This window comes from Ensifer sp., from assembly GCF_035999135.1.
Lineage (GTDB): Bacteria > Pseudomonadota > Alphaproteobacteria > Rhizobiales > Rhizobiaceae > Ensifer.
The window spans coordinates 57240-101822 of sequence record NZ_DASYGZ010000103.1 but is presented as its reverse complement, the minus strand read 5'-3'; the positions used below and the strand labels follow the sequence as shown (position 1 = coordinate 101822).

Genomic DNA, 44583 nt, shown 5'->3' with positions numbered 1-44583 from the left:
GTCGCCGCTGTTGATGGTGAGATTGACGCCTTTCAAGGCGATGATCGCCTGGTCCGAGTACAGGCCCGGGTAGGTCAGACTGATGTTCCTGACGCTCAATGTTTCCATGAGAAATGCCTCCCTGCACCTCGGTCACGGTCTGATGATGGGTGCGCCGGCCGCTCCTCGACGGCCGGCGCAATCGACAGTCTAAATTATTTCGCAGCCGCCTTGGCAAAGCCGGCATTCACGTAGGGCGCGTAGTCCTCGAGTGCGTTGCTGATCTGCTTCTGCTCGAGCAGGAACTTGGCGCTTTCGGTCAGCGCGCGCGTGGCGCCGCCGCCGAGCCAGACTTCGGAAGCCTGCTCGTCCGCATTGGGGAACGAAAGCAGACGCAGGGCCTCCACCGTGCTCGGGCCATCGCCACCAATCAGCTTGACGATACCCTCCACCTGCGGCGATTCCTCCGTCCACGCCGCCTTGTTGGCATTGTAGTCGGCATAGGCGTCCGCCAGGACCTTGGTGAAAGCTTCCATCAGCTTCGGGTTCTCTGCAGCCCAGGCCTTGTCGACCACCAGGCCGTCGAAGGTCGGCACGCTCGCGGCCCCGATCACCTCGGAATCCGAGATCGTCTTGCCGGTCTTCTGGATTTCGGAAAGTGCCGGCGGCCAGACATAGGCGGCATCGATATCGCCGCGCTGCCAAGCGGCAACGATCTGCGGCGGCTTCAGGTTGAGAATTTCCACTTCGCGCGGATCGATGTTCCAGACCTTGTTCATGCCGACAAGCAGATGAAAATGCGAGGTCGAGACGAAGGGCACGGCGACCTTCTTGCCCTTGAGGTCGGCCGGCGTCTCGATGCCCGACCCGTCGCGGGCGACCAGCGCTTCCGACTGGCCGATATTGTCGAGGATCCAGAACAGCTGCAGCTCGACGCCGCGCGTGGCGGCCGACGCCGTGCCGGTCGAACCGAGCACTCCGATCGGGACGTCGCCGGACGCGAGCGCCGTGGTGATATCACCAGCCGAACTGAACTGGCGCCAGTCTATCGAATAGCCCGCCTCCTTGGCGGCTGCGTCGAAGCGACCGTCGGCGATTGCGGCCACGAACGGACCGACGATCTGCTGGTAGCCGACGACGAGCTTCGTCTCAGCGTAAGCGACGCCGGATGCGGCAAGGCTCGCCACGATGCTGGCCGCCGCGGCCAGTCGTCTGAAATGTCCATGTAGCATTTTTCTTCCTCCTCTTTGCTCATTCCCGTTTGTTTATTCCCTGACCGTTTTTCCGGTCTTGCTGATGACGATAAGGCCGGGGGACGGCTTGCGTTATATCCAGTATGGAAGTTGAATAGATCCAGATTAACGTCGTTGGGAGGCGGCGGGGTGCGGGTGAATGTTTCCGAAACCATCTTCTTCATCGACCGCGAAAGCGGGATCGGCCTGCAGGCGCAGTTGCGCGAGACGGTCGTTTCGGCGGTGCTTTCCGGGCGGGTGCAGCCGCACGCGCACCTGCCCTCGACGCGCAAGCTCGCCGATTATCTGCAGATCTCGCGCATCACGGTGACGCTTGCCTATCAGGAGCTGATCAACCAGGGCTATGTCGAAGCTGCCAGCCGCAGTTCCTATCGCATCTCCGGCAATCCGCCCGGCATGGATGTGGAGGGCGATCGCCTCGCCGCCGGCCCTGATCCGGTGGACTGGAGCCGCAAGATCAAGATGAGCTTCGGCGTCGTGCGCCAGGTCCACAAGCCACTCGACTGGCGGCGTTACCCGTTCCCGTTTCTCTACGGCCAGATGGACCCGACGCTGTTTGATCTCAACGCCTGGCGCGACTGCGCCCGCCGGGCGCTGGCGCGGGAAGACTTCGTGCTGATGGCAAGCGATTTTGCCGCCGCCGACGATGTGCGGCTGGTCAACTACATCTGTTCGCGCACCCTGCCGCGGCGCGGCATCCACGCCACACCGGACGAAATCCTCGTCACCGTCGGGGCGCAGAACGCACTCTGGATCGTCACCCGGCTGATCCTGGACAAGGGATCCGCCGCCGTCTGCGAAAACCCCTGCCACCCCGATATCAGTGCCTCGCTGCTTTTGAGCGGCGCGGATGTCACGACCGTCGACGTCGACCGCGAGGGCCTGTCGCCCGATGCGCTGCCGGACAAGGTCGACGCCGTCTTCGTCACCCCGAGCCACCATTCGCCGACAGGCGCGACCATGCCGGTCGATCGACGCACGCAACTGCTTCAAGCCGCCGAAGAGCGGGACTTCGTCATTGTCGAGGACGATTACGAATTCGAGATCAGCTACCTCGCCCCGCCCTCGCCGGCGCTCAAGGCGCTCGATCCCTCGGGACGCGTGCTCTATATCGGCAGCTTCTCGAAATCACTGTTTCCCGGCCTTCGGCTCGGTTACCTCGTGGCACCCGCCCCCTTCATCCGCGAGGCGCGTGCGCTCCGCTCGCTGATGCTGCGCCACCCGCCGGGCCACCTGCAGCGCACCGCCGCCTATTTCCTGGCGCTCGGTCACTATGACGCCGTGCTCCACCGCATGCGCACCGAATACCACAAGCGCCATGTGCTGATGGCCGACGCCTTGCGCCGCGAGAATTTGACAGTCGCCGGCTCCTCGGCCTTCGGTGGCACCTCCTTCTGGATGGAGGGGCCCGACGGGCTCGACGCCGACCGGCTGGTCAGCGCATTGCGGCAGGATGGGGTGCTGGTCGAATCCGGTTCGCCCTTCTTTCCAAGGAGCGATCAGCCCTGCCGGTATTTCCGTATGGGTTACTCGTCCATACCAGGCACGAGCATCGCCGAAGGCGTCGCCCGCGTTCGCGCCGGCATCGACCGCCAATCCGTTTGATAGCCCTCACCTATGATTGAAATTGGCGCAATAGCCGCTATCAATAGCACATGACCTACCGACCCACCCTGCGTCAGCTTGAATACATAGCCGCACTCGACGACCTCAGGCACTTTGGCAAAGCCGCGAGGCGCTGCCATGTTTCGCAGCCGACCCTGTCTGTCCAGATCGGGCTCGTCGAGAAATCGCTTGGTGTGACACTGTTCGAGCGCACCCCGACAAGTGTGATCGCGACCCCCGCGGGCCATGATGTCGCGCGCAGCGCCCGAATGGCGCTTGCAACCGTCGACGAGCTTGTCGCGAGCGCGCTGAAGGACACGCAAAGCCTTGGCGGCCTGGTTCGAATGGCCACCGCGCCGACCTTCGGTCCCTATTTCCTTCCCGGATTTCTGCCGGGCATCCACCGCAAGTTCCCGGATCTGAAAATCTACATCCGGGAAGATCGACCGGCACGGATTGAAATGGAGGTCTCGGACGGCGCTGTCGATTGCGGTCTGGGGCCCGCCCCCGAGCGGCCCGGCCTCCGGTTTCGGCGACTGGGCCATGAGAGGATTTTCCTCGGCGTTCCGGCCGACCATCATCTGGCATCTCAGGCGACCGTCAAGGCAAGCGCCCTGCGCGGAGAAAGGCTTCTGGCGCTTGGCAGTGGCCATCGGCTGCTTGAAAACGTGCGGCAACTTGCAGCCGTTGCCGACGCCCGGGTGATCGACGACTACGAAGGCACAAGCCTCGATTCCATCCGGCAGATGGTGTCGATCGGCATGGGCTGCTCGCTGTTTCCGGAGCTTTATGCCCGTGCCGAATTCCGCCGGGATGACGACGTCCGGTTGATCGAGATCGAGGACTGGACGGCACGCCGCGAAGTCGGCTTCTACTGGCGGGAAAACAGCGGGCGGGAGCGTCATTACGAGATCCTGGCGCGGGAAGCGGATGCGGTTGCCCGTGATAAGGGGATAGCCTGAAGCGACCGCTATCCGTTTCGTCTTCCCCCGCCGGCAGCTGGCCACCGTCTACAGCGCAAGGAGCCCCGCCGCTGAAATGTAGAGCGGCAGTCCGATCAGCAAATTGAGCGGGAACGTCACGCCGAGCGCCATGGTCAGATAGATCTCGGGCCTGGCCTCCGGCGCCGCCATGCGCATCGCTGCAGGGGCAGCGATGTAGGACGCGCTCGCGGCAAGGGTCATCAGCAGGGCCGCGTTGCCCTGTGACAAACCGAAGGCCGTTGCCGACAGGAATGCGGCGACCGCGCCAAGGACCGGCATGCCGGCCGCAAACAGGATCAGTGGTGGGTTGAGCGAACGCCAGCCATTGCGCAATCCCTGCCCCGCCACGGCCCCGAGATCGAGAAGAAACAGGCAGAGGACACCCCGGAAGGGATCGACCAGAAAGCCGGATACGTCCGAAAGGCCATCCTTGCCTGTCACCGCTCCAATGGCGAAAGCCCCGAGAAGAACGACGATCGTCACGTTGAAGAAGACCTCCTGCATGACCGACCGAGATGCCTGTTTGCCCTGTGTTTGCTTGCCGTGCGACTGGCACCCGGACCCCGTTCTTTGCAGCAGATAGACGGCGCTGACGATCGCCGGCGCCTCCATGGCGGCAGCGACGGCCGCCATGGAGGCGCTGAAGTCGAGACCCAACCGGGTCAGCGCATCGGTCGCGGCCGTAAACGTGACGATTGAAATCGAGCCATAATGCGCGGCGATCGCTGCCCGATCGGCCGTTCCCAGCGGCGACAGGAAGCCGAGAAGGCGGAAGGCGGCAAACGGCATCGCACCCGACAAGACCACCCCGGCGAAAAGACAGAGGAGCACCTCGGTCGAGATCGCATCTGTGACGAACGCCGCCCCGCCTTTGAAGCCGATCGCCAGCATCAGGTAGATCGCGATCATCTTTGAAACACCGCCCGGCAAAGCGATCGAGGCGCCGAGGACAGACGCGCCGAAACCGAGACAAAAAAACAGGACGGGCGCCGAGAGAAGGTTGTGCTCGACGATGGAGAGGTAGAGGGTCATGGGAGGCCGCCAGATTGATGTTCTCAAAAAAAGGAAGCGGCGCGACGTCCGTCGCACCGCTTCAAATCGCGTCCAAGGATACGGCGCCCCAGACGTTTGCTTGCTCCCGGAGACACCCCGGGGAACGCGTGCGTTCGCGTTCCATTGACGCCAGCATTGTCATCGCCCGATCGATAGAGCAAATTCATAGTCTCTATATCAGCAATAGAGGAAAACTATCGTCCACCAGGCCGGCGCAGTTGGAGCTGAGAGCCACGCCTGCCTTGCAAGCGACCTGAGCACATGTGGCCGGTGGACAGGTCGTGCATCGTACGAGAACACGCGATCCCTCACCGCGTCGGCGCGGTTCGGCTGGCTCGAATGGCCCTTTGCCGGCGCGCAAAGCTGGAAGCTGAAAAAATCATCGCGTCGCGAATCCTTTTTCGCGTTCCGCGCCTCTTTGCGGTTGAGACGATCGGTCTCGGTTTTATATCAGAGGTGCGGCATGGCATTTTTTCGCAGGAACATCGGCAAGGCGCAGCAGGCGATCCGTCTCGGGATCGGCGTTGGAGCTGCTCTGCTTGGGTACAGTTTTCTTGCCGGGTGGCCGGCCTGGTTGGTGGTTGTGTCAGCTCTTTCATTCGCCCTCAGTGGTATCATCGGCTATTGCCCGGTTTGCACCGTTGCCCGGTTCGGCGATCGGACAAGGTCATGACGTCTGCAGCGATTACGCCTGAGACCTTCGAGGCCGCCCGTGATGGCGATCGCAACGCGATGGTCGTCTTGCTCGGGCGGACACAGCCCGATATCCGGCGATATGCGCGCGCGACGTGCCGAACGGCTGCCGATGCGGAGGACGCAACTCAGGAGGCGCTCTGGTTGCTGTCGCGGCACGTCGGCACGATCCGTGCGCTGGCGGCATTGTCAGCCTGGTTGTTCAGCGTCGTCCGGCGCGAATGCTACAGGCTGGCCCGGCGAACCCGGCTGGTCGCCGACATCGACGACGAAACGATCGCGGCGCAGCTGGTCCAGCGGCCCGAGGACGACCTGCGGCTCGACCTCGCTGCGGCGTTCGTCGCCCTGCCACCGCACTATCGGGAGGTGGCCCTGATGCGTGATTTCAAGGAGATGACAATCAGCGAGATTGCCGATGCGCTTGATCTCTCGAGGCAGGCGGTGAAGGCCCGCCTGCATCGCGCCCGGTTGCTGCTGCGCGAGTACCTGGCCGGCTGATCATGCCTATCGCTACGAGTAGCGCGCATGATGTGCGCCAGCCGCGAACCGCCCGACATCGTCGCTCTGTTGTCCGGGCCATCGTGGTTGCTGCGATCGACCAGTGTCGACCGATTTCGAACGCGCAGGTGGTCGAGTTGTTCCGAGCGACGCGGCTTGAACGCCTGCGCGCAAAACCCCTCAAATTAACCTATTTTTAAGCACTCACTTTAAAATTGAGTTCTTCTGTAATAAGATGTTCAGGATGTGAAGGGGGTGGGCCTGAGCAGGTGGCCCGACGAAAAAAAGCGCATCACAACCGCGAAACCGCCACCAAAATTGGGTCATTCGCCAAAACCACGTGGATATATTAGAATTTTATTGTAGAATTTTCGGATATTGCCGCCGATTTACCAAGATACATACATGATAACTGATGTCATGGGGCTATTATTATTATGGGAATTTCAGTTGCTTTTGTTGACGACCATCCCATTCTCCTTGAAGGACTGGTCAGTATCTATTCCGGCAAGAGCGACCTCGACATTGTCGCCAAGGGCGAGAACGCGATCGATGCCCTGAAAATCGTGGAGGAATTCGCGCCGCATGTCCTCGTGCTCGACCTGAGCATGCCCGGCGATGCGGTCGCCGCCATCGAGCTGATCGCCCAGAAATACCAGCAAACGCGGGTCATCGTGTTCACGGCCAACTCGAGCATCGAGACGGCGATCCAGGTGCTGAACTATGGTGTTGCGGGCTATGTGCTGAAAGGCAGCACGGCGAGTGACCTGCATCAGGCGATACGCACTGTGCACGACGGCGAGACCTTCATCACCGCAGGCTTTGCCACCAAGGTCATCATGGCGATGAAGACCGCTGAAATGCGCCGGCGCCAGCAGGCGCAACAGCGCCTCAGCCTGCGCGAGGAGCAGATCGTCCGTCATCTGATGCGCGGCAGCACCAACCGCGAGATCGCGCACTGTCTCGATATCAGCGAGAAGACCGTGAAGCACTACATGTCGGTGCTGATGCAGAAACTCGACGCCCGAAACCGTCTTGAGGTCGTACTGGCCGCCCAGCGCCTCGATGTGCTTCCGGAACGCGCCGCAGACCGTACGCGGGTCAATTAGCGGGATCGACCGCCAAATCTGAGCAATGGCGCTGTATCGGGTGGCGCCCCGCCGCGCCGCGACCACCTATCGATCGACGGGCCCCTGGCTTTGATCCAGCGGCAGGACGGCGGTCACGACCGTACCGTTGTCCCGACGCACCGTCCGCATCCTCCCCCCGAACGCTCGAACCCGCCGCCTCTGGGCGATGGTGCCGATACCCGACCGGCCGGCGCTGCCGCCACGGGGTGGCACTGCGGCCGGAAGCCCCACATCGGACACGCGAACGAACAGAAAACTGCGTCTCGTTGCGAACTGCACGCGCTGTCGGTTGCCGGGTGCGTGGCGCTCGGCGTTCATCAACGCTTCCTGGATGAAGCGGTAGACACAAATGTTCAGGTGCGCGTCGATCCTTGACGACGCGATCGAACCGACGACCTCGACGTCACGCCCGGTCAGATCGACATGCCTGGAAACTGCCAGCTGTATAGCCTCGGTGAGCGGCATGTCGTCGAGTTCCGGCAAGACGAGATCCGACGAAATGCTGCGAAGATCCTCGAGCACGGCCGTCACGATCGCAACGAGTTTTCCGCTGTCATGGCGGCCTTCCGATTGGCGGCCATCGGCACCGGCGAGATCGCTCAAGCGCAATTTGACGAGCGTGAGCAGTTGCACGGGGCCGTCATGCAGGTCGCTGCCGATCTGATTGAGGATCATCTCGTTGAGCTTTCCGGCCTCGAGCCGCGCGCTATCGGCCGCCGAGCGCAGCCTGCGGTTCTGGTTGGAAAGCTCGACCGCCCGCGCGAGGCTGCGCCTGATCGCGTCGTGCTGCTGGTCGATGAGGCGACTGCCCCGGCGCACGATCAGGAAAAGCAAGGCGAGCATGGGAACCGTGATCAAAAGGACGGTCCTGACCGTCGACAGCCACGCGTCCGACAGTTCCTGCACGAGCACGTCCGGCCGCTCGTAGAATTCGCCGACGAGAATGACCCGCCCGGCCGGGTCGCGAAGCAGCGGGGCATAGATCTCGATCGAGGTGTCGCGCTTTTCACCATTGGCATATTGGTGTTTCTGGAATTCGGTTCGTCCGACGACGACTTCGCCTGAAAGCGCCCGCTTCAACTCGTCGAAGACGACCGTCTCGGTGACGCTGAGGCCGGAGCTGGAATAGAGGATGGAGCCATCCGGCTGCCAGATTTTCAGCTCGTGCACATGCTGTCCAAGGGCGCTGGCTGCGACCAGGTCTCCCAACTGGCGCTCGACGTCCGGCGGCAGCGCGCCGCGCTCGATATCCCCGGGTGAAATCAGCGGTGCGACAAGGGTTTGCAGAGAAGCAGCGCCGAGCGAACCCGCGGTGTTCAAGACCGCCTTTTCCAGCCGGTTCGTCGTCAGGATGGCGAGCGTGACCATCAGGGCCAGGACGACAAGCGATGCAATCAGGATGAACTGCGTTTCCAGCCGCAGGCGCCGGAACAGAAAGACGAGCCTCATCGCAGCCGTCGATCGAAACGGGTTCGATAAGGGAATTTCACTCTCCGCCCGACCGGCTTTTCCTGTGTTGTCCATCGTTCCGCCTGGATGCCTCAACCATGGCTCGCGGGCCTACGCGTGGGGTCGAAAACATGTCTCACGCTTTTGGTGCCGCCGAGGGCTTCAAGTGACGCTGCGCCAACAGGGCCGCCTCGACGCGGTTCCTTGCGCTCAGTTTCGTGAGCAGGCGGCCGACATGGAATTTGACCGTCTTTACCTGCACACCCATTTCCTCGGCGATCATCCGGTTGGTGCAACCCCGCCCCAGCATCCGGAAGACGAGCGCTTCCTTTGGCGTCAGCTTGTCGACCAGGCGCTCCACCCTGTGGCCTTCGGTGCGATTGCGGATGACGCCGAACAGGCGCATGCCGAGCGCTGGCGACAGATAGGCCTGACCGTCGGCCACGGTTGAGATCGCGGCGATCAGGTCAGGTGCGGGTGCACCCTTGAGCACGTAACCCGCCGCTCCGGCATCGAGTGCTTCGAGAACGTCATCGTCCTCTTCGGATACGGTCAGCATTACCACCCTCGTCTTCGGCCACCGGGCGGAAATCTCGCGTGCCGCATCGATTCCGTTTCCCGGCATGGAGATATCGAGCAGAGCCACGTCCGGCAGCAGTGTCTCGACCAGCCTGAGCGCGTCCTCCTTCGATCCTCCCTCGCCGACCACGGCAAAGTGCTTCTGCAATCCAAGCGCCTGCAGCACGCCCATGCGAAAGAGCGAATGGTCGTCGACGACGATGACTGACGTCGCTTCACCCATCGAGCAAGCCTCCCCCGAGATCCAGCGTCATCTTGAGTTCCGCACCGCCCTCCCTTTGGACGAATCTCAACGTCCCACCCAGGCTCTCGACCCTTTGCTTCAAGCCATGGATGCCGAGCCCACCACCATCCGGCCTCGCGACGGCACTGTCTTTCCCAGCCGTCTGGCCCCGGTCGGCGACCGTGAGCACCAGCGTCGAGCCATCGACGCGGCACAGCACGGTCTGCCCCCTTCCTCCCGCATGGCGATGGGCGTTGTTCAGCCCCTCCTGGACGAAGCGGTAGACGCAGGTCTTGATAACAGGCGGCATGACCATCCTGCTGCCGCCGGGCGCAATCTCGACCAGCGTTCCGGTCCGCGCTTCGTGCAGTTTGACCACCCGCGCAATGACCTGGTCGAGATCGAGGCTCTCGATATCCGGCAGCAGCAGCGAACGCGCGATCAGGCGGATCTCCTTCAAGGCTTCGTCCAGGGTGCCGCCGATCGTCTGCAACGCCTCCTCGCGCTCGGCTTTCGAGCGCGCAAGCCGCAAGGGTTCCATCTGCAGGACGGCAAAGCCGATGAGTTGGGCGGGACCGTCGTGAAGATCGGCTCCGATGCCACGGGTCAGGCGTTCGTTGAAATCCGTCATGCGCAACGAGGCGATCCTTGCGCGGTCGCGCAGGACGCGTATTTCCTGCGACACGCGTTCGGCTTCCTCCGCGCGCTGTTCCAGGCGCAGTCGTTGCCGTTCGATCGTGGCGCTGCCGCGGTGCACGATGACAAACAGGCCGAGCATGATGAGCGTCGAGGCGCCGGCAACGACAGTCCAGCCAATCAGGCGGACCTCGAAGATCTCCCAGTGCAGGATGTCGGTATCCTCGTGAATCTCCGCAACGGCGACAACCTCTCCGGTGTCCGCCCGACGCACGGGGCTGTATATCTCAAGATAGCGCGCATCGAGGCTGCGCAGCGTGTGCTCGCTTGCGGTGAGATCCGTGTACTCCGCCGCAACTTCGCCGCTGAGAGCCCGGATCAAGCCCTGCGGCGGATTGAACCGGCGGCCGATGAGCTCCTTGGACGTGGAATAGGCGACCGTTGCGTCCGGCAACCACAACTCGAAATACGGAAAACGGTCCCGGAATTGCGGTTCGGCGAATAGCTGGTCGAGCCGTGTACGGCGATCCGGGGAAAGCTGACCGGTTTGTGCCAGTTCGTTACCAACAGGCTCAAGGATGCTCTGCATGAAAAGGGCTGTCGCGGCGGCCCGGTCGACCGCCGCATTCTGCGAGACTTCGCGCGAAATGAGATAGCCGGAGACGGCCGCCACCACCAGGATGAGCACACTGCTTGCGAGCAGGAACTGCACGGAAAGGGTTTGCCGGCCGAACCATTGGCGTATCGGCGGGAGGCCGCGGCGGTCCGCGACCTTCGATCCCATCGGCATGGCGGTCTTGCAAAAAATGCCCCGTGAATGCTCCGTCACGCTCAGCGTTTTCCTCTGGCTCGCGGCGGAAACGCACTCCCCAATCGATCCGCCCAGGAGATGATCGCACTATTCTGGCAAATTGAAAGACCTTCTCCAGTTAATATCCAGGGGTCAAAGAAGAACTGGTCTTAGGTCCAGAGTTTCTATTGGCCCAATGACACAAACGTCACCGCCGCTAGTCGGAAATGTGATCAGCCATTCGTCGGCAAACTCGCCCGACCTTCCGCCGTTTCTTTGTTCGGCGCGGGCGCTCATCCTACGACCATCAACAGGAATGCGATCGGTTCACGAACCGGGCAATCGAGACGCAGGCAGCCGGCGCGCCAGGGAGGACAACCTTGCCGCCGGTCGGTGGAACTTTGTTTGAAACGGGCGGCCGCAATTTTGAGCGCCCGCGCCGATGGAGGGTAGAATGGTAAAGCTCAATCGAAACGACCTTGAGTTCATCCTCAAGCAGATCAAGATCGCAGAGGCCCACACGGCCGCCATCAATGGCGGCGCCGACCCGCGTGCCGCTCTCGAACAGCTGGTATCGAGCCCCCTTCTTCCCTACGGCCTGCGCACGGTCGATGGCTCATTCAACAACTTCCAGCCGAACATGACACAATTCGGCTCATCCGATGAAACGATGGTGCGGTTGCTGACGCCGAACTACGCACCGGCCGAAATCAACCCGCGCAACGGCCAGCAGACGAGCTACGCCGATCCGACCGGTTCCGTCTATGACAGCCAGCCGCGCCTGATCTCCAACATCGTCGCCGACCAATCGCTCAACAATCCGGCGGCGATCGCCGCAGCCCTTGCCTCCGTCGATATCAAGGGCGCCGAAGCGCTCGGCATCGTTCGCACGGTCATGGACCTGCAGGCGGCCGCACGCGCTGCCCATGCCGCCGTTGCCAATGCGGCGGCGAACGCAGCCGCGGCGGTGGCCGCAGCCGACATCGTGGTGGCGAACGCGCAAGCCACGCAAGCCACGGCACAGTCGACCTATGACGCAGCGGTCAACACACAGGCCGCCGCAGTTCAGACGCTTGCCTCAGCCAATGCCGCCCTGTCCGCAGCGGTGGCAGCGCGAGACGCGCATGCGCCTGTCCTCGCCAACGCCCAGGCAGCAGCCGCTACGGCGCTTGCCGCAAGCCAGGCGGCGGCCGCCGCCGTTTCGCTCGCGACCGATGAACGCGATGTCGCCTTTGCCAATCTCGCCTTGGCGCAGCAGGCGGAAAGCGCAGCTCTTGCAACCTTCCAGGCCAACCCAACGCCGGCGAACGGCGCCTCCTATCTCGCAGCCGTCGACGCCCGCCAGGACGCGCAGATCGCCTACGATACCTCGGTCGAAAATCTGGAGGACGCTTCTGCCGCACTGAGTGCCGCGCAGGCGGGGCACGCAACCGCCGTTGCCACCTTGCAGGACGCCGTCGCCGAGCAGCAGACGCTGACGAATGCGGTGGATGCAGCCCAGGGCACCGCGTCGAGCGCCACGGCCGCACTTTCCAATGCTGACGCCGCGCTGGGCGTCGCCGCCGCCGATCTGGCGAATGCCACGACGGCCCTGGACGACGCCATCGACGCGCGCGCGGCGATCCTGACCGGCAATGCAGCGACCGCGGCTGCGCAAGCTCTTGCGGAAGCCGCAGACGCCGCCGTCATCGACGAGCTTTCGTCTCATGGCGTGACGATGGATGGCGACAACGTCTTCATCAAGAACATCGCGGCCGACCTCGGCGATACCGCCTCCTTCAACGGCTTCATGACCATCTTCGGCCAGTTCTTCGACCATGGCCTTGATCTCACAACCAAGGGCGGCAGCGGCAACGTCATCATTCCCCTGCAGCCGGACGATCCGCTCTATGTGCCTGGAAGCCCGACCAACTTCATGATCCTCACCCGCGCGACCAACGACCCGGGCCCCGACGGCCAGCTCGGGACGGCCGACGACATCCGCGACCATCAAAACGAGACGACGCCCTGGATCGACCTCAACCAGGTCTACACCTCCAATCCCTCGCACCAGGCGTTCCTGCGCGAATACGTGCTGGTCGACGGCAAGCCGCTTGCGACCGGCCAGATGCTGCAAGGGGCGACCGGCGGTCCACCGACCTGGGCCGACATCAAGAACCAGGCGCGCGACCTGCTCGGCATCGAGCTCAGCGACATGAATGTTCACAGCGTGCCGCTCTTGGTGACGGACCTCTATGGCGAGTTCGTCCGCGGCCCCAACGGCCTGCCGCTGATGATGACCGCCACCGGGCCGGTCGAGGGCAATCTGGCGGCTCCGGTCGCCGGGCTCACCTCCTTGAGCGCCGGCCGCGCCTTCCTCAACGACATCGCTCACAGTGCCGTACCGAGCGGCCCGGTCGATCACGACCGAAACCCGATGACGGCGCCGGTTCCCGTGCTGGCGGACGCCGACGACATCACCGGCAACCCGATCCTTCCGAACGCATTCGGCGTCAACACCACCTATGACGACGAGCTTCTCGACGCCCATTTCGTCGTCGGCGACGGTCGCGGCAACGAGAACATCGCGCTGACGGCGACCCATTCCGTCTTCCACAGCGAACACAACCGCCAGGTCAATGCCATCAAGGCGACGGTGCTGGCCGAAGGCGACCTAGCCATGCTCAACGAATGGCTGCTCGTCGACGTCGCTGCCTTCCCGAGCAGCGCGGCCGGTCTCGTCTGGGACGGCGAGCGTCTGTTCCAGGCCGCACGTTTCTCGACGGAAATGGTCTACCAGCACCTCGTCTTCGAGGAGTTCGTCCGGGCCGTCGCACCGCAGATCGACGCTTTCGTCTTCTCGCATTCGGTCGAGCTCGACGGCGCGATCTTCGAGGAATTCGCCCAGGTCGTCTATCGCTTCGGCCATTCGATGCTCGCCGAAAACGTCGAGATGCTGACGCTCAATGCGCAAGGGGTGGCGACCCCGCAGGAACTCGGCCTGATCGAAGCCTTCCTGAACCCGGTGGCCTTCAACAATGCCGGCGTCGATGCCCATGCCGCCTCCGGCGCCATCATTCGCGGCATGACCTACCAGGCCGGCAACGAGATCGACGAGTTCCTGACGAGCGCGCTACGCAACAACCTCGTCGGCCTGCCGCTCGACCTTGCCGCCGTCAACATCGCCCGTGCCCGCGAAACCGGCATCCCCTCGCTCAACGAGGCGCGCCGCCAGATCTACGAGCAGACGCAGGACAGCTACCTCAAGCCCTATGAGAGCTGGGCGGACTTCGCCCAGCACATCAAGAACCCGCTCTCGATCGTGAACTTCATCGCCGCCTACGGCACGCACGAGACAGTCGTCGCCGCGACCACGGCCGAAGCCAAGCGCGATGCGGCCTGGGATCTCGTCTTCGGCGCTGCCGGCGAGACCACGGCCGAGCGCCAGGCGCGCCTCGACTACCTGAACGCGACCGGCACATGGGCCGCGCGCGAAACCGGCCTCAACAAGGTGGATTTCTGGATCGGCGGCCTTGCCGAAGCCCTGATGCCGTTCGGCGGCATGCTCGGCTCGACCTTCACCTTCGTCTTCGAACTGCAGATCCAGAACCTGCAGAACGGCGACCGCTTCTATTATCTGAGCCGCACGCAGGGGCAGAACCTGCTCAACGAACTCGAGGCCGACAGCTTCGCCGACCTCATCCGCCGCAACACCGACACCGAGGACACGGGCCTGCATATCAACGGCTCGGCCTTCCAGACGGCGGACTACATCATCACCATGGATCAGACGAAGCAATGGAACCACGGTCTCGGCAACGCCGACCCGACCCGTGAGGCCGATGTCATCTCGGCCGTCACCGGTACCGACTCGCTCGTCGTCCGCGGCACCAACTATCTGCGCTTCACCGGCGAGGAACACGTAGTGCTCGGCGGCACCAATGCCGGCGAAACCCTGATCGGCGGCGCAGGTGACGATACCATCTGGGGCGAAGGCGGCGACGACCGCATCGAAGGCGGCTTCGGCGTCGACCACCTGCACGGCGGAGACGGCGACGACATCATCACCGACAGCGGCACCGACATCGGCGCCGGCGACGTGATCAAGGGCGAAGGCGGCGACGACGTCATCAATGGCGGCATGGGCCTCGACCTGATCTTCGGTGGTGCCGGCAACGACGTGCTGGCCGGCGGCGAGGACGTGAAGACCATTTCCGGTGGCGAGGGCCACGACTTCATCCGCGCACCCACCGGCGGCGGCACGCTTCTCGGCAACGAGGGCGATGACTGGATGGAAGCCCAGGGCAACATGACGACGCTCACTGGCGACAATTCCGAACTGTTCTTCAATTCGCGCATCATCGGTCATGACGTGATGATCGCCGGCGAGAACGATACCGATTTCGACGGTGAATCCGGCGACGACATCATGGTCCAGGGGATCGGCATCAACCGCTCGAACGGCATGGCCGGCTTCGACTGGACGACGTTCAAGAACAACAACTACGACGCCGATGCGAACATGAACATCAGCATCTTCGTCAACCAGCAGAACAACATCCTGCGCGACCGCTACGATCTGGTGGAAGGTCTTTCAGGGTGGGACCGCAACGATACCCTCACCGGTCGCGACGTCGTCATCGGCGGCTATGACCCGAACGGCAACGCCGCCCAGGTCGATGTCGACGCTCCGATCGAGAGCTTCTCCAATGCGCTGCTCGAAAAGAACGTCGACCGGATCGCCGGCCTGCGCGAGCTCGTCGCCCACCTGCAGCGCTTCGACCTCTACAACCCGCACAACCTCGATGCGAACGGCGCACCGATCAATCCGGCGGGGCCCAAGGAAATTGCCGTCATGGATACGTCCGACGGCTCGGACATCCTGCTCGGCGGCGGCGGCTCGGACACGATCCGCGGCATGGGCGGCAACGACATCATCGACGGCGACAAGTGGCTGAACGGGCGCATCCTGGTCTCGCCGCGCGAGGGCCAGGCATGGTCCGCCTTCAGCATCGACTCGATCGCCCAAATTCAAACCCGCCTGTTCTCGGGCGAGATCAAGCCGAGCCAGTTGCAGGTCGTCCGCGAGATCATCGACGGCGGCAATGCAGGCGATGTCGATACGGCCGTCTACTACGACAACTTCGAGAACTACGAGATCACCTTCAATGCCGATGGCAGCGTCACGGTTGCGCACACCAACCCGACCGTCGGCGTCATCGATCCGGTGACCGGACGCAATCTCGAGGCCGAGGGCACCGACCGCCTCTTCAACATCGAACGCATCCAGTTCGCCGATCGGATCCTCGACCTTCGCGGCCCATCGATCGACCTGCATGCCTTCGAGCGGGCAAACTATGTCGATGCGTTCGGTACGGCGAACTACGCCAACTCCAACGGATCGGCGAGCTGGGCTTCGGCCTGGACGGAGACGGGCGACCGCACGACCAACGTGGCGACCACCGGCGAAATCCGCATCAACGGCGGCCAACTCGAATTCCGCCAGGACACGGGCGCCGGCTCGACGCCGGCAGGCGCCACGATCACCCGGGCGGTCGACCTCTCGATGGTCGGCGCCGGCACCGCGACGCTGAGCTTCAACTATGAAGAAAGCGGCCTCGACAACGGCGAAACCCTGCAGGTGCAGTTCTCGGGCGACGGCACCAATTTCTCCACCATCATGACGATTACCGGCGCATCGAACGACGGGACGGCAAACCTGTCGCTTGCCGGGCCGTTCACGGCCACGTCCGCGATCCGCTTCGTCTTCAGCGGCGTCAACGCCAACACCGAAACCGTGCGGATCGACAATGTGAACGTCGAATACACCACGCCCGTCGACGACGGAACGACGGCCTGGAGCGCAACCTTCACGGAAAATCAGGCGGCTGTCGGGATCTCCAGCCTCTCGGGCATTACCACCGACGAAACGATCGTCTCGGCCCGTGTCGTCCTGAAAAACATGGCGGCGGGCGACACGCTCACGGCGACGACGGCCAACGGTCGTCCCGCGGCAATCGCCGTATCGCAGGCGGTGATCGCCGGCGAACTCGTGCTGCAGCTCACCGGTGCGGCAACGGCGGCAGACTACCAGCGCGCGCTGGACGCGGTTCGCTTCTCCAATACCTCGGATAATCCAGGCACCACGCCCCGGACGATCGAGGTGACGGTGAACGATGGGATCCGCAACAGCCAGCCGGCGACCGCCACGATCAGCGTCGTTGCCATCGATGATCCGATGATCGCCAACAATGATCGCGTCGTGACCAACTGGACCAACGGCAACCCGTTCACGATCCCGAGCTGGGCGCTGCTCGCCAACGACGTCGATCCCGACAGCGCGCTGGCGATCTCGGCGATCACCCAGGCCACCAGTCTTGCGGCCACGCTTGGGCCGGATGGCATCACGGTCAACGACAACGGCGTGCTCGTCGGCGGCAGCTTCACCTATCGCGGCACGGGCACCGATACCGCGACCGTCGATGTGGTGCGCGATATCCTGGGCACGATCGACGGCGGCACCGGCAACGACATTCTCGTCGGCGACGATGCGGCAAACACGCTCAACGGCAATGCGGGCAACGACATCGTCTTTGCCGGCGGCGGCAACGACACGATCAACCAGAGCAGCACGCAAGGGCGCGATATCATCGACGGCGGCGCGGGCAGCGATACCTATGTGCTTTCGGGCAGCGCCGGCGCCGAGCTGTTCCGCATCTACGCGGTCACCGCCGGCCAGAACGCCACCCTGGCAGCGAACCTCAACACGACGTTCCTGACATCGACGGAAATCGTCATCACCCGCACGGTCGGCGGCGTCGAGAGCGTGATTGCCGAGCTCGACAACATCGAGGAGATCACCGTCAACACCCTGAACGTGACGAACAACAACAACAATGGCGGCCCGGACCAGGGTCTGAGCCAGGGCGACACGATCCAGGTCATCGGCAACTTCGATACCACCAGCCTGAACTACTCGACGATCACCGTCGAAGGGTCCGCCGGCAACGACGTGATCGACATTTCGAGCCTCTCGTCGGCCCATCGTATCGTATTCCGCAGCAATGGCGGCCAGGACACGATCGTCGGCGCCCTGCGTCCCCAGGACGTGATCGAGATCCCGACAGGCGCCAATCCAACCGACTATGCCGAAAGCGACAACGGCGACGGCACCAGGACGCTGTCGAACGGAGATCACTCCATCACCTTCGGCGGAGATGCGCCAACCCTCGTCGTCGGCGACCACGACGATGATGATGATGATGACGACGATCATGGCGGGTCGGATGACGACGGCAACGACGACAGTTGCGGCTCGGGTGACGGGTCGGGCTCCGGCGACGGGGATGGCACACCCTTGCCGGTCGCAGCGCGCACGCTGGTCGGGACCGCGGCTTCCGATGTTCTCATCGGCGGCGCGGTTGGCGACATCCTGCTTGGCGGGGCATCGGCCGACATTCTCTCCGGTGACGCCGGCGACGACGTCCTGCGCGGCGAGGATGGTGACGACGTGCTGAGTGGCGGGGACGGCAATGACGTCGCCTCGGGCGGCGCCGGCGACGATGAGATCCACGGCGGGGCCGGGGCCGACATGCTCTTTGGCAACAGCGGCGCAGACCTGATCTATGGCGATGCCGGCAACGATATCATCGAAGGTGGTGCAGGATCGGACAGGGTCTGGGGCGGCGGCGGTGACGACGTCGTGCTTGCGACCAAAGGTGACGGCGACGACAGCTATTGGGGTGGCGACGGTAACGACACGCTCGACTACTCGGTCGCCACGGGCAACCTCAAGGTGGATCTCGGCAACGGCTTCATGGGCCGCGGCCACGTGGTCGGCGCCGAGACCGGCAACGACACGATCTACGGCTTCGAGAATGTCATCGGCGGATCGGGCCACGACCAGATCACCGCATCGACGGCCGTCAACATCATGGACGGCGGCCTCGGCGACGACGTCTTCCGCTTCACCTCGGTGGCGGCGGCCGACGGCGATACGATCTACGGCTTCGCGCCGGGCGACCGTATCGATTTCTCGGCGATAGATGCCAACACCGGACAGGCCGGCAAACAGGCCTTCACCTTGTCTAGCGGCACGACGCTCTCGGGCGCCGGTCAGATCGTGGTGACGCATGAGACACGAGACGGCGCCGATGTGACCGTCATCCGCGGCAGCGTCGATGCGGGTCCGGATGCCGAGTTCTCGCTGACGCTCGATGGCACCCATAACCTCAAGCTCGCCGACTTCAACGGCGTCTCCTGAGCGTGAAGCGATACTCCCGGCCGGCGATTGACCGGCCGGGACACGATGCGCGGGGCAAAAAGGGGCACTCATCATGAGCAAGAAAAAAGAGCCGCAACACAAGATCGGCGGCATGCGCGGTATCCTGATCTATCTCTTCGGACTGTCGGGCATCATCAACATCCTGGCGCTGACCGGCGCCTTCTACATGATGCAGATTTACGACCGGGCATTGACCAGCGGAAGCATCTCCACCCTGGTGGCGCTGTCGGTGCTTGCCGTCGGGCTCTACCTGTTTCAGGGGCTCTTCGACGTCATCCGGTCCCAGATCCTCGTGCGGCTTGGCGCCCGGCTCGACGCGGAACTCGCGCCGCTTGCCCACAAGGTGGTCATCGAGATGCCACGGTTCGGCTATTCGACGGCCGAAGCCACGGAACGCGGCCGCGACGTCGATACCCTGCGCGGCTTTCTCGCCGGCCAGGGACCGGTAGCGCTGTTCGACCTGCCCTGGATCCCGATCTATCTCGCCTTCGTCTGGCTGCTGCATCCGATGCTCGGCTACCTGACGCTCGGCGGCGCACTGCTGTTGGCATTGCTCACCGTTGTTGCCGAGGTCCTGACGCGTCGCCATTCCAATCCGATGATCAAGGCTTCCGTCGCGCGCAGTTCGATTGCCGAGAGCAATGCCCGCAACAGCGACGTGCTGCACGCCATGGGCATGACCGGCCGTGCCGTCGCCCGCTTCGAAAAGGCCAATCGCCGCCATCTCGACTGTCAGACCAAGACGTCCGACGTCGGCGGAACCTTGTCCGGCCTGTCGAAGGTGCTGCGCATGATCCTGCAGTCGGCGATCCTCGGGCTCGGCGCCTATCTCGCCATCCGCGGCCAGATGTCGGCCGGTTCCATCATCGCCTCGTCGATCGTGACCGCGCGGGCGCTGGCGCCGGTGGATCTGGCGATCGCGCAGTGGAAGGGCGTGGTTTCGGCGCGCCGCAGCTACCACCGCCTCAACGAGACGCTCGGCGTGCTCGACGAGCGCGGCGGCAATCTCGACCTTCCCACCCCGCAAACCAGCCTCGCCCTCGACAAGGTGACGACGGTCGCTCCCTCGACCGGTGCGGTGCTCCTCAGCGAAGTGAGCCTGGAACTGAAGGCCGGCCAGGCGCTCGGGCTGATCGGCCCCTCGGGCGGCGGCAAGACGACGCTCGCACGCACCATGCTCGGCATCTGGCCGGTCCTGCGCGGGGCCGTGCGCATCGACGGAGCCGATCTCAACCAGTGGCCGGAAGAATTGTTCAACCAGCATGTCGGCTACCTGCCGCAGGACGTGGCGCTGATGGACGGCACGGTCTCCGACAACATCTCGCGCTTCGCCGAAGCGCCGAATGCGCGGGCGATCATCCGCGCCGCCAAGGCAGCCGGCATTCACGAGATGATCGTGCATCTGCCGAACGGCTACCAGACCGAGCTTGGTCCCCATGGAACCGCCCTGTCCGCGGGCCAGAGACAGCGCATCGCCTTGGCACGCGCACTCTATGGAGACCCTTTTCTCGTGGTGCTCGACGAGCCCAACTCCAACCTCGACGCCGAGGGCGAGGAGGCGCTCAACCATGCGATCCTCAAGGTCCGCGAACGCGGCGGCATCGTCGTCATCGTCGCGCACCGCCCAAGCGCGCTGCAGATGGTCGACATGATCGGCCTGGTGCAGGCCGGCCGACTGGTCGCCTTCGGTCCTAAGGAGGAGATCCTGCCGCAGCAAAAGACGCGGCCGCTGGTGGTCGAGAAGTCAAGGCGCCCGGATGCCGTCATGGCGCAACAGCCGCGCGTATCGGCGGCGGCCGAGTAAACACACCGAAAGGTCAGGCACCAAGCCGAGGAGGATGTCATGGACGACACGCTCATCCTGAAGCGCCCCGACAGCCAGAAAGCGTTCGCACCGATGAACCGGTACGAGATCGCCGAAAGACCTGAGCGCAAGCGCGGGCGGCTGGCGCTGTCGGCCCTGTTCCTCGGCGCGCTCGGGGCCGTGGTCGGCAGCAAGGACGGGGAAAGCGAGCCGGTGAACGATGGCCGGGCGCGCGAGCCTGCCGGCCCTCACCAACCGACCGACGGTGCGCCCGACATGTCCGGCGCAGTCGACGCAATCGAGAATGCCGCCGCCTACATCCAGGGCCTGCTGCAGGACCTCGCCTTTCCCGAGGATGTCCTGTCGACCCGGCTCGGGCGCCTGCGGTCCTCCGTGCGGCTCGCCTTCGACGATGGCATGCCCGGCACCGATTTCGTCGACGAGCGGCCGTTCAAGACGAGCACCCGGCCCGCCAATGACAACAATCTGCTCACCTTTGATTTCCCCGGACTGACCTCGATCGGCGGTGCGCCGCCGGCGCCTCCCGGCATCGACGATGAGGACGACGACGATGACGATGACGATGATGGCGGTTCCAACGGCCCTGATCCGGATGACGACGGCGATGATGACGACGACGACAACGGCAATGCGCGCAGCAACCGCCTGCCTGTCGTCACCGGTCGCAACGCGCTCGCCAACGGCCTGATGAACCTCTCAGCCGTCATCCTGCTGGATGACCTGCTCGCCAACACGATCGATCCCGACGGCGACCGGCTCTCGATCGCCAACCTGACGGTCTCCTCCGGTTCGATCCGTTCCTATGGCAATGACATGTGGCTCTATACGCCGGACCGCGGGGTTCTCGGTGATATCACCTTCACCTATTCGGTCACGGACGGCGCCGGTCGCGCGGTCAACGGCGCGCTGATGACGCTGCTCGACTGGCCGGCGCGAGAAATGCGGGGAACGGAGGGCGACGACGTGATGCTCGGCACGCCGCAGCCCGACATCATTGCAGCCCTTGGCGGCGACGACATCGTCTACGGCCGCGAGTCCGACGACATCATCCTCGGCGGCACGGGCGACGACACGTTGATCGGCGGCGACGGCAACGACACGCTTTATGGCGAGGCCGGAAACGATCGGCTGTTTGGCGGCAGCGGCAACGACATCCTGTTCGGCGGCGATGGCAACGACCACCTCTACGGGGAAGATGGCAATGACATCCTCATTGGCGAAGCGGGCGACGACTATCTGTCCGGCGGCCATGGCGACGACCGGCTGTTCGGCGAAACCGGCAACGACAGTCTCGACGGGGACGCCGGCGACGACCTCGTCGACGGTGGCGAGGGTGACGATCGGCTGACGGGAGGATCGGGCGACGACACGGTGCTCGCCGGAGCCGGCAACGACACGATCGTGACAGGCCCAACCGCGGAAGAAGCCCGCAACGATGCCGCACCGGCCAGCGATGGCAACGACCATTATGCCGGTGGCGAGGGTGAAGACACGCTCGATGCCAGTGGCAGTACGGCCGCCATCGTCGTCGATCTCAATGCCGGCACGGCAACCGGTGAAGAGATCGGATCGGACACGATCGACAGCATCGAGAACGTCATTGCAGGTTCGGGTGACGACCACCTCTCTGGCAACGCAGCCGACAACACGCTGATCGGCAACGACGGCAACGATGTCATCTCCGGCAATGCAGGCGACGACACGCTCGTCGGCGGCAACGGCAACGATGTCGTCTCGGGAGGCGCCGGCAACGACACCGTCGTGGTCGTCGCGTTCGAGCGAAGCGACGATGAAGACGACGACGGCGACGACGTCTATAGCGGCGGCGATGGCATCGACACGCTGGACCTTTCGGCGCTGGTGCAGGCGGTTCTGGCCGACATGGAGGCCGGGATCGCCGAAGGCGAGGAAATCGGCGAAGACCGCATCGACGGTTTCGAGATCATCGTCGGAGGTCGCGGCGACGACCGCATCTCGGGCAGCCGGGACGACGACATGCTGTTCGGCGGACTCGGAGACGACCGCCTGCGCGGACGGGACGGTGACGATGTGCTGGTGGGGGGCGCCGGCGACGACGAGTTGAAGGGCGAGGACGGCGACGATGCGTTCGTGGTCGTCGTGGTGTCCGGCTCTGACGACGGCGATGATACGATCGACGGCGGCGACGGTGTCGATCGCTACGACGCATCAGCGACCACGCAGGCGATCGTGATCGACCTGGACCACGGCATCGCCACCGGCGTCGAGATCGGCACCGACATGCTGGATTCCATCGAGGCTGCGGTCAGCGGCAAAGGTGACGATGTCATCGTTGCGAGCGACGCCGTCAACTTTCTGGCAGGTGGCGCCGGCGCCGACATCTTTGTCTTCCGCAGCCTCTCAGCCCTTGCCAATGGCGGCATGGGGCGGGACGAGATCCGCGACTTTCAGGTCGGCGATCGCATCGACCTGTCGAAGATCGCCGAAGCGATCGGCGGCCTCGCCTTCGTACCGTTCGACGACGATGGCAGCCCGTCGCCCGTGAACCGCATCACCTTCTATCACGAGACGTTCAGCGGGACGGAACGCACCGTGGTGCGGGCGATCGTCGATCTCGAGCGCGACGAGGATCTCGAGTTCCTGATTGCCGGACGCCATGCCCTCAGCGAGCAGGACTTCATCCTTGCCGCGCTCGACGGCGCAGCGGAGCAGGCAAGGGACACCGTGTAGGCGGCCGCAGTGCAGCCTCTTCGCATCGACCACATTCATTCAAGTGAAAATCGGGCATTCAAGCAAAATCGGGGAAGAAAACGATGAGCAACACCGACGACAAGAACCCGGCCAAGTCCGCCAGCCGCACCGGCAAGGATGCCACGCATTTCGGCATCACCTCGCGTGTGGTCGTTTCCGCGGTATTTGCCGCCACGCTGGTTTTCGGTGTTGGCGGCTGGGCCGCCCACGCGCGCCTTTCGGGCGCCGTCATCGCCCAAGGGCAGATCGCCATTTCGCAGCAGGTCAAGCTCATCCAGCACCGCGACGGCGGCATCGTCTCGGAGATCACGGTGCGCAACGGCGACCGCGTCAGGAAGGGTGACGTTCTCGTTCGTCTCGACGAGACGCAGACCAGGGTGGAACTGGCGATCGTGCGCGGCCAGCTGCAACAGTTCCACGCCATGCGCGCGCGGCTCAAGGCCGAACGCGACGGCGAAAGCTCGGTCTCCTTCGATGGGTTCGATGTCGGCGAGGTGCTGAAGGTCAGCGAACTGAAGCTGTTTGAGGCGAACCGCCGCATGATCGCCAGCCAGGAAGATCAGCTGCGCCTGCAAATCGACCAGCTGGAAGAACAGATCGGCGGCCTCAAGGCGCAGGCCGGCTCAAGCGACGCCGAGAAGGAAATCGTCGAAAAGGAGATCGCCAAGCTTGAGACCTTGCTGAAGAGCGGTCTTGTGCCGGTCTCCGAGCACCGCGATCTCTTGCGCCAGATGGTTCGCATCGACGGCACGAAAGGCGAGCTCGTGGCCCGGATCGCGGAAGCGGTCGGCCAGATCAGCGAGTTGCGGATCAAGCTGATGGCGATCGACCAGACCACCCGCAAGGAAACCCAGACCCAGATCGTCGGCATCGAGGCGAAGATCGCCGAACTCAGCGAGCGCGAGGTCGCGGCCCGGGACCGGCTGGCGCGCATGGACGTGCGCGCCCCTGTCGACGGCCTCGTCTACGACCTGCAGGTCCACACCATCGGCGGCATCATCGCGCCCGGCGCTAGCGTGATGTCGGTCGTGCCCGAAGACGACGACATGACGGTCGAGATCCGCATCCCGCCGATCGATGTCGATCGTGTCGCTCCGGGCCAGCCGAGCCGGCTGCGCTTTACGACCTTCAACCAGCGAACGACGCCAGAGCTCATGGGTGAAGTTGCCGTGGTCGCTGCGGCAACCACGCTCGACAGGGCCACAGGGCAGCCCTACTACCTCGCAACGATCAACATCGCCGAGCCGGTGGAAAATCTCGGCAAGCAGAAGCTCATCCCTGGGATGCCGGTGGAAGTCTACGTCCAGACCGACGAACGCACCGCCATTTCCTATCTGACAAAACCCTTCACCGACCAGATGCTGAGGGCATTCAGGGAGGAGTGAGAGGCAAGTGCCCGGGCAAGCCCGGGCACCCGTTGGCTGATCTTATCGCGAATTGACGATCCAGAAATCCTGCCAGTCCTGCAGCTTGGCAAAGTCGCTCTTCGACGTCTCGGAGTGCGGGACATGCAGCTGGTGCAGGACGTCGATCACACCGGAAGCTTCCTCCTTCGGGATCTTGGCCTCCTGGTTGGACGAGATCTTGCCGTCGGCGAGCTGCGGCGCCATGCCCTCTTCCGTCATCATGAAGTGGACGAACAGCTTGGCCGCATTCGGGTGTTTCGTGCCCGACGCAATCACCGCCACCCGCGGCGTCAACTGACCGACCCAGGGCTTCAGATCGGTGCAGATGCCCATACCGTAGCCGTTCTTCTTCGCGTCGCGGAAGATGGCCGAGCTCAGGAAGCCCATGAACGGTTTTTCCTGCCCGGCCGCCCCGATGATCGGACCGACATCGGTGTCGCTGCGGGTCACGCTCGGCTTGTTCTTGGCAAGGCCCTTGACCCACTCGGCGGTGGCGCTCGCCTCCTTGGTCTCCAGCGGCTTGCCGAAGTAGGCCTCATAGGCCTTGCGCATCGCCTCGTCGTCGTGGGTTTCGATCTGGTTGAACCAGAACATCGTCTCGTTGCGCAGCAACGGATCCGGAATGGCGACACGGCCCTTCCACTCCTCGGTCGTCAGCGCCCAGACGTTGTCGATCGGGCATTTGTCGCCGTGCACATCGGTGTTGTAGGCCCAGACCCAGGGGTTGAGGCTGGTGATGGCAGGCGTCTGGTACTGCGCCGGCACGACGGTCTTCAGATCCGGCGGCATCCAGCTGACGCCCGCGCCCTGCGCGATGATCTCCTCGGTGACCGACGGCAGGTTGCTCATGTTGAAGACGTCGGAGCGAACGCTGCCGGCGGTGGCTTCGCGCACGATCACCTGCTGCTGGTCCTGGCCGCTCAGCTTCACGCCGGTCGCCTGGATGCCGTACTTCGCTGTGAAATTCTCCGCCATCGAGACGATCTTGCCGGTCGCGTCGACGACGGTGATCGGACCTTCCTTCTTGGCCGCCTCGATCAGCGCCTCCAGCGAGTAGTCGGCATCGGCGATGCCGATCTCGGCTGCATCCTGCGCTGCAGCGGGAGCGGCAAGCGCCACCAGCGACACGCCGGCCAGAATGGCGCGACGGACGCTCTGGGACAGGCTACCTTCATGTATTGACAGCATTTTTTCCTCCTTGGTCAATTGCTCTGTCGGTAATGGGTGGGGTGCGGTCAGGCGGCGATCCGCCTGCCTTCGATATCGAAGACGTGCAGATGCTGCGGCTCGACGTGGAAGAAGACGCTTTCGCCGCGAACGGCCTCAGGCAATTCGCCGGCGATGGCGAAGAAGCGCTCGCCTTCGACCGAGAGCTCGACGATCCAGCTTCCGCCGGTCGGCACCACCTCGACGATCCGGGCCTCCCGGCCGCCATCGACGCTTGCGCGCGACAGGCGCACGGATTCGGGGCGGATGCCGACGGAACCGACCGTCTGCTGCAACGCCTTTTGTGCCAGAGAGCCGCGCATCCAGTCGACCAGCGCCCCGGATCGCTCCTTGCCCAACTCGATGATGTTGATCGGCAGGTTGCCGACGAACTCGGCAACAAAGCGGTTGGCCGGGCGGTCGTAGATATCGTCGGGGGTGCCGAGCTGCTGCAATTCGCCCTCGCTCATGACGGCGATCGTGGTTGCGAGCGTCATCGCCTCCCATTGGTCATGGGTAACGAAAACGATGGTGGAGCCCAGTTCCTGATGGATCCGCTTCAGCTCCGCCCGCATGTCGAGACGCAGCTTGGCGTCGAGGTTCGACAACGGTTCGTCAAGCAGGATGACGTCCGGCTTCAGCGCCAGCATGCGGGCCAACGCCACGCGCTGCTGCTGCCCGCCGGACAGCTGCGACGGCAGACGTGTGCGGTAGCGGGCAATGGCGAGCTTTTCGAGGACTTCGCCGATGATCGCTTCGCGCTCGGGCTTGGCGACCTTGCGCAGTTTCAGGCCGAACTCGACATTCTGCTCGACCGTCATGTGCGGCCACAGCGCGTAATTCTGGAAGACGAGCCCCATGCCGCGCTTTTCGGCGGGCACATAAACGCCGTCCTCGACCGACACGATGGTGCGGTCGCCGAGCTGGATCTGGCCCGCTGTCGGATGTTCGAGGCCCGCGATCATGCGCAGCGTCGTCGTCTTGCCGCAGCCGGACGGCCCGAGAAGGCAGAGAAAATCGGACTGCGGAATTTCGATGTTGAGCCGTTCGACGGCGGCCTGTGCCGTGTTGCCGTAGCTCTTCCTGACATCGCGGATGCTGATGCTTGACATTATTTGCCTCCCAAACCGTCGGACAATTTGCTTTTTGTGAGTTTCTGGACGATCAGCGTGCCGCCGAAGGCGATGATGCAGATCATCAGCACCACGGCGTTGGCCGCCTGGCTGTAGCCGTAGTCGACAAGCCTCAGCGCGTAGGTCGTCAACACGTCCGTTCCGGGGACTGCGAGTACCACCACGAGGCTCAATCCCTTGATCCCGGAAATGAAGGGCAGCAGGATTCCGGTGACAAGCGCGCCCTTCTGGATCGGCACGACAACCGAGGTGAGCCGCCGGAACCACCCGGCGCCGGCGATCCGTGCCGCCTCCTCCGGGTCGCGCCCGAGCTGCATCATCGCGGAGATGCCGGAGCGCGAGGCAAAGGGCATCTGGTCGGCAAGGATCGCCAGCACCAGGATGATCGGTGTGCCGTAGAGGGCGGGCACCGGACCGCGCTGGACCGCGAACATCGACAGATAGGCGGCGGCAAAGGCTATTCCCGGCACGAGATATGGCAGGAACGTCACCTGTCTCAGGAACGTCGAGATCATCGTCGACGACGTGCGGGTGACGGCATAGCCGACGAGCAGGCCGAGGAAACCGGCGCCGAGGGCGGCCGAACCGACGATCCAGAGCGTGTTCCAGGTCGCCTGCCAGAACTCCGGCGTCAACAGGATGCCCTGCTTCAGCGCCGTGGTGCCGACATCGGACCCGATCCAGTAGGCGAGCGTGAAATTGTCGAGCGTGAACACGCCGGGCGACTTCATCACCGTGGTCAGGGCCAGCGCCAGAAGCGGAATGACGGCGCTGACGAGGAACACCAGCATGGCAAGGCCTGCTGCGGGAAACCTGTAGCCGCGCAGCGGCGTCGTGCGGTTCATCGAGCCCTTGGAGCCGATGACGGCGAAGCGGCGCGCTTCCTTCAGGAGATACATGTCGAGCATGATCGAGATGGTGCCGAGCACGACGATGGTGAGCGCGATGATCGCCCCCATGCCGGTCTGGCTGGTGGAGATGGCGCGAAACAGCGAGGTCGCAAGCACATCGAAGCCGACTGGGACGCCGAGGATATAGGCGACGCCGAAGTCGCCGAGGCACTTGGCAAAGATCAGCGTGCAGGCGGAAACCAGCGACGGCAGCATCAAGGGCAGGATGATCTTGCGGGCGATCACGCCGTTTCCGGCGCCGATGATGCGGGCCGAATCCTCAAGCGTGGAATCGAACTGGCGCAGCGCATTGCCGAAAAGAAGGATGACGAACGGCGTATAGTGCAGCGCCAGGATGACGGTGATCGGGACGGCGCCATAGGCAAGCCAGTCCGGCGGGGAAAAACCGAGCGCCTCCATCCAGCTCGGCTGTCCGCCGGTGGTCCTGTTCTTGAAGAGCGTCAGCCACGCAAGCGCAAAGGTCCAGGACGGCAGCATGTAGGGGATGATCAGCACCGTGGCGAACCACGACTTGCCCGGCAGGTCGGTGCGGCTGATCAGCCAGGCCATCGGTATGCCCACGGCCAGGGCGACCACGATCGCGCCGAGCGCGATCGTCGCGGTGTGAAGCAGCGGCAGCCAGAATACGTCTCTCGCGATCACCGACAGGAAGACGCGGTTGAAGTAGTAGAGCGTCGCCTCGCCCATCGACTGGCCGGATCGAGCCTGATCGGCGAACTGGACGAAGAAGGCGTCCGAAAGCAGAAGCAGGATCGGAGCGGCGATCAGATAGGCGAAAAGCACGACGAGGCCGACGCCCACCATCGTGGTCGGGTCCTGATTGTGGACCCTGTAGTTGTAGAGCGCTTTGCCAAAGTTTCGCATTGCAATCCCGTGGGTTGGAAACCGCGCCGAAAGCGTCGGGCGGTTGGGCCCGGGGCGGCGGAGACGTGGTGATCGGTGGGCGCGCGACCGCTCCTGCGCGTTGAGCGCATCGGCATCAGATCGTGCATTTGGAAGGAGTCAGAAGGGGGAAGCGCCGGCCTTGTCGATAACCTCGCGCACGCTTGCCCAATCGCGATCGTAGCGGATCGGCAGGAAGCGCTCGTCGCCGTGAAACTCGCTCTTCATTTCCGCGGTGAATTCGAACTTAAAGAAACACCGCTTCATCTTCTCGACCAGCGGTGGCGCAAGGTCATGCGCATAGGCAAAGGACGACGTCGGAAAGCTGCCGCTGGTAAAAATGACGCGCAGGTCTTCGCGCTTGACCATGCGCCGTTCGATCAGGCGCTCCAACACGTCGGACGCGACCGCCGCCATGTCGTAGTCGCCCGAGATGACGCCGAGGATGGATTTGTCATGGCCACCGGACATGATCGGCGCGTAGTCCTTGCCCGGGCTCAGGCCTTCGCCGGGGAAAAGCACGCGCGGTGCGAGATGGCCGGAGTTTGAATACGCCGACGCGTGCGCGACGCGCCGCCCCTTGAGATCGACAAGCGATTTGAAGGGCGAATCCGCCCGCACGATCGCGATCAGATTGTAGCCGCGCACCGCGTTGCCGATGCCTTTGGCGGCAAAGGGTACGGCGCCGGCGCGATTGACCGCCTCGACCGTCGGCCCGGTGGAGAAGCCCGCCAGGTGCAGGCGTCCGGACCGCATCGCTTCGATCTCGGCCTTGCTCGACTGCACCGGGTAATAAACGATCTGGCGGCCGAGACAGGCCTCAAGATGGGTGGTGAAGACCTTGAACAGGCTGGCATAGACGGCAGGCTCCTCGATCGGAGCGTAAGCCCACACCAACGTTTGCGGGTCCCGCCATTCGGCAGGATCGGTCGGGGCATCCGCGACGAAATCCCTGTCCACGTCGCAGTAGCGCTCGTCGAGAGCGGCACTTGTCTTGCAACCGGCTTTCGCCGCTATCGCATCAGGCAACAGCAGCGCGCACGCCAATGCGAGGCCGGCTAGAAACAGCCTGTGCGCGTTCATGTCCACCCCTCCCCGAAGCTCCGCTCTCCCGGCGAAAGCTTCATAGTTCTCATCTGCTTTCCATCTGTGTATGGGAGTATCACTGTCACAATCCTGTCACCTGGACACGCGATGCGCATTCTCCTGATCGAAGACACCCCGGACATCGCCTTCGCCATTTCCATGCGACTGGAAAAGGAAGGCTACGAGGTCACGACCGCGTTCGATGGCGCGGAAGGCGAGCGGCTTGCCCTCAACGCCTCCCACGATCTGGTGATCCTCGACATCAACCTGCCGAAGCGCGACGGGTTCGCCATCCTGAGCGCCATGCGCCAGGGCGGGCTGACACGCCCCGTCATCGTCATCACCGCCCGCAACCAGGTCGCCGACAAGGTCGACCTGCTCGAATTAGGCGCTGACGACTATCTGGTCAAACCTTTCGACCTGCATGAGCTCGTCGCGCGCATCAGGGCCGTCTCTCGTCGGCACCTGGGTGCTGCCCAATCTGTCCTTCGCCTGGGTTCGATCGCAATCGACCTTTCAGCGCGCGCCGTGACGCTCAGGGGCCAGCCGATCGATCTCGGTCGCCGCGAATTCGACGTGCTGGAAGCCTTGGCGACCCGCGCCGGCTCCACCGTCAACAAGGAGCAACTGGTCGTGAAGCTCTTCGGCTACGAAGATACCGGAACGCCGAATGCCGTCGAGCTTCTGGTCTCGCGCGTGCGCCGCAAGCTCGAGGACTGTGACATCGAGATCGTCACCCATCGCGGCGTCGGCTACATGCTGCGCCAGCGAAACGAAAGCGGGACAAGCGGTGCGGTCTGACTATTCGATCGAACGGCGCATCCTCTTCAGCGGCGCTGCCCTGCTCATCATCATCGGGTTCTTCCTGTTCTGGCTGGTGCGCTGGAATGCGCACAACGCGGCCGAAGAGGCCTTCGACCGGGTGCTGGGTGCTGCAGCGCTTTCAATTGCCGACACCGTGTCGATCGAAGACGGAACCTTGAGCGTCGACCTGCCGCATTCGGCCTTCGCGATCCTCGGCACGTCCCGGCTCAATCGCATCTTCTACCGGGTGGCCGCACCCGACGGAACGATCATCACCGGTTCGCCGATCCTCGGCCTGGAGATCCCGCACGGAACCGGGCCGCAACTGCGGCTGGCCGACAGCGCCTACAGGGGCGAGCGGATCCGCATCGCCGCCGTCGCCCGCTACAGCACCGATGCCGCAGGCGGCGGCTGGGTCGATGTTCTCGTCGGCGAGACACGCGAGGCACGCGATCAGCTAGGACTGCAGCTGACCTTCAATGCCGCCCTTCCCGCGATCGCCGTTTCGGTCCTGGCGTTCCTGTTGATCTGGCTTGCGGTTCGCCAGGCCTTCGCACCGCTCAGAACGGTCGAGACCGATCTGCGCCACCGCGCCTCGTCTGACCTCAGCCCGGTCTCGGGCCCGGTGCCAAGGGAGGTGAGTGCGCTGATCTCCGCGCTCAACGAGTTCATGGGCCGGCTCGATTCGGTGCTCGTCGGCCTGAAGAGCGTGACGGCCGATGCCGCCCATCAGCTGCGCACACCCTTGACGGCGCTGCGCGCCCTTGCAGAGCTTTCGGTCGACGAAGTGCCCGAGGGCAGGCTGCGCGACATGCTCCGGCGCATTCATGCAAATTCGGTCGATGCCAGCGTTCTCGCCAATCAGCTGCTGTCGGATGCAAGCACGCTTCATGGACTGGAATCGCGTGTGCGCGAGACCTTCGACACGCGGCAGGTCGTCCGGGACACCGTCAGGCGCCTGCAGGCGGAGGGCTCCTATCCCAACCTCGACACCACCCTGACGCTCAGCCTGCCGGAGGAGGCGGTGGAGATCGAGGCGGAAGCCGTCAGCCTGCACGAAATGATGCGCAACATCGTCGAAAACGCGCTTGTCCACGCCCCGGGAGAAATCGACATCGCGGTGACCGCCACGAACGGAATCGTCCGTATCGTCGTGTCCGACCGTGGTCCCGGGGTGCCGGCAGAAATGCGCAGTCAGGTGTTCGAACGCTTTGCGCGCGCCAACAGCAGCAAGCCCGGCTCAGGGCTGGGTCTTGCCATTGCCAGGACGGTCACCGAGGCGATGGGCGGCGGCATCAGCCTCGAGGATCGGCCAGGCGGTGGCCTGTCGGTCGTGGTCTGCCTGCCGCAACATGGAGCCACAGCATGATCGCCCGCTTCGCCCTCGCGCTCCTAACAGCGGTTACGGTCGGATCGGCCCTGGCGCACGCAGCGCCCGAACGCCTGACAATCGTCGGGGTTGACGCGCGGCCGACGGTGGAGCCGCTGCTCGAGGCGCTTGAGGCCGACATGCCGCACACACAGGCCGAATACAGTGAGGCCCGGCCGAGCCAGATCATTTCCCGGTTGCTGGCAGGCGTTGACGGCGCCGAGCCGATCGACGTGCTCATCCTGCCGACCCCGGATCTCGCGGTCTACCTCGCCAACGAGGGAAGTGCGTCGCGATATCCGGCCTCGGCCATCAAGCACCGGCCGCGTGAGCATGCCCACTGGCGCGGCGAAGTCTTCAGCATCGGCTACGATCCGGCCGTTTTCGTTGTTCGCAAAGGCGCGATAGCGCCGATCGATGTTCCGCGCACGCGCACCGGGCTCGCCCGCACGCTGGAGCAAAACCGGACCCGCTTGCTGCGCCGGGTCGGACTGGTGAACATCGGCATCGACAATGTCAGCTACGCCTTCGCGTCGCAGGAGGCACTCAGATCACCCCTCTTCTGGCGCATATCCCGGGCTGTCGGCGCCGCGCAGGCGCGGATATTCGACAGCAATGAAGAGCTGTTGCAAGCGCTCTCGCAAGGTCGCGTCGACCTTGCCTACAATGTGCCCCTGTCCGCTGCCCGAAAGTGGGCGAGCGAAAACCCGTCCATCGAGATCGTCATCCCCGAGGACTACGTGCTCGCCCTGCCCTGGACGGCTCTGATACCGGAGAAGGCCCGAAACCGGCCGACCGCCGGCGACGTGGTCGATTTCCTGCTTTCCGAGCGAGCCAAAAGCGCGCTGGAAAAGGTCGGGCTGACCAGATCGCAGGATCTGGCAACCATGAAGAACGTCCAGTTCATCGAGCTCGGGCCCGAATTGCTCGTCTATCTCGACGCCGTCAAGCGCAGCCGATTTCTCGACACATGGTTCCAGCTCGTCATCCAGGACTAGCGGACAACGCCGGGGCAAAGAACCTCAGGTCCGCCCCTTATCGCGCCAGCTTGGCCAAACCCTTGGCAAGGATGAGCCCCGTCGGCCGGCCGGTCGGGGAGCCGCCTGCCTGTTCCAGCGTCAATTCATAGAGCTGGCTGTCGTGCGGGGCTGGCAGGACCGGTCCATCCAGGCGCACGGATCGTCCATTGTCGATCAGGCCAAGCGACACCGGCCCCATCTCACGAGACGGCAGGGTCCAGACCTGGATCGTCTTTCCAGCCGGAACGTCAAGATCGACCAGCAAGCGCACGGTCGCCTTCTCGTTTCCGAAATCTTCAATGATCGCCTGGACCTCCCCTTTGTCGTCGACCAGAACGGCGACGACCAGCGGCTCGACCGCCCTCATCAGGCTGAAGGCAAGCCCGAGCGCCAGGATCACGGACGCCGCGATGGCGGCGATCGCGGTTGCCCGCCAGCCATTCCTGCGGTTGTCGTTTGCCGACGGCTCGGGGACACTTGCCGTTGTCCCGACCCCGGTTGGCAGTGAGGCCTCGATCTGGCTCCAGAAACCTGGGCGCACAGGCAGAGCCTCGGCGCCCTCGTCCAACGGCAGGAACCGTTCGCGGCTGGCGGCGATCGCCGCCCTCAGTCCGGGCTCGCGCTCCATATCGGCCTCGACCGCGCTTGCCTCGGCCGCGTCCAGCAAACCCAGGACATATTCGTCGGCAAGCGTTGCCAGATCCGTTCGCCCGACCGTCATGCCATGCACTCCCGAAGCGCAGCAAGCCCGCGCCTGATCCAGGATTTCGCCGTTCCGAGCGGGACGCGCAGCCGACCGGCGATCTCGCCGTGGGAATAGCCTGACACATAGGCCATCAGGATGCCGTGGCGCTTCGTTTCGTCCAGTGCCGCAAGGCAGTGGTAAAGGCGGGAATGGCGATCGAGCTTATGCCATGCAGCCATGACCGCATCCACCTGCTCGCTCTCACGCAATACATCCACGTCCTCGACGCTGAACTCGCGCCTGCTGTCGCGCAGGAGATTGAGGGCGCGGTTGCGGACGATCGCGTAGATCCAGCCGCGCGCGGAACCGCGATCCGGACTGTACTGATGGGCATGCGTCCAGATGCGGATGAAGCTCTCCTGCACGACCTCCTCCGCGAGATCCCGTCGCCGGACGATGCGCTCGGCAATCGCAACCAGTCTGCTTGCCTCCCGGTCGAAGATGGATCGCAGCGCATTCTTGTCTCCGTTGGCGCAAGCGGCAAGTGCGCTCGCCAGATCGTCCGGAACGGAGCTCATCAGCATTCAAACTCTCCCCTCAGGCACGCCAAACGCGAGCATTCCGTCTCTATACGCGCCAGCCGGCTCGCCAGATGCGGGCTCGTCATTTTTTCATGCGCGTGCATCCAGACGGGCGTCCGTGGGGTCTTCAAGGGTGGGAAGTCACCGGCAAGCTGCCGCGACTTCCAATTGAACCAACGCACGGGAGACAGACATGAGACCCATTTGCTTCGCTCTGATCGCATCGGCCGCATTTGCGGCGACCGCCAGCGCCACCCTTGCCGCCCCGGTCCTCGGCCTCACCGGAGACAAGACGCTCGTCATGTTCGATACCGAAAAGCCCGCTGCCGCCAGGACGATGGAGGTGACCGGCGTCGACCGGCTGGTCGGCATCGATTACCGCCCCGGCACAAAAACCGTCATCGGCGTCACGCCCGATCATGCCATCGTCGCGATCGACCTTGAGACGGGCGCGGCGACACAGGTTGCCAAGATGGACAAGATGCTGACGATGACAGAGGCCCCGGTCGTGGTCGATTTCAACCCGATGGCCGATCGCCTGCGTTTCATGACGGGCACGACCAACCATCGCGTCCATCCGGACACGGGTGCCGTCACCGTCGATGGCGCGCTCGCCTTCGAGGACGGCGATATGCACAAGGGCGAGGCCCCGAACATTGTCGCTGCCGGCTACACCAACTCGATCGGCAAGCCGGAAAAGACGGCGATGTACAACATTGACGCCACGATTGGCGCGCTCATCCAGCAGACCAAGCCGAATGACGGCACGCTGAAGGCGATCGGCAAGCTCGGCCTCAAGACCATGCCGGCAGTCTTTGCCTTCGACATCCAGGGTATGGAAGGCGGCAAGAACAATGCGTACCTCGTCGCCGACAAGGTGCTTTACACCGTCGATCTGGAAAGCGGGGTCGCGACCGAGATCGGCGCCATCACCGGATTGGAAACAGATGTGCGCGACATCGCCGTCCTTCCGGTAATGTAACGCAAGCGAAGGCTGGCGGGGCGCCCGAGCCCCGCCTTTGTGCCTATGGCCGGGTCGTCATTTGTCGCGATGGCCAGGTGACGGCGCCACCTGCGAAGGCGGCAAGCCGAACGGCGATCGGTTGGCGCGGCAGTCGGAACATGCGAACTCACACTTGCGTCTCCCGACCAGATTTCCATCGCGCAAGGTCGATGCGAGATTTCCCCCTTCGGGAGCCGACAATCGGGAGAGAGGGCCGCATGCCTGGCGCCCGGTTCCACGTCGATCTCCGTTGCCAAAAAAACATGGAATTCTGCCGCCCGTGGCTGATCCAGACGTTGGTCCGCAACGTAGAGAAACGATCTCCTCCGTCGCCGTGAGGCGATCCTTGTCGGTTCTGGCCCAGCTTTGAGGTGATCATGCCAAACAACCCGCAAACCAAGGCACCCAATGACATGGATATCCATGTTGGCAGCCGCATCCGACTAAGGCGAGCGATCATGGGGGTGAGCCAGGTGACCCTGGCGAAGGGACTCGGCGTGAGCTTCCAACAGGTTCAGAAGTACGAACAAGGTCACAATCGCGTCGGATCGAGCCGGCTTCAGGCGATCGCCGACAACCTTTGTGTTCCCGTTGCCTGGTTTTTCGAGGAAGGACCCGGTGCACCGTCCCGGGCGCAAGGTTCCAAGGTCGGGCCCGAAGGAGAAACCGCGCGTTTCCTGGGCTCTGCCGAGGGACTGGCTCTCAATTGCGCGTTTGTGCGGATTCCTGATCCCAAGCTTCGAACCAAAATCGTTTACCTGGTTGAGGCGCTTGCGAATGAGGCTGTGGAGTGACGAGGTGATCGGCCAGGTGGCGCCATGTCTCCCGGCTTGAGGCAGACCAGGCTCTGCCGGTGGGGTCGCAATCAACGAATGCGACCCGCTCCGAACCGTTCAGACCTTCGGTTGCTCGTGTGTCGCACAATGAATGCCACCGCCAAGTCGACCAAGGGCGTCGATATCCAGCGTGACGATCTCTCGACCCGGGTAGAGCTCGGCGAGAACCGCCGCCGCCTCGGCGTCCGCGGCGCGGTCGCCGAATTCAGCGGCAATCACGCCGCCGTTGCAGACGTAATAGTTGACGTAGGATGACACGAAGTCGGCGCTTTTCACGCGAACATCGACCGGATCGGGCAGGATGACCAGTTTCAGTCGCTTGCCGTTCGCATCCGTGGCGGCGGCCAGACGGTCGTGTGTCTGGAACGCCGCTGCGGACCAGGGATCATCGGGATCCACCTCTTCTCCCATCTGGATCAGGACGACTCCGGGCTCGACAAACCGGGCAAGCGCGTCGATGTGATAGTCGGTAATGTCGGCGCCCTTAATGCCCGGAGACCAGATGACCTTGTCTGCTCCCATCGCCTCAAGCAGCATCGTCTCGATCTCCTGCCTGGAGCCCTTGTTGCGGTTGCGGTTGATCCAGCTGCTTTCGTGCGCGATCAGCGTCCCGTGACCGTCCGTTTCGACCCCGCCGGCTTCACCCACCAGGCCGTTGTCGAATTGCCGCAGTCCCAGATGCTCGGCAACGCGGGCCGCGATCTTTCCGTCATTGCGATGGACCTGCTTGCCGCCCCAGCCGTTGAAGTTGAACTGGGTGATCGCCAAGCCGCCCTTGCCGTTGACCACGAAGGACGGACCGGAATCGCGGCACCACAGATCTTCGGTCGGAATGTTCCAGATCTCGACGGACTGCCCCAGAAGCTTACGCGCGTCTGACTGGTGACGTTGGTCCATCAGCATGACCACAGGCTCGAATTCGGAGATCGCGTTGGCAATGCTGGCGATGCAACGTTGCGTTTCCGCGAGCAGACGCGTGTCGCCGCCGTAAACGGAAGGGCTCACGGGCCATTGCATGAACGTCCGCTCATGGGCGGCCGCCTCGTCAGGGTAGTAGTAGCCGGCGGACGCTGCCGTCTCGCCGGCGGCCGCCGCTTTTTTGAACCATCCCAAACCCGCCATTGCGCCTAACCCCATCGCTTGTCTACGCGTGATCATGTACCAACCTCTATCGATCATTTGCCAGAACGCCTGAAAACCCGAAGCACCGTCAGCACGCTGAAAGCCGCGACGATCAGCAGCGTTGATGCTGCATTGATTTCCGGCGTCACACCGAGGCGGATCTGGCTATAAAGCCGCATCGGAAGCGTTGTCGCGCCTGGCCCCGTCGTGAACGACGAAATGACGAGATCGTCGAACGACAGGACGAAGGCGAGCGCCCAGGCGCTCAGCACCGACGGCATGATCAGCGGCAATGTTACCCGCCGAAAAATCGTCAGCGGCTTTGCGTAAAGATCCGCCGCCGCCTGCTCGAGCGTTGCGTCGAAATCGACCAGCCGGGCCTGGATCGCAATTGCGACATAGGAAAGGCAAAAGGTCGTGTGGGCCAGAAACAGCGTGAAGAAACCACGCGGCAAACCCAACGCGACGAACAGAAGAAGCAGCGACAGCCCGATGACCATGGACGGCATGATCATCGGCGCCAGAAGCAGAAATCCGAAAAGCCCCCTGCCCCGGAACGCCTTGAAGCGGACCATCGCATAGGCGGCGGGAATGCCGAGAAGTGTCGCCGCAGAGGCCGAGAGAGCCGCGAGCTGGAAGGATAGCCACGCCGATGCGAGAAGCTGCTCGTTGGCGAAAAGCACGCCATACCAGTGGAGTGAGAAACCGCCCCAGAGCGTCGCCAGCCGGTTTGCGTTGAAGCTGTAGAGAATGACGAGAATGAGCGGCACGTAGGTGAAGGTCAGGCCAAACCCGACCGACAACCGGTTGATCCAGGAAAACCGGCGGCCGGCGGCCATGCCCGCTCCCGTCGCCTGCAGGACCGCATCGCGCGCCTGCACGCGCTGCAGCCAAATGATCGGCAAAGCGAGGATGATCAGCATGCCGATCGCGATCGCGGCAGACAGCGTCCAGTCCCGGTTGTTGAAGAACTCGGTCCAGAGCGTCTTGCCGATCATGGCGGAATCGGCGCGGCCGAGGAGATCGGGAATGACGAACTCGCCGATCACCGGAATGAAGATCAAGAGACAACCGGCAAGGACCCCCGGCATCGACAGCGGCACGGTGACGACAAAGAAGGCGCGCATCGCCGACGATCCGAGATCCCGTGCGGCTTCCAGCAGGCTGTCGTCTATCTTGTCGAGCGTCGCATAGAGCGGCAGCACCATGAACGGCAGATAGGAATAGACAATGCCGATCTGGACGGCGGCACTTGTGTTCAAAAGGGCAAGTTGACCAGCGTCCAGCCCGATGATCTGGCCGACGCCATCAAGGAACCCGTTCGGCTTCAGAATGGTGATCCAGGCGTAGATCCTGACCAGAAAACTCGTCCAGAAGGGCAGGACGACCAGAGCCAGGAGGAACGGCTGCCAGCTGCGCGGAGCGCGTGTCAGGCCATAGGCCATCGGATAGGCGACAAGCAGCGTCAGCATGGTGCCGAGTGCCGCCATCTGAAGTGAGTAGACATACGAGTGCAGGTAGAACCCGTCGGATATCAGAGTTTGAAAGTTCCCGAGATCCAGTTTCTGCAGGAAGGTCAGAAGGCCGGACCAGCCTTTCGAGAGATCGAGCTGCGGAGCGTAAGGCGGTCTCGCCCGCGCCTGGTCCGAGAGGCTGATCTTGAGAATGAAGACGAAGGGAAATGCAAAAAGCGCCAGCAGCCAAATATAGGGCACACCGATCACAAGGCGCCTGGACAGACGGCGTTGCACCAAGCCTGCTCCAACCACTATTCGATGCCTTTGGCGCGGTTCCAGGCGCGATCCCACAGTTTGACGACGTCGTCGGACTTGACGTTGGGAAGGTGGAACTTCGTCCTTGCTTCCGCAGTGGGGTAGTAGTTCGGATTGTTGCGTATGGCGGCGTCGACGAGCGGCAGGGCGGCCGCGTTGGCGGTGGAAAATCCGGTCTCATTCGCAGACTTGGCAGCGATCTCGGGACGCAGGAAAAAGTTGATGAAGGCATGCGCTCCGTCGGGATCGGGCGCATCGGCAGGGATTGTCAGCGTATCGAACCAGACAAGGTTTCCTTCCTTCGGAAGCCGGTATTCGACCGTGTAGGCCTTGCCGGCCTCCTTTGCCCGATTGGTCGCAACCAGCATGTCGCCCGAATAGCCAAGAGCGACGCAAAGATCGCCGGCGGCCAGCCCCGCCACGTAACTTGAGCCGTGGAACTGCCGCACATAGGGGCGCACGGCCGCAATCACCGCGACAGCCTTTGCGAGATCATCGGGATTTTCGGTGTCGGGGTTGAGCCCGAGATAGATCAGCGCGCTCCCGAGCACCTGCTCGGAATCATCCAGCATCGCGATGCCGCAATCCGCGAACCTGGCGGCGATCGCCGGATCGAAGATCATGCTCCAGCTATCGACGGGGGCGTCCGGCATTCTCGCCTTGACCATGTCGACATTGTAGCCGATGCCGGTCGTGCCCCACATCCAGGGCACCGCATGCTTGTTGCCGGGATCGACCTTCGCGAGCGTCGCCATCAGTCCCGGATCCATGTTGACGGCGTTCGGAAGCTTGGCCAGATCAAGCTCGGCCCAGATCCCCAGCGGCAGCTGCCGCGCCAGATGCGGCACAAGGTTTGGGGTGACGACGTCGTAGCCCGAATCCCCGGCCAGAATGCGGGTCTCGACCATGTCGTTTGAATCGAAGACGTCGTAGATCACCTTGTGGCCGGTTTCGCGCTCGAACTCCGCGATCGAGTCGGCGCTGAAATAGGCCTCCCAGGAAAACAGGCGTACGTCATCTGCGGCGGCCGCAGTCAGCGAGACGGCGGTGGAGAGGATCGCTGTGAGATATGTTAGTCTCCACATTCGCTGTTTTCCTCCGATTACCGTCGCAGCGGGCGCGTGAACAGATCAGGCAGACCCGGACTGGCCTCGCCGACGACCCGCCCCGCATAAGGGTTTCTTCTGTCGTCGCGCCGCGGCCAAACCTGATCATCGGGTGAACTATCCCGCTCTTGTTGTCGCCTCGACAGTCCCCCTTCCGGGTGACTTTACCTGTCGGCGCTAGCCGCACGTCCCGACACAAGACGGCATCGACAACGCCGCCAACGGGGCGATGATCAGGGTCCGGCGATCCGCGCCAGAGTTTGGATGGGAAACGGCAGGGAGAGGCCGACTGCTCGCGCCAAACGTCATCATCGTGCCAGCTGCCGCTTCAGACACGATGGAATAATGGTGCGCCAGCCCGTTTGGCCGCGCGGTCCGCGTTGGCGTTCCTACATCACCGATCGCCGCAACATGCCGAACAGGTCGCGCGGGTCGTCGGGGTCAGCGATAATGTCGATATCCTGATAAAAGTCCGTGCCTTTGACGATGTTGCGGACATAGCGAAGGGCAGAGAAGTCCTCGACGGCAAAGCCGACGCTGTCGAACAGCGTGATCTGCTGCGCGTCACGGCGACCCGGAGCCTCGCCGCGAACGACGCGCCAAAGTTCGGTTACCGGGTAGTCCGGCGCCATCTGCTGGATCTCGCCTTCGATGCGGGTTTGCGGAGGGTATTCGACGAAGGTGTCGGCTCTCAAAAGGATGTCGCCGTGCAATTCCGTCTTGCCCGGGCAATCGCCGCCGATCGCGTTGATGTGAATGCCAGCCCCGACCATGTTGTCGGTGAGAATGGTGGCGAACTGCTTGTCAGCCGTGCAGGTGGTGATGATGCCGGCGCCCTCGATCGCATCCTGCGCAGTTTTGCAGGCCGTGACCGTCAGGCCGGAGCCCTCAAGGTTCGAGCGGGTCTTTTCGGTCGCACGCGGATCGATGTCGTAGAGCCGGATCTCCTCGATGCCGAGCACGGCTTTCATGGCCAGCGCCTGGAACTCCGCCTGCGCGCCGTTGCCGATCATCGCCATCACCTTGGCGCCCTTCGGCGCGAGATGCCGGGCAGCCATGGCTGAAGTGGCAGCGGTCCGCAGCGCCGTCAGCAGCGTCATTTCCGTCAGAAGCACCGGATAGCCGGTCGAAACCTCTGCCAGAAGCCCGAAGGCGGTCACCGTCTGAAGCCCCTCCGCCATGTTCTTCGGATGACCGTTCACATATTTGAAGCTGTAGATCTCACCGTCTGACGTCGGCATCAACTCGATCACGCCTTCGCGTGAATGCGAAGCGACGCGTGGGGTCTTGTCGAAGCTCTCCCACCTCACGAAATCGGCTTCGACCGCATCCGTGAGGTCGATCAGCATGCGTTCGAGGCCGATGTGGTGCACGAGGCGCATCATGTTTTCGACGCTGACGAAGGGCACGAGCGCTTTCGAGGAAGGAGGGAGAACCATGTGGCAGTCCTTGCGAGGGGTTATGGCTGGGCACATCGCTGGCGTTGTGGCGCCGCTAAGACAAGTTTCGCCACTTCGGGGAATTCGTCCAGTCGGAAATGGCCTCCCTCAAGCCAGATCCCGGACGATTTGTGCCCAGTGAAGGGTGCTGCGCAAGGAATGGAAGCGCCGTTCAACAAAATCGGGCAGGATGCCACGCGCGAAGGACGCTTCGTCCTGGAAAGCTGAGCACGTGGCGGGTCTCGATCAGCTCGACGGACCGAGCCGTTATGCTATCGGGCGAGCTCCTCGAGGCTCCGTTCGACGATGTCGAACATTTCATTGACCTCAGCCTGGGTGATGATCATCGGCGGACAGAATGCGATCGCGTCGCCGATGTTGCGGGAGATCAGCCCGTTTTTCTGCAACAGGGCTGCAGCCCGGGCGCCCATGGTGCCTGTCGGGGCCCCGTCGGCAGCCTCGAGTTCCAGGGCCCCGATCAGGCCGACGCCGCGGGCCTCGACCGCAAGCGGATGCCGTTCCAGCGCATTGAGGCGCTCGAGGAAATGCGGTGACAGGCGGCGCACGTTACCGACCAGGTCCCGCTCCTCGATGATTGCCAGGTTTTCCAGCGATACGGCGGCGGCAACCGGATGGCCGCTCGCGGTGTAGCCATGCCCGAGCGCACCGATCCGGTCGGCCTCCGAGGCAATCGGCTCGTAGACGCGCTCGTTGATCATCAGGGCCGATATCGGCTGATAGGACGAGGAAAGCTGCTTGGACAGCGTCATGATATCGGGCCGGATGCCGAAGGTTTGCGAACCGAACATGTTGCCGGTGCGGCCGAACCCGCAGATCACCTCGTCGGCGATGAGCAGAATGTCGTGCCGGTCGAGGACCTCCTGAATGGCAGCCCAATAGCCCTCCGGTGGCACGATGACGCCGCCCGCCCCCATGACAGGCTCGCCGATGAAGGCGGCGATCGTTTCCGGCCCTTCCTCGAGGATCATGGCCTCGAGCTCCTCGGCGCAACAACGCGAGAAGGCAAGCTCGTCCTGGCCGGGTTCGGCCCCGGTTCGATAATGCGGGCAGGTCGTGTGCAGGATGTTTGCAAACGGCAGGTCGAAGGAGCGATGATTGTTGGGCAGGCCTGTCAGGCTGGCGCTCAGAGCCGTCACGCCGTGATAGCCCTTGATCCGGGAGATGATCTTTTTCTTCTCAGGTCTGCCGAGCGCGTTGGAGCGATACCAGACAAGCTTGATCGCCGTGTCGTTCGCCTCCGAACCGGAATTGGCGAAGTAGACCTTCGACATCGGCACCGGCGCCAGCGACACCAGCTTCTCTGCGAGATCCGCCACCGGCCCGTGCGATTTCTGCGAGAACGTATGATAGTAGGGCAGCCGGCTCATCTGCTTGCGCGCAGCCTCGACAAGGCGCCTCTCACCGAACCCGACGGCGACGCTCCAGAGCCCCGCCATACCCTCGATATAGCGCTTGCCGCTGTTGTCGAAGACGTGGATGCCCTCCCCGCGCTCGATCACCATCGGCCCTTCGCGTTCCAGGCGGCGGGGATTGGTGTAGGAATGCAGGTGATACGCCATGTCGCGCGCTTCGGTGGAGTTTGGCTGTGCGGTCATCGGCGTCTCCCTGCTGCAATCTCAAAGCGTGATATCATAGGTAATCCAGTCGGTGCGTGACGCGACCCTGTCGTAAAGCGTGCGTGCACGATAATTGTCGTCGCGCGTGATCCAGCGGATGGAGGTCCAGCCGCGCTCGCGCCCGATGTCGGCGACGGCACGGATCAGCTGAGCGGCGGCACCACTGCCGCGCGCCTCGGGCGCTACGAAGAGATCGTCGAGAAAGCCGCCGCGTGCCGCAAACAGCGGCCGAATGTACTCGCGAAAATGTGTCAACCCGATGGGGCGACCGGTGCCATCGAGCGCGAGGCGGCACTCGAGTCGGCCCTCTCGAATCCAGCCCCAGACGCGATCGCGCATTTCGTCGCTTTGCGGGACGCCGTAATAGGCGGCGAATCCCGCATGCAGCGCGTTCCACGCGGACCGGTCGCCATCGCCGGCAGTGACGATCGTTATGTCAATCATGTTTGCCTCCACCCTCGGGTGGGCGACGTGCCCACCCACCAGCCAACGTCGCCGCTATTGCCATCCAGCCGCCGACCGCTTGCGATACATCTCCCGGAACTGTCCGGTGGAAACCGGCAGCAGATCGCCGGTGTCCCAGTCGAGGATGACGGCATAGCGGCGCACAGCGTCCATTGCGTCGATCTCGCCGGCCTTGAACCGTCTTGAGACGTCTTCCGGATCGGCCGCAAGCCAACCATTGCGCTCCGCCCGGATCTGCCGACGCAGGGCGACGGTTGCGTCCTTGTCAATCTCGTAGGCGCAGATTTCCGGATCTACCGGCAGGATCACGACGCCATAGTCCTTGGCCGCGCGTTCGACCGAGACATAGTCGTCGATGACATCGTCCAGCACCCGCTTCGGGTCGCGCTCCAGCGGATCGCCGAAGCCGCCGCCACCGGCGGTCGGCCGGGA

At 63.6% G+C, this 44583-nt stretch carries 32 protein-coding genes and 1 pseudogene (1 of these 33 cut by a window edge); 14 read left to right on the top strand and 19 right to left on the bottom strand.

Annotated elements, in window-relative coordinates; genetic code table 11:
• Nucleotides 1-108, bottom strand: a pseudogene (locus tag VGO12_RS12685) (nitrate ABC transporter ATP-binding protein); the annotation flags it as partial.
• An 86-nt stretch (nucleotides 109-194) separates the two neighbouring features.
• Nucleotides 195-1211 carry a taurine ABC transporter substrate-binding protein gene (gene tauA / locus VGO12_RS12680; protein WP_327513113.1) on the bottom strand — a complete coding sequence of 339 codons (1017 nt, stop codon included), beginning with the start codon at nucleotides 1209-1211 and terminating at the stop codon, nucleotides 195-197.
• 150 nt (nucleotides 1212-1361) lie between these two features.
• Here tauA and VGO12_RS12675 point away from each other — a divergent pair, with 150 nt between their 5' ends.
• Nucleotides 1362-2837 (top strand): PLP-dependent aminotransferase family protein, encoded by a 1476-nt coding sequence (locus VGO12_RS12675; protein WP_327513112.1) that lies wholly within the window; start codon nucleotides 1362-1364, stop codon nucleotides 2835-2837.
• Between the two features lie 50 nt (nucleotides 2838-2887).
• A complete protein-coding gene (locus VGO12_RS12670) occupies nucleotides 2888-3799 on the top strand; it encodes a hydrogen peroxide-inducible genes activator (protein ID WP_327513111.1) in 912 nt (303 codons plus the stop codon).
• Nucleotides 3800-3847: 48 nt separating this feature from the next.
• Here VGO12_RS12670 and VGO12_RS12665 read toward each other — a convergent pair whose 3' ends face one another.
• Nucleotides 3848-4852 carry a sodium-dependent bicarbonate transport family permease gene (locus VGO12_RS12665; RefSeq protein WP_327513110.1) on the bottom strand — a complete coding sequence of 335 codons (1005 nt, stop codon included), beginning with the start codon at nucleotides 4850-4852 and terminating at the stop codon, nucleotides 3848-3850.
• Nucleotides 4853-5336: 484 nt separating this feature from the next.
• Between VGO12_RS12665 and VGO12_RS32220 the strand changes: the two genes are divergently transcribed.
• The 3 genes from VGO12_RS32220 (at nucleotide 5337) to VGO12_RS12655 (ending at nucleotide 7173) form a co-directional block, all read left to right on the top strand.
• Nucleotides 5337-5546 (top strand): YgaP family membrane protein, encoded by a 210-nt coding sequence (locus tag VGO12_RS32220; RefSeq protein WP_414650711.1) that lies wholly within the window; start codon nucleotides 5337-5339, stop codon nucleotides 5544-5546.
• Nucleotides 5543-6064, top strand: a complete 522-nt coding sequence (locus tag VGO12_RS12660) for a sigma-70 family RNA polymerase sigma factor (protein ID WP_327513109.1) — start codon at nucleotides 5543-5545, stop codon at nucleotides 6062-6064. Before VGO12_RS32220 ends, VGO12_RS12660 begins: the two co-directional genes overlap by 4 nt.
• Before the next feature lie 437 nt (nucleotides 6065-6501).
• On the top strand, nucleotides 6502-7173 hold the full coding sequence (locus tag VGO12_RS12655; RefSeq protein ID WP_327513108.1) for a response regulator transcription factor: 672 nt from the start codon (nucleotides 6502-6504) through the stop codon (nucleotides 7171-7173).
• A gap of 66 nt (nucleotides 7174-7239) precedes the next feature.
• Here VGO12_RS12655 and VGO12_RS12650 read toward each other — a convergent pair whose 3' ends face one another.
• The 3 genes from VGO12_RS12650 to VGO12_RS12640 all read right to left on the bottom strand — a co-directional run bounded on the left by VGO12_RS12650 (nucleotide 7240) and on the right by VGO12_RS12640 (nucleotide 10910).
• Entirely contained in the window at nucleotides 7240-8643 is a 1404-nt protein-coding gene (locus VGO12_RS12650) for an ATP-binding protein (RefSeq protein WP_327513107.1), read from the bottom strand.
• A 136-nt stretch (nucleotides 8644-8779) separates the two neighbouring features.
• Nucleotides 8780-9445 (bottom strand): response regulator transcription factor, encoded by a 666-nt coding sequence (locus VGO12_RS12645; RefSeq protein WP_327513106.1) that lies wholly within the window; start codon nucleotides 9443-9445, stop codon nucleotides 8780-8782.
• Nucleotides 9438-10910 (bottom strand): sensor histidine kinase, encoded by a 1473-nt coding sequence (locus VGO12_RS12640; protein WP_327513105.1) that lies wholly within the window; start codon nucleotides 10908-10910, stop codon nucleotides 9438-9440. Before VGO12_RS12640 ends, VGO12_RS12645 begins: the two co-directional genes overlap by 8 nt.
• 415 nt (nucleotides 10911-11325) lie before the next feature.
• Here VGO12_RS12640 and VGO12_RS12635 point away from each other — a divergent pair, with 415 nt between their 5' ends.
• The 4 genes from VGO12_RS12635 to VGO12_RS12620 all read left to right on the top strand — a co-directional run bounded on the left by VGO12_RS12635 (nucleotide 11326) and on the right by VGO12_RS12620 (nucleotide 25074).
• Nucleotides 11326-19113: a peroxidase family protein gene (locus tag VGO12_RS12635; RefSeq protein ID WP_327513104.1), complete on the top strand. Its 7788-nt coding sequence runs from the start codon at nucleotides 11326-11328 to the stop codon at nucleotides 19111-19113.
• A gap of 73 nt (nucleotides 19114-19186) precedes the next feature.
• Complete coding sequence (locus tag VGO12_RS12630; RefSeq protein WP_327513103.1) at nucleotides 19187-20938, top strand: type I secretion system permease/ATPase; 1752 nt, start codon at nucleotides 19187-19189, stop codon at nucleotides 20936-20938.
• 39 nt (nucleotides 20939-20977) lie between these two features.
• Nucleotides 20978-23668, top strand: a complete 2691-nt coding sequence (locus VGO12_RS12625; RefSeq protein WP_327513102.1) for a calcium-binding protein — start codon at nucleotides 20978-20980, stop codon at nucleotides 23666-23668.
• 83 nt (nucleotides 23669-23751) lie between these two features.
• Nucleotides 23752-25074 (top strand): HlyD family type I secretion periplasmic adaptor subunit, encoded by a 1323-nt coding sequence (locus tag VGO12_RS12620; protein WP_327513101.1) that lies wholly within the window; start codon nucleotides 23752-23754, stop codon nucleotides 25072-25074.
• Between the two features lie 42 nt (nucleotides 25075-25116).
• On the opposite strand, the gene VGO12_RS12615 is transcribed toward VGO12_RS12620, so the two are convergent.
• The 4 genes from VGO12_RS12615 to phnD form a co-directional block, all read right to left on the bottom strand.
• Nucleotides 25117-26283: an ABC transporter substrate-binding protein gene (locus VGO12_RS12615; protein WP_327513100.1), complete on the bottom strand. Its 1167-nt coding sequence runs from the start codon at nucleotides 26281-26283 to the stop codon at nucleotides 25117-25119.
• A 47-nt stretch (nucleotides 26284-26330) separates the two neighbouring features.
• Nucleotides 26331-27413, bottom strand: a complete 1083-nt coding sequence (locus VGO12_RS12610; protein WP_327513099.1) for an ABC transporter ATP-binding protein — start codon at nucleotides 27411-27413, stop codon at nucleotides 26331-26333.
• Nucleotides 27413-29209, bottom strand: a complete 1797-nt coding sequence (locus tag VGO12_RS12605; RefSeq protein ID WP_327513098.1) for an iron ABC transporter permease — start codon at nucleotides 29207-29209, stop codon at nucleotides 27413-27415. Before VGO12_RS12605 ends, VGO12_RS12610 begins: the two co-directional genes overlap by 1 nt.
• Nucleotides 29210-29347: 138 nt before the next feature.
• Nucleotides 29348-30310, bottom strand: coding sequence for a phosphate/phosphite/phosphonate ABC transporter substrate-binding protein (gene phnD, locus VGO12_RS12600; RefSeq protein ID WP_327513097.1), 963 nt, complete (start codon nucleotides 30308-30310; stop codon nucleotides 29348-29350).
• A gap of 111 nt (nucleotides 30311-30421) precedes the next feature.
• On the opposite strand from phnD, the gene VGO12_RS12595 reads away from it, so the two are divergent.
• From VGO12_RS12595 to VGO12_RS12585, 3 genes are read left to right on the top strand one after another with little or no spacing between them, the layout of a single operon-like run.
• Nucleotides 30422-31114 carry a response regulator transcription factor gene (locus VGO12_RS12595; RefSeq protein WP_327513096.1) on the top strand — a complete coding sequence of 231 codons (693 nt, stop codon included), beginning with the start codon at nucleotides 30422-30424 and terminating at the stop codon, nucleotides 31112-31114.
• Entirely contained in the window at nucleotides 31104-32486 is a 1383-nt protein-coding gene (locus VGO12_RS12590; RefSeq protein WP_327513095.1) for a sensor histidine kinase, read from the top strand. Before VGO12_RS12595 ends, VGO12_RS12590 begins: the two co-directional genes overlap by 11 nt.
• Nucleotides 32483-33484 (top strand): ABC transporter substrate-binding protein, encoded by a 1002-nt coding sequence (locus VGO12_RS12585; RefSeq protein ID WP_327513094.1) that lies wholly within the window; start codon nucleotides 32483-32485, stop codon nucleotides 33482-33484. Before VGO12_RS12590 ends, VGO12_RS12585 begins: the two co-directional genes overlap by 4 nt.
• 37 nt (nucleotides 33485-33521) lie before the next feature.
• On the opposite strand, the gene VGO12_RS12580 is transcribed toward VGO12_RS12585, so the two are convergent.
• Together VGO12_RS12580 and VGO12_RS12575 are read right to left on the bottom strand one after the other, a co-directional pair.
• Nucleotides 33522-34226 carry an anti-sigma factor gene (locus tag VGO12_RS12580; protein WP_327513093.1) on the bottom strand — a complete coding sequence of 235 codons (705 nt, stop codon included), beginning with the start codon at nucleotides 34224-34226 and terminating at the stop codon, nucleotides 33522-33524.
• The gene (locus VGO12_RS12575) at nucleotides 34223-34774 is read right to left on the bottom strand and encodes a sigma-70 family RNA polymerase sigma factor (RefSeq protein ID WP_327513092.1); all 552 of its coding nucleotides are present in this window, start codon (nucleotides 34772-34774) and stop codon (nucleotides 34223-34225) included. Before VGO12_RS12575 ends, VGO12_RS12580 begins: the two co-directional genes overlap by 4 nt.
• Before the next feature lie 190 nt (nucleotides 34775-34964).
• Here VGO12_RS12575 and VGO12_RS12570 point away from each other — a divergent pair, with 190 nt between their 5' ends.
• Together VGO12_RS12570 and VGO12_RS12565 are read left to right on the top strand one after the other, a co-directional pair.
• A complete protein-coding gene (locus tag VGO12_RS12570) occupies nucleotides 34965-35753 on the top strand; it encodes a DUF4394 domain-containing protein (RefSeq protein ID WP_327513091.1) in 789 nt (262 codons plus the stop codon).
• A gap of 398 nt (nucleotides 35754-36151) precedes the next feature.
• Complete coding sequence (locus tag VGO12_RS12565; protein WP_327513090.1) at nucleotides 36152-36568, top strand: helix-turn-helix transcriptional regulator; 417 nt, start codon at nucleotides 36152-36154, stop codon at nucleotides 36566-36568.
• 99 nt (nucleotides 36569-36667) lie between these two features.
• On the opposite strand, the gene VGO12_RS12560 is transcribed toward VGO12_RS12565, so the two are convergent.
• The 7 genes from VGO12_RS12560 to VGO12_RS12530 form a co-directional block, all read right to left on the bottom strand.
• Complete coding sequence (locus VGO12_RS12560) at nucleotides 36668-37732, bottom strand: agmatine deiminase family protein (protein WP_327513089.1); 1065 nt, start codon at nucleotides 37730-37732, stop codon at nucleotides 36668-36670.
• Nucleotides 37733-37785: 53 nt separating this feature from the next.
• Nucleotides 37786-39483, bottom strand: coding sequence for an ABC transporter permease subunit (locus tag VGO12_RS12555; protein ID WP_327513088.1), 1698 nt, complete (start codon nucleotides 39481-39483; stop codon nucleotides 37786-37788).
• 17 nt (nucleotides 39484-39500) lie between these two features.
• On the bottom strand, nucleotides 39501-40589 hold the full coding sequence (locus tag VGO12_RS12550) for an extracellular solute-binding protein (protein ID WP_327513087.1): 1089 nt from the start codon (nucleotides 40587-40589) through the stop codon (nucleotides 39501-39503).
• A 410-nt stretch (nucleotides 40590-40999) separates the two neighbouring features.
• Nucleotides 41000-42049 carry an ornithine cyclodeaminase gene (locus VGO12_RS12545; RefSeq protein ID WP_327513086.1) on the bottom strand — a complete coding sequence of 350 codons (1050 nt, stop codon included), beginning with the start codon at nucleotides 42047-42049 and terminating at the stop codon, nucleotides 41000-41002.
• A 272-nt stretch (nucleotides 42050-42321) separates the two neighbouring features.
• Nucleotides 42322-43665 (bottom strand): aspartate aminotransferase family protein, encoded by a 1344-nt coding sequence (locus tag VGO12_RS12540; protein WP_327513085.1) that lies wholly within the window; start codon nucleotides 43663-43665, stop codon nucleotides 42322-42324.
• 21 nt (nucleotides 43666-43686) lie between these two features.
• Nucleotides 43687-44130 (bottom strand): GNAT family N-acetyltransferase, encoded by a 444-nt coding sequence (locus tag VGO12_RS12535; protein ID WP_327513084.1) that lies wholly within the window; start codon nucleotides 44128-44130, stop codon nucleotides 43687-43689.
• A 54-nt stretch (nucleotides 44131-44184) separates the two neighbouring features.
• Nucleotides 44185-44583, bottom strand: partial view of a hydantoinase B/oxoprolinase family protein gene (locus VGO12_RS12530; RefSeq protein WP_327513083.1) — the 3' end only. Its footprint extends 1557 nt past the window's final position; the window shows 399 of its 1956 coding nt (coding positions 1558-1956); its start codon lies off the right edge, out of view — the gene reads right to left on this strand; the stop codon is at nucleotides 44185-44187.

What these genes read in the sequence shown, in the direction of transcription:
- tauA (WP_327513113.1), bottom strand. Translation starts at nt 1,211, where the DNA reads ATGCTACATGGACATTTCAGACGACTGGCCGCGGCGGCCAGCATCGTG.
- VGO12_RS12670 (WP_327513111.1), top strand. Translation starts at nt 2,888, where the DNA reads ATGACCTACCGACCCACCCTGCGTCAGCTTGAATACATAGCCGCACTC.
- VGO12_RS12665 (WP_327513110.1), bottom strand. Translation starts at nt 4,852, where the DNA reads ATGACCCTCTACCTCTCCATCGTCGAGCACAACCTTCTCTCGGCGCCC.
- VGO12_RS32220 (WP_414650711.1), top strand. Translation starts at nt 5,337, where the DNA reads ATGGCATTTTTTCGCAGGAACATCGGCAAGGCGCAGCAGGCGATCCGT.
- VGO12_RS12660 (WP_327513109.1), top strand. Translation starts at nt 5,543, where the DNA reads ATGACGTCTGCAGCGATTACGCCTGAGACCTTCGAGGCCGCCCGTGAT.
- VGO12_RS12655 (WP_327513108.1), top strand. Translation starts at nt 6,502, where the DNA reads ATGGGAATTTCAGTTGCTTTTGTTGACGACCATCCCATTCTCCTTGAA.
- VGO12_RS12650 (WP_327513107.1), bottom strand. Translation starts at nt 8,643, where the DNA reads ATGAGGCTCGTCTTTCTGTTCCGGCGCCTGCGGCTGGAAACGCAGTTC.
- VGO12_RS12645 (WP_327513106.1), bottom strand. Translation starts at nt 9,445, where the DNA reads ATGGGTGAAGCGACGTCAGTCATCGTCGTCGACGACCATTCGCTCTTT.
- VGO12_RS12635 (WP_327513104.1), top strand. Translation starts at nt 11,326, where the DNA reads ATGGTAAAGCTCAATCGAAACGACCTTGAGTTCATCCTCAAGCAGATC.
- VGO12_RS12630 (WP_327513103.1), top strand. Translation starts at nt 19,187, where the DNA reads ATGAGCAAGAAAAAAGAGCCGCAACACAAGATCGGCGGCATGCGCGGT.
- VGO12_RS12625 (WP_327513102.1), top strand. Translation starts at nt 20,978, where the DNA reads ATGGACGACACGCTCATCCTGAAGCGCCCCGACAGCCAGAAAGCGTTC.
- VGO12_RS12620 (WP_327513101.1), top strand. Translation starts at nt 23,752, where the DNA reads ATGAGCAACACCGACGACAAGAACCCGGCCAAGTCCGCCAGCCGCACC.
- VGO12_RS12615 (WP_327513100.1), bottom strand. Translation starts at nt 26,283, where the DNA reads ATGCTGTCAATACATGAAGGTAGCCTGTCCCAGAGCGTCCGTCGCGCC.
- VGO12_RS12610 (WP_327513099.1), bottom strand. Translation starts at nt 27,413, where the DNA reads ATGTCAAGCATCAGCATCCGCGATGTCAGGAAGAGCTACGGCAACACG.
- VGO12_RS12605 (WP_327513098.1), bottom strand. Translation starts at nt 29,209, where the DNA reads ATGCGAAACTTTGGCAAAGCGCTCTACAACTACAGGGTCCACAATCAG.
- phnD (WP_327513097.1), bottom strand. Translation starts at nt 30,310, where the DNA reads ATGAACGCGCACAGGCTGTTTCTAGCCGGCCTCGCATTGGCGTGCGCG.
- VGO12_RS12595 (WP_327513096.1), top strand. Translation starts at nt 30,422, where the DNA reads ATGCGCATTCTCCTGATCGAAGACACCCCGGACATCGCCTTCGCCATT.
- VGO12_RS12585 (WP_327513094.1), top strand. Translation starts at nt 32,483, where the DNA reads ATGATCGCCCGCTTCGCCCTCGCGCTCCTAACAGCGGTTACGGTCGGA.
- VGO12_RS12580 (WP_327513093.1), bottom strand. Translation starts at nt 34,226, where the DNA reads ATGACGGTCGGGCGAACGGATCTGGCAACGCTTGCCGACGAATATGTC.
- VGO12_RS12575 (WP_327513092.1), bottom strand. Translation starts at nt 34,774, where the DNA reads ATGCTGATGAGCTCCGTTCCGGACGATCTGGCGAGCGCACTTGCCGCT.
- VGO12_RS12570 (WP_327513091.1), top strand. Translation starts at nt 34,965, where the DNA reads ATGAGACCCATTTGCTTCGCTCTGATCGCATCGGCCGCATTTGCGGCG.
- VGO12_RS12565 (WP_327513090.1), top strand. Translation starts at nt 36,152, where the DNA reads ATGCCAAACAACCCGCAAACCAAGGCACCCAATGACATGGATATCCAT.
- VGO12_RS12560 (WP_327513089.1), bottom strand. Translation starts at nt 37,732, where the DNA reads ATGGCGGGTTTGGGATGGTTCAAAAAAGCGGCGGCCGCCGGCGAGACG.
- VGO12_RS12550 (WP_327513087.1), bottom strand. Translation starts at nt 40,589, where the DNA reads ATGTGGAGACTAACATATCTCACAGCGATCCTCTCCACCGCCGTCTCG.
- VGO12_RS12545 (WP_327513086.1), bottom strand. Translation starts at nt 42,049, where the DNA reads ATGGTTCTCCCTCCTTCCTCGAAAGCGCTCGTGCCCTTCGTCAGCGTC.
- VGO12_RS12540 (WP_327513085.1), bottom strand. Translation starts at nt 43,665, where the DNA reads ATGACCGCACAGCCAAACTCCACCGAAGCGCGCGACATGGCGTATCAC.
- VGO12_RS12535 (WP_327513084.1), bottom strand. Translation starts at nt 44,130, where the DNA reads ATGATTGACATAACGATCGTCACTGCCGGCGATGGCGACCGGTCCGCG.